Origin of the sequence: Corynebacterium sp. HMSC074A09, from assembly GCF_001811545.1 — a bacterium.
GTDB classification, from domain to species: Bacteria; Actinomycetota; Actinomycetes; order Mycobacteriales; family Mycobacteriaceae; genus Corynebacterium; species Corynebacterium hiratae.
The window spans coordinates 1-54,656 of the sequence record NZ_KV805150.1; the positions used below are offsets into that span (position 1 = coordinate 1).

General features: G+C 62.1%; 63 protein-coding genes, 1 pseudogene and 1 riboswitch (1 of these 65 running past the window's edge). Of the genes and pseudogenes, 48 read left to right on the forward strand and 16 right to left on the reverse strand.

The window, feature by feature from the left end; genetic code table 11:
• Positions 1–473 precede the first annotated feature (473 nt).
• Entirely contained in the window at positions 474–1,319 is an 846-nt protein-coding gene (locus HMPREF2807_RS06415) for an acyl-CoA thioester hydrolase/BAAT C-terminal domain-containing protein (protein WP_083306695.1), read from the reverse strand.
• Between the two features lie 449 nt (positions 1,320–1,768).
• Positions 1,769–1,880: riboswitch (TPP riboswitch) on the forward strand.
• On the opposite strand from HMPREF2807_RS06415, the gene HMPREF2807_RS06420 reads away from it, so the two are divergent.
• The 9 genes from HMPREF2807_RS06420 (at position 1,868) to HMPREF2807_RS06460 (ending at position 11,478) form a co-directional block, all read left to right on the forward strand.
• Complete coding sequence (locus HMPREF2807_RS06420; protein ID WP_070511301.1) at positions 1,868–2,512, forward strand: ECF transporter S component; 645 nt, start codon at positions 1,868–1,870, stop codon at positions 2,510–2,512. It overlaps the preceding riboswitch by 13 nt.
• A 114-nt stretch (positions 2,513–2,626) precedes the next feature.
• Positions 2,627–4,078: an ABC transporter ATP-binding protein gene (locus tag HMPREF2807_RS06425; protein ID WP_070511303.1), complete on the forward strand. Its 1,452-nt coding sequence runs from the start codon at positions 2,627–2,629 to the stop codon at positions 4,076–4,078.
• 103 nt (positions 4,079–4,181) lie between these two features.
• The gene (locus HMPREF2807_RS06430) at positions 4,182–4,904 is read left to right on the forward strand and encodes an energy-coupling factor transporter transmembrane component T family protein (RefSeq protein ID WP_049157369.1); all 723 of its coding nucleotides are present in this window, start codon (positions 4,182–4,184) and stop codon (positions 4,902–4,904) included.
• 42 nt (positions 4,905–4,946) lie between these two features.
• Positions 4,947–5,561: a nucleoside/nucleotide kinase family protein gene (locus HMPREF2807_RS06435; protein WP_369816141.1), complete on the forward strand. Its 615-nt coding sequence runs from the start codon at positions 4,947–4,949 to the stop codon at positions 5,559–5,561.
• Between the two features lie 216 nt (positions 5,562–5,777).
• A complete protein-coding gene (gene rpsL, locus HMPREF2807_RS06440) occupies positions 5,778–6,149 on the forward strand; it encodes a 30S ribosomal protein S12 (RefSeq protein ID WP_005286791.1) in 372 nt (123 codons plus the stop codon).
• Between the two features lie 6 nt (positions 6,150–6,155).
• A complete protein-coding gene (gene rpsG, locus HMPREF2807_RS06445; RefSeq protein WP_046648491.1) occupies positions 6,156–6,623 on the forward strand; it encodes a 30S ribosomal protein S7 in 468 nt (155 codons plus the stop codon).
• A gap of 300 nt (positions 6,624–6,923) precedes the next feature.
• Entirely contained in the window at positions 6,924–9,050 is a 2,127-nt protein-coding gene (gene fusA, locus HMPREF2807_RS06450; RefSeq protein WP_046648490.1) for an elongation factor G, read from the forward strand.
• 363 nt (positions 9,051–9,413) lie between these two features.
• Positions 9,414–10,604 carry an elongation factor Tu gene (gene tuf, locus HMPREF2807_RS06455; protein ID WP_046648489.1) on the forward strand — a complete coding sequence of 397 codons (1,191 nt, stop codon included), beginning with the start codon at positions 9,414–9,416 and terminating at the stop codon, positions 10,602–10,604.
• Between the two features lie 109 nt (positions 10,605–10,713).
• Positions 10,714–11,478: a hypothetical protein gene (locus HMPREF2807_RS06460; RefSeq protein ID WP_070511307.1), complete on the forward strand. Its 765-nt coding sequence runs from the start codon at positions 10,714–10,716 to the stop codon at positions 11,476–11,478.
• 375 nt (positions 11,479–11,853) lie between these two features.
• Here the strand turns inward: HMPREF2807_RS06460 and HMPREF2807_RS06465 are convergent, their stop codons facing one another.
• The 7 genes from HMPREF2807_RS06465 to HMPREF2807_RS06495 all read right to left on the reverse strand — a co-directional run bounded on the left by HMPREF2807_RS06465 (position 11,854) and on the right by HMPREF2807_RS06495 (position 16,096).
• On the reverse strand, positions 11,854–12,954 hold the full coding sequence (locus tag HMPREF2807_RS06465; protein WP_070511309.1) for an HNH endonuclease signature motif containing protein: 1,101 nt from the start codon (positions 12,952–12,954) through the stop codon (positions 11,854–11,856).
• 92 nt (positions 12,955–13,046) lie between these two features.
• Positions 13,047–13,613, reverse strand: a complete 567-nt coding sequence (locus tag HMPREF2807_RS06470; protein ID WP_046648484.1) for an Asp23/Gls24 family envelope stress response protein — start codon at positions 13,611–13,613, stop codon at positions 13,047–13,049.
• Positions 13,606–14,184: a DUF6286 domain-containing protein gene (locus HMPREF2807_RS06475; protein ID WP_049157355.1), complete on the reverse strand. Its 579-nt coding sequence runs from the start codon at positions 14,182–14,184 to the stop codon at positions 13,606–13,608. The genes HMPREF2807_RS06470 and HMPREF2807_RS06475 overlap by 8 nt, the downstream gene beginning before the upstream one ends.
• On the reverse strand, positions 14,181–15,065 hold the full coding sequence (locus HMPREF2807_RS06480) for an Asp23/Gls24 family envelope stress response protein (RefSeq protein WP_232751638.1): 885 nt from the start codon (positions 15,063–15,065) through the stop codon (positions 14,181–14,183). Before HMPREF2807_RS06480 ends, HMPREF2807_RS06475 begins: the two co-directional genes overlap by 4 nt.
• A complete protein-coding gene (locus HMPREF2807_RS06485) occupies positions 15,065–15,259 on the reverse strand; it encodes a hypothetical protein (protein WP_010189668.1) in 195 nt (64 codons plus the stop codon). The genes HMPREF2807_RS06480 and HMPREF2807_RS06485 overlap by 1 nt, the downstream gene beginning before the upstream one ends.
• Positions 15,260–15,291: 32 nt before the next feature.
• Positions 15,292–15,597, reverse strand: coding sequence for a hypothetical protein (locus HMPREF2807_RS06490; RefSeq protein ID WP_046648481.1), 306 nt, complete (start codon positions 15,595–15,597; stop codon positions 15,292–15,294).
• 1 nt (position 15,598) lies between these two features.
• On the reverse strand, positions 15,599–16,096 hold the full coding sequence (locus HMPREF2807_RS06495) for an Asp23/Gls24 family envelope stress response protein (RefSeq protein WP_046648480.1): 498 nt from the start codon (positions 16,094–16,096) through the stop codon (positions 15,599–15,601).
• A 648-nt stretch (positions 16,097–16,744) separates the two neighbouring features.
• On the opposite strand from HMPREF2807_RS06495, the gene rpsJ reads away from it, so the two are divergent.
• The 11 genes from rpsJ to rpsQ are packed head-to-tail and all read left to right on the forward strand — an operon-like array spanning position 16,745 to position 21,913.
• A complete protein-coding gene (gene rpsJ, locus HMPREF2807_RS06500; RefSeq protein ID WP_003848085.1) occupies positions 16,745–17,050 on the forward strand; it encodes a 30S ribosomal protein S10 in 306 nt (101 codons plus the stop codon).
• 35 nt (positions 17,051–17,085) lie between these two features.
• Positions 17,086–17,742, forward strand: a complete 657-nt coding sequence (gene rplC, locus HMPREF2807_RS06505; protein WP_046648479.1) for a 50S ribosomal protein L3 — start codon at positions 17,086–17,088, stop codon at positions 17,740–17,742.
• On the forward strand, positions 17,739–18,401 hold the full coding sequence (rplD, locus tag HMPREF2807_RS06510) for a 50S ribosomal protein L4 (protein ID WP_010189650.1): 663 nt from the start codon (positions 17,739–17,741) through the stop codon (positions 18,399–18,401). Before rplC ends, rplD begins: the two co-directional genes overlap by 4 nt.
• Complete coding sequence (gene rplW, locus HMPREF2807_RS06515) at positions 18,401–18,703, forward strand: 50S ribosomal protein L23 (protein WP_046648478.1); 303 nt, start codon at positions 18,401–18,403, stop codon at positions 18,701–18,703. The genes rplD and rplW overlap by 1 nt, the downstream gene beginning before the upstream one ends.
• A gap of 35 nt (positions 18,704–18,738) precedes the next feature.
• Positions 18,739–19,575, forward strand: a complete 837-nt coding sequence (rplB, locus tag HMPREF2807_RS06520) for a 50S ribosomal protein L2 (RefSeq protein WP_010189648.1) — start codon at positions 18,739–18,741, stop codon at positions 19,573–19,575.
• A gap of 13 nt (positions 19,576–19,588) precedes the next feature.
• Complete coding sequence (gene rpsS / locus HMPREF2807_RS06525; protein WP_010189646.1) at positions 19,589–19,867, forward strand: 30S ribosomal protein S19; 279 nt, start codon at positions 19,589–19,591, stop codon at positions 19,865–19,867.
• Positions 19,868–19,870: 3 nt separating this feature from the next.
• On the forward strand, positions 19,871–20,233 hold the full coding sequence (gene rplV / locus HMPREF2807_RS06530) for a 50S ribosomal protein L22 (protein WP_010189645.1): 363 nt from the start codon (positions 19,871–19,873) through the stop codon (positions 20,231–20,233).
• Positions 20,233–20,979 carry a 30S ribosomal protein S3 gene (gene rpsC / locus HMPREF2807_RS06535; protein WP_049157353.1) on the forward strand — a complete coding sequence of 249 codons (747 nt, stop codon included), beginning with the start codon at positions 20,233–20,235 and terminating at the stop codon, positions 20,977–20,979. Before rplV ends, rpsC begins: the two co-directional genes overlap by 1 nt.
• Positions 20,980–20,982: 3 nt before the next feature.
• Positions 20,983–21,399 (forward strand): 50S ribosomal protein L16, encoded by a 417-nt coding sequence (gene rplP / locus HMPREF2807_RS06540; protein WP_010189643.1) that lies wholly within the window; start codon positions 20,983–20,985, stop codon positions 21,397–21,399.
• A complete protein-coding gene (rpmC, locus tag HMPREF2807_RS06545) occupies positions 21,399–21,629 on the forward strand; it encodes a 50S ribosomal protein L29 (RefSeq protein WP_046648476.1) in 231 nt (76 codons plus the stop codon). Before rplP ends, rpmC begins: the two co-directional genes overlap by 1 nt.
• A gap of 2 nt (positions 21,630–21,631) precedes the next feature.
• Positions 21,632–21,913, forward strand: a complete 282-nt coding sequence (gene rpsQ / locus HMPREF2807_RS06550) for a 30S ribosomal protein S17 (protein ID WP_010189641.1) — start codon at positions 21,632–21,634, stop codon at positions 21,911–21,913.
• Between the two features lie 91 nt (positions 21,914–22,004).
• Here the strand turns inward: rpsQ and HMPREF2807_RS06555 are convergent, their stop codons facing one another.
• Both HMPREF2807_RS06555 and HMPREF2807_RS06560 read right to left on the reverse strand, forming a co-directional pair.
• Entirely contained in the window at positions 22,005–22,397 is a 393-nt protein-coding gene (locus HMPREF2807_RS06555) for a hypothetical protein (RefSeq protein ID WP_070511311.1), read from the reverse strand.
• Positions 22,394–23,269 carry a carbohydrate kinase family protein gene (locus HMPREF2807_RS06560; protein ID WP_070511472.1) on the reverse strand — a complete coding sequence of 292 codons (876 nt, stop codon included), beginning with the start codon at positions 23,267–23,269 and terminating at the stop codon, positions 22,394–22,396. Before HMPREF2807_RS06560 ends, HMPREF2807_RS06555 begins: the two co-directional genes overlap by 4 nt.
• 21 nt (positions 23,270–23,290) lie before the next feature.
• On the opposite strand from HMPREF2807_RS06560, the gene HMPREF2807_RS06565 reads away from it, so the two are divergent.
• The 6 genes from HMPREF2807_RS06565 to HMPREF2807_RS06590 all read left to right on the forward strand — a co-directional run bounded on the left by HMPREF2807_RS06565 (position 23,291) and on the right by HMPREF2807_RS06590 (position 29,351).
• A complete protein-coding gene (locus HMPREF2807_RS06565) occupies positions 23,291–24,589 on the forward strand; it encodes a glycoside hydrolase family 32 protein (RefSeq protein WP_070511313.1) in 1,299 nt (432 codons plus the stop codon).
• 109 nt (positions 24,590–24,698) lie between these two features.
• Complete coding sequence (locus tag HMPREF2807_RS06570; protein WP_070511315.1) at positions 24,699–26,702, forward strand: sucrose-specific PTS transporter subunit IIBC; 2,004 nt, start codon at positions 24,699–24,701, stop codon at positions 26,700–26,702.
• A 411-nt stretch (positions 26,703–27,113) separates the two neighbouring features.
• Positions 27,114–27,482, forward strand: coding sequence for a 50S ribosomal protein L14 (rplN, locus tag HMPREF2807_RS06575; RefSeq protein WP_046648472.1), 369 nt, complete (start codon positions 27,114–27,116; stop codon positions 27,480–27,482).
• A gap of 4 nt (positions 27,483–27,486) precedes the next feature.
• Complete coding sequence (gene rplX / locus HMPREF2807_RS06580; protein ID WP_005527724.1) at positions 27,487–27,801, forward strand: 50S ribosomal protein L24; 315 nt, start codon at positions 27,487–27,489, stop codon at positions 27,799–27,801.
• A 1-nt stretch (position 27,802) separates the two neighbouring features.
• The gene (gene rplE / locus HMPREF2807_RS06585; RefSeq protein ID WP_046648471.1) at positions 27,803–28,354 is read left to right on the forward strand and encodes a 50S ribosomal protein L5; all 552 of its coding nucleotides are present in this window, start codon (positions 27,803–27,805) and stop codon (positions 28,352–28,354) included.
• 211 nt (positions 28,355–28,565) lie between these two features.
• Positions 28,566–29,351 (forward strand): formate/nitrite transporter family protein, encoded by a 786-nt coding sequence (locus HMPREF2807_RS06590; RefSeq protein WP_070511317.1) that lies wholly within the window; start codon positions 28,566–28,568, stop codon positions 29,349–29,351.
• On the opposite strand, the gene fdhD is transcribed toward HMPREF2807_RS06590, so the two are convergent.
• Complete coding sequence (gene fdhD / locus HMPREF2807_RS06595) at positions 29,320–30,171, reverse strand: formate dehydrogenase accessory sulfurtransferase FdhD (RefSeq protein ID WP_070511319.1); 852 nt, start codon at positions 30,169–30,171, stop codon at positions 29,320–29,322. The genes HMPREF2807_RS06590 and fdhD overlap by 32 nt on opposite strands.
• Complete coding sequence (locus tag HMPREF2807_RS06600) at positions 30,168–30,416, reverse strand: DUF6457 domain-containing protein (protein WP_070511321.1); 249 nt, start codon at positions 30,414–30,416, stop codon at positions 30,168–30,170. Before HMPREF2807_RS06600 ends, fdhD begins: the two co-directional genes overlap by 4 nt.
• A gap of 310 nt (positions 30,417–30,726) precedes the next feature.
• Here HMPREF2807_RS06600 and rpsH point away from each other — a divergent pair, with 310 nt between their 5' ends.
• Genes rpsH through rplO form a run of 6 tightly spaced genes read left to right on the forward strand, consistent with a single transcriptional unit; the run spans position 30,727 to position 33,375 of the window.
• Positions 30,727–31,110 carry a 30S ribosomal protein S8 gene (gene rpsH, locus HMPREF2807_RS06605; RefSeq protein WP_049157329.1) on the forward strand — a complete coding sequence of 128 codons (384 nt, stop codon included), beginning with the start codon at positions 30,727–30,729 and terminating at the stop codon, positions 31,108–31,110.
• A 14-nt stretch (positions 31,111–31,124) separates the two neighbouring features.
• A complete protein-coding gene (gene rplF, locus HMPREF2807_RS06610; protein ID WP_049157327.1) occupies positions 31,125–31,661 on the forward strand; it encodes a 50S ribosomal protein L6 in 537 nt (178 codons plus the stop codon).
• 3 nt (positions 31,662–31,664) lie between these two features.
• Complete coding sequence (gene rplR, locus HMPREF2807_RS06615) at positions 31,665–32,066, forward strand: 50S ribosomal protein L18 (protein ID WP_046648465.1); 402 nt, start codon at positions 31,665–31,667, stop codon at positions 32,064–32,066.
• A 40-nt stretch (positions 32,067–32,106) separates the two neighbouring features.
• Positions 32,107–32,733 (forward strand): 30S ribosomal protein S5, encoded by a 627-nt coding sequence (gene rpsE, locus HMPREF2807_RS06620; protein WP_046648464.1) that lies wholly within the window; start codon positions 32,107–32,109, stop codon positions 32,731–32,733.
• A gap of 3 nt (positions 32,734–32,736) precedes the next feature.
• Positions 32,737–32,922: a 50S ribosomal protein L30 gene (rpmD, locus tag HMPREF2807_RS06625; protein WP_010189565.1), complete on the forward strand. Its 186-nt coding sequence runs from the start codon at positions 32,737–32,739 to the stop codon at positions 32,920–32,922.
• Between the two features lie 3 nt (positions 32,923–32,925).
• Positions 32,926–33,375, forward strand: a complete 450-nt coding sequence (rplO, locus tag HMPREF2807_RS06630) for a 50S ribosomal protein L15 (RefSeq protein ID WP_070511323.1) — start codon at positions 32,926–32,928, stop codon at positions 33,373–33,375.
• Between the two features lie 415 nt (positions 33,376–33,790).
• Here rplO and HMPREF2807_RS06635 read toward each other — a convergent pair whose 3' ends face one another.
• Positions 33,791–35,272: an FAD-binding oxidoreductase gene (locus HMPREF2807_RS06635; RefSeq protein WP_070511325.1), complete on the reverse strand. Its 1,482-nt coding sequence runs from the start codon at positions 35,270–35,272 to the stop codon at positions 33,791–33,793.
• 16 nt (positions 35,273–35,288) lie between these two features.
• Entirely contained in the window at positions 35,289–36,596 is a 1,308-nt protein-coding gene (locus HMPREF2807_RS06640) for a class I SAM-dependent methyltransferase (protein WP_070511327.1), read from the reverse strand.
• A gap of 381 nt (positions 36,597–36,977) precedes the next feature.
• On the opposite strand from HMPREF2807_RS06640, the gene secY reads away from it, so the two are divergent.
• From secY to eccB, 12 genes are all read left to right on the forward strand, one after another.
• Positions 36,978–38,303: a preprotein translocase subunit SecY gene (secY, locus tag HMPREF2807_RS06645; protein WP_046648460.1), complete on the forward strand. Its 1,326-nt coding sequence runs from the start codon at positions 36,978–36,980 to the stop codon at positions 38,301–38,303.
• Entirely contained in the window at positions 38,303–38,848 is a 546-nt protein-coding gene (locus HMPREF2807_RS06650) for an adenylate kinase (RefSeq protein ID WP_046648459.1), read from the forward strand. The genes secY and HMPREF2807_RS06650 overlap by 1 nt, the downstream gene beginning before the upstream one ends.
• 16 nt (positions 38,849–38,864) lie before the next feature.
• Positions 38,865–39,659, forward strand: a complete 795-nt coding sequence (map, locus tag HMPREF2807_RS06655) for a type I methionyl aminopeptidase (protein ID WP_070511329.1) — start codon at positions 38,865–38,867, stop codon at positions 39,657–39,659.
• A 51-nt stretch (positions 39,660–39,710) separates the two neighbouring features.
• Positions 39,711–40,502: a L,D-transpeptidase gene (locus HMPREF2807_RS06660; protein ID WP_070511331.1), complete on the forward strand. Its 792-nt coding sequence runs from the start codon at positions 39,711–39,713 to the stop codon at positions 40,500–40,502.
• Between the two features lie 226 nt (positions 40,503–40,728).
• Positions 40,729–40,947: a translation initiation factor IF-1 gene (gene infA, locus HMPREF2807_RS06665; RefSeq protein WP_003854422.1), complete on the forward strand. Its 219-nt coding sequence runs from the start codon at positions 40,729–40,731 to the stop codon at positions 40,945–40,947.
• Positions 40,948–41,135: 188 nt separating this feature from the next.
• Positions 41,136–41,504 carry a 30S ribosomal protein S13 gene (gene rpsM, locus HMPREF2807_RS06670; RefSeq protein WP_039673764.1) on the forward strand — a complete coding sequence of 123 codons (369 nt, stop codon included), beginning with the start codon at positions 41,136–41,138 and terminating at the stop codon, positions 41,502–41,504.
• 3 nt (positions 41,505–41,507) lie between these two features.
• Entirely contained in the window at positions 41,508–41,912 is a 405-nt protein-coding gene (gene rpsK, locus HMPREF2807_RS06675) for a 30S ribosomal protein S11 (protein WP_010189540.1), read from the forward strand.
• 21 nt (positions 41,913–41,933) lie between these two features.
• Complete coding sequence (rpsD, locus tag HMPREF2807_RS06680) at positions 41,934–42,539, forward strand: 30S ribosomal protein S4 (protein ID WP_010189536.1); 606 nt, start codon at positions 41,934–41,936, stop codon at positions 42,537–42,539.
• A gap of 69 nt (positions 42,540–42,608) precedes the next feature.
• Positions 42,609–43,619 carry a DNA-directed RNA polymerase subunit alpha gene (locus tag HMPREF2807_RS06685; RefSeq protein WP_070511333.1) on the forward strand — a complete coding sequence of 337 codons (1,011 nt, stop codon included), beginning with the start codon at positions 42,609–42,611 and terminating at the stop codon, positions 43,617–43,619.
• A 79-nt stretch (positions 43,620–43,698) separates the two neighbouring features.
• Positions 43,699–44,199 (forward strand): 50S ribosomal protein L17, encoded by a 501-nt coding sequence (gene rplQ / locus HMPREF2807_RS06690; RefSeq protein ID WP_046648456.1) that lies wholly within the window; start codon positions 43,699–43,701, stop codon positions 44,197–44,199.
• A gap of 223 nt (positions 44,200–44,422) precedes the next feature.
• On the forward strand, positions 44,423–45,283 hold the full coding sequence (gene truA / locus HMPREF2807_RS06695) for a tRNA pseudouridine(38-40) synthase TruA (RefSeq protein ID WP_070511335.1): 861 nt from the start codon (positions 44,423–44,425) through the stop codon (positions 45,281–45,283).
• A gap of 53 nt (positions 45,284–45,336) precedes the next feature.
• On the forward strand, positions 45,337–46,596 hold the full coding sequence (gene eccB, locus HMPREF2807_RS06700) for a type VII secretion protein EccB (protein ID WP_070511337.1): 1,260 nt from the start codon (positions 45,337–45,339) through the stop codon (positions 46,594–46,596).
• Positions 46,597–46,780: 184 nt separating this feature from the next.
• Here eccB and HMPREF2807_RS13505 read toward each other — a convergent pair.
• Positions 46,781–47,749, reverse strand: a pseudogene (locus HMPREF2807_RS13505) (S8 family serine peptidase); the annotation flags it as partial.
• Positions 47,746–49,077, reverse strand: a complete 1,332-nt coding sequence (gene eccD / locus HMPREF2807_RS06710; RefSeq protein WP_070511339.1) for a type VII secretion integral membrane protein EccD — start codon at positions 49,075–49,077, stop codon at positions 47,746–47,748. The gene eccD and the pseudogene HMPREF2807_RS13505, both read right to left, overlap by 4 nt.
• 129 nt (positions 49,078–49,206) lie before the next feature.
• Between eccD and eccCa the strand changes: the two genes are divergently transcribed.
• The 4 genes from eccCa to HMPREF2807_RS06730 all read left to right on the forward strand — a co-directional run.
• Positions 49,207–52,929: a type VII secretion protein EccCa gene (eccCa, locus tag HMPREF2807_RS06715; RefSeq protein ID WP_198531384.1), complete on the forward strand. Its 3,723-nt coding sequence runs from the start codon at positions 49,207–49,209 to the stop codon at positions 52,927–52,929.
• Positions 52,926–54,038 carry a type VII secretion-associated protein gene (locus HMPREF2807_RS06720; RefSeq protein WP_046648441.1) on the forward strand — a complete coding sequence of 371 codons (1,113 nt, stop codon included), beginning with the start codon at positions 52,926–52,928 and terminating at the stop codon, positions 54,036–54,038. Before eccCa ends, HMPREF2807_RS06720 begins: the two co-directional genes overlap by 4 nt.
• Positions 54,039–54,215: 177 nt before the next feature.
• Entirely contained in the window at positions 54,216–54,533 is a 318-nt protein-coding gene (locus tag HMPREF2807_RS06725; protein WP_046648440.1) for a WXG100 family type VII secretion target, read from the forward strand.
• Between the two features lie 71 nt (positions 54,534–54,604).
• A protein-coding gene (locus HMPREF2807_RS06730) for a WXG100 family type VII secretion target (protein WP_046648439.1) crosses the window boundary here: on the forward strand, positions 54,605–54,656 show its start. Its footprint extends 236 nt past the window's final position; only the first 52 of its 288 coding nucleotides appear in the window; its start codon is at positions 54,605–54,607; the stop codon falls past the right edge of the window.

Here is a 54,656-nt window from a genome sequence, read left to right on the forward strand (position 1 = left end):
CTGTTGGCTGATGCTTGTGCACCGGGTGCTGGCGAGGGTTCCTCCAACTAGGAGAACCGTAGGATGTGTTTCCTCTAACAACACCGCTAAGGGAGGAGCGTTAACCTCCCACCCAACCTGAGAGTTGATGCAGTAGGGCATTGCTGCCGGGGCATAAGACTCCGGTAGCAAGCCCTAGTTCTCAGCTTGCTTGTATTTGTTTGATACTTTTGTTTATTTGATATTCCCGAAATACATTTAGTTATTTCATTAAGTCTTGGGTCTCCACCGAAGCTTTTCCTTTCCTTAAGCTGCGCGTGTGGAGGCTCATGGCCACTGGCATCTTTGCCAGTGCGCAAGTACCCCGTCGCGTAGGTCAGAGGACGCGGCGGGGTACATCTTTATGTTTTGACGTGACGGCGTCGTGTTTTGGTAAAGCCGTAAAGCCTTAGTCCTCGTCAGTCTCGGTTGTCATTGGCCTCAGGGTATGTGTTCTAAAGCTCGTGCCACTGCTTGAGGCGTTCAAGCAGGATGTGGTCGGAATCCACCTTGGCCTCGCGGTTGGCTGCGATTGTTCCGCCCATTATTTTTTCCCAGGAGGAGCCGATGAGTTGGTCGATGCTCTCGTGAAAGAGGTGGCCGGCGTCTTTGTAGATGTGGGGCTCAAGGTTCTCGTTCTGTGCGGCCAGAGCTTCCGCGGCAACGTCGCCTTGCCACATGGCGTCCTCGGTGCCGGCGAACAGAAGGCCGTGGCCTTTGAAGTTGCTCAGGTTGATGATGGACTCGGGGCTAGCTGCAGCAGCGTCGGCCTCATAGCCGGCGCGGTAGGACACGGGCAGGCCAAGCGCGAAGCGGAGCATAACCTTGCCCATTTCTGTTCCTTGTAATTTCGCAAAAGGAACGGGCTCACCGTGCCAGGAGAAACTACTCGTGGAGCCGCTGCCGCGCTGGTAAGTGAGGCTGCCGTAAGTGTGGTGCGCAGGCGTGTAGAGAACGATGTTGTCGATCTGCGGGTAGCGGGCGGCGAGATTGGCAGTAAGTTCCGCGCCCTTGGACGTACCGATAACAGTCAGCGGTGCGCTGCCGTTGCCGTGCTCCTCAGCGTAGGCGAGGACCTCGTCAAAGAACTCGAGTGGGACCTCGTCGATGAATTCCTTTTGCCCGGGCTTGCCAAAGAAGTACAAGGCGAGGACATCGTACCCGGCATCCCGTAGCATTCGTGCCTGTTCCACGTTGGCACCGCCGTCCGAGCCGCCGAAAACGATGACGGTGCCCCGGTGTGCCTGTGCAGATTGTTGTTCTTGTCCGGTGGCTAGCGGCGAGAGGTGGAAGCCCTTCATGTAGCGGCCGTCAATTCTTGAAACTCCTGCTTCTTTGAGGATGCGATCATCGCCACCTTCTGGTGGTTTGGGTGCAGCAAAGCGCCTGGAGTTGATGGAGCGGATTACCCAGACACCGGCGGCGGGGCAGCGATGCACACAAGAGGTATGCCGATTGCTTTGGAGATGACTTTGATTGCGGGCATAGAGGGACGAGCTCCTTTGTGATTGACTGTCACTCCAGTTTACTGATGCTTTTGGCTGGTGAAGTGTTGCGAGATGGCTTGATGGAGTGCTGGTGGCATGGGGGAGTAGTGAGGCTGCAGTGTGCTCTTAATGGTCCGGCTTGCTAAGCTGTCAGTGCTTTTGAGCGTGCTGAGCCGGTTCTTATTAGTGCTGGCGGCTGTACATAAAACAACAAATTAAACATCGTCACGGGTGCTTCCTCGTTCACACTGTGTTCTGCCTTTGAGGCTGCGTATGGGTGTCTCCGGAGGAGGCTGAGATGCCGCAGCGCAGCGGCGAACCGTCGAACCTGATCCGGATAATGCCGGCGAAAGGGAGGAATCATGAACTCTGTATCTCATGGTGGATCTGTTAATGGCGCAACTGCGAATGGCGCTGCTGCGCCGCGCAGTTTGAATTGGCGCGTCGTCGACATCGTGGTGGCCTCCGTGCTGGGTGTGGCGTGTGGAATCGTGTTCCTAGCGTGGAACACGGTGGGCTATGCCTGGTTCCAGGCCATGGATGCGCTCACGCCAGGCCTGGGTGGCATTGCCACCGGCATTTGGCTTCTTGGTGGTGTCGTTGGCGGTTTGATTATCCGTAAGCCGGGTGCCGCACTCTACGTGGAGCTGCTGGCGGCCATCGTGTCGGCGGTGCTGGGCTCCCAGTGGGGTATTAGTACGTTGTACTCCGGCATCGCGCAGGGCATTGGTGTGGAGATTGTGCTGGCCATCTTCCTCTACCGTCGCTTTAGCCTGGGCATTGCGATGCTCGGCGGCATGGCAGCTGGCTGGGGCGCGTTTGTGCTGGAGCTGTTTACCTCCGGAAACCTGGGCAAGACCCTGCAGTTCAACATCATCTACCTCGTCACGCTGAGCATCTCCGGCGCCATTCTGGCAGGAGCCGTGGGCTACATCGTGGTCAATGCGCTGGCGAAGACCGGTGCGCTGGACCGTTTTGCGGTCGGCCGCGAACAGCACAGTGCTTAAGCAAACGTTGCTTGTTGTGCGTTGCTTGCTGTGGATGCTTGTTGATTGTTGATGCTGAGCATTGACTGGTAGCTGAAGTAATGGCTGTTGCAAGGTGGCTGGTGGCTGATTCTGATGGCTGATGTGGGTTCGGTAGAAGATATGTCCGCGGGCGCGACGAAGCTTGTCGCACGCGGCTATGGCTGGACGCATGCGGGGAGGCGTGCGCCGGCGCTGGCGGATATTGACTTGGTTATATCACCGGGGGAGAAGGTCCTGCTGTGCGGAGATTCCGGGTCCGGGAAGTCCACGCTGCTGGCAGCTATCGCGGGCGTGTTGGGCGGCGATGACGAGGGCACCCGGGTGGGGGAAATCCTGCTGGAGGATGCCTCTGGTCACATCGAGCCGCCCGGCCGGACGATTCCGGTGGGCTTGGTGCTGCAGGACCCAGACTCCCAGGTGATTGCCGCGCGCGTGGGCGATGACGTTGCCTTTGGTTGTGAGAATTTGGCCTATCCGCGCTCTGAGATTTGGCAGCGGGTGTCGGCGGCGCTATCGATGGTGGGGCCCGCGGTGGACCTGTCTTTTCCCACGGAGCGTCTGTCCGGCGGGCAGAAGCAACGCTTGGCTTTGGCGGGTGTGATTGCCATGGGCGCGGGCATGGTGTTGCTCGATGAGCCGACGGCGAACCTCGACCCGGAGGGCGCGCGCGAGGTTATTGAGGCCGTGTCCACCATGGTGGAGCGCACCGGGGCCACCCTTATCGTGGTGGAACACCAGCACGCGGCGTGGAGGGGTGTGCTTGACCGTGCGATTGAGCTGAAGGATGGGCGCATCGTCGCCGACGGTCCCGTGGAGGCTGTTGTTGCTTCGCGCTCTATCAGCGGTTTGCCGCGGGCGCGGGATGCTGGTGGGACGTCGCCAAGCAGCACTGGAAGAGCACCCGAATCGGCGGCGCTGTGGAGCACGGACCTGGTCACCCGTTTCGGGCCGCCGCGCAGCTACGCGCTGCCCCGGGGGATGTCCACGGTGATTACCGGGCCGAATGGTGCGGGCAAGACCACGTGGCTGATGACGGTGGCGGGGTTGCTTCCAGCAGTGGCCGGGGAGATTGGTGTGGCAGAGTACGTGCGGCGGGGGCTGAAAGGCTCGCCGTTGACGTGGAAGTCCCGGGAATTGGCGGACCGCATTGGCTTCGTCTTCCAGAACCCCGAGCACCAATTCGTCGCCCGCACGGTGGCAGAGGAGCTGCGCGTGGCACCCCGTGTCATGCACCGCGAGGTGCCAGAGGGGCGCATCGCGGAACTCGTGGAGGCACTACGCCTGGGGCATGTGCTCAACGCCAATCCGTTTACGCTCTCCGGTGGGGAGAAGCGCCGGTTGTCGGTGGCCACTGCGTTGGTCACGGCGCCGGAGGTGCTGCTTCTCGACGAACCCACCTTCGGCCAAGACCCCCACACCTTCACCGAGTTGGTGTGGTTGCTGCGGCGCATGGCGGATGAGGGGACGACGATTGCGTCGGTGACCCACGATCCGTTGTTCATCTCCGCATTGGGTGACCACCGAGTGGAGGTGAGCCGTGGCTGAGACAACTACGTCGTCGGCGAACGCAGACGGCGCTGGTCGCGCCGATCGTGCTGGCCGTGCAGGTTTACTGCACGGCGTGAACCCGCTGACCCGAATTTTCCTCATGTTCGTGTGGGTGAGCCCGCTGTTGCTCTCCGTGGATTGGGTCTCTGCGGCAGTGTCCTTGGCCATGACTTTAGTTTTTGCGCCCCTGTGCGGGGTGTCGTGGCCGCGCCTGTTTAAAGCTGGCTGGTTCCTTTTTCTTATCGCTCCGTTGTCCGGCATTTCGATGCTGCTTTACGGCGCACCGGGCGGGCGGGAGTACTTCAGCTGGTGGCTGATCACGGTTACGGACAACTCGATGGAGCTGGCCATCGCCATTACGATGCGCGTGCTGGCGGTGGCGCTGCCCATGGTGGTGCTGGCGCGGGATATTGACCCGACGGAGTTGGGCGACGCCCTCTCGCAGATCCTCAAGCTACCTTCCCGCTTCGTCATCGGTGCGGTGGCCGGGGTGCGCATGATGACGTTGTTCAAATCCGATTGGCAGTACCTGGCCATGGCGCGGCGCGCGCGTGGGCTGACCGACGAGGGCCGCATCAAGCACCTCATCACCATGTCCTTCGGGCTCTTGGTGCTAGCCCTGCGGCGCGGGGGCAAGCTGGCCACGGCGATGGAGGCGCGCGGTTTCGGGCGAACCCCACCGGGCGGTGGGCAACGCACATGGGCGCGGCCGTCCCGCCTTGCCAGCAGAGACTGGCTGGTGATGGTGGTGGGAACGGGCCTTGCGGCGCTTCCGGTGGTAGTTTCGGTTCTCAGTGGGTCCTGGAGATTCTTCGGACTCTAGGACGACTCTCTCAAAGCTGCACGCTAGACGTACCCAGAAGTGGTGAAGAAATACATGCAGGACGCGGACCGCACGGCCGACCAGGACAGCGGTAAGGACACTGCCCAGACGCACGCCGCCGAGATGGATCGGCTCTTGGCCGATGTGGTGGCGCTCGCCGCGTCGCGCAAGCGCCCGATGCGCCCAGTCACCGTGCTTATCGACGGCCCCTCGGGCGCCGGCAAGACCTGGGCTTCTGCAGCGCTGGCTGAGCGTACCGGGTGGCGGGTAGTCCACCTTGACGAGTTCTACCCCGGCTGGCATGGGCTGCAAGAGGGTTCAGAGATGGTTTCAGAGCAAGTGCTGCGGGAGAATAACCCGGGCTATTGGCGCTGGGACTGGGATGCCAACGCGCCGAAGGACTGGGCGAGCCTGGATGAGCGCGATGATCTGATCGTCGAAGGAGTTGGTTCTGTCACCGAGGCCACCGTGGCCGCCGCCAAAGAGCGCGGCTCCGTGGTGACGGTGCGTATCGACGGGCCACGCGAGAAGCGCCGCGAGCGCGCCCTGGAGCGCGACCCTGGCTATGAAGAGTGGTTTGAAACCTGGGAGCGGCAGGAACAAGAACACTTCTCCGAGCGCGCGGTGGAGGCGGACCTGACCTGGGAGTGGCGCTAGCGGTTGGGGATTTGGGCAGATCAAAGGGGTGGTGGTAGTCTGTCCAAGGTTTCATCTTTATAGGAGATGAAAAGTCTGATCGGTATCTCAACCATCCGCTGGGAGAGATTCGTTCTGGACATGCGGAAGGGCCCCGGAGAAGAGCCCCTATTTTTGCATGTTTGGACGTGTGAAAGCGGTCAGTTCAAGCCGAAGTCATAGAGAAAGACTAGATTTATGCCAACTATTCAGCAGCTGGTCCGCAAGGGCCGCCACGACAAGAAGGCCAAGGTTGCTACGGCCGCCCTGAAGGGCTCCCCGCAGCGCCGTGGCGTGTGCACCCGCGTGTACACCACCACCCCGAAGAAGCCGAACTCGGCTCTGCGTAAGGTTGCCCGTGTGCGCCTGACCTCCGGTATCGAGGTTTCCGCCTACATTCCGGGCGAGGGCCACAACCTGCAGGAGCACTCCATGGTGCTCGTCCGCGGTGGTCGTGTGAAGGACCTCCCGGGTGTTCGCTACAAGATTATCCGCGGCGCACTGGATACCCAGGGCGTGAAGGACCGTAAGCAGGCTCGTTCCCGCTACGGCGCAAAGAAGGGACAGTAATCAACAATGCGTAAGAATGCTGCACCGAAGCGTCCTGTAGTTAAGGACCCGGTTTACAACTCCGAGCAGGTCACCATGCTCGTGAACAAGATCCTGCGTGACGGCAAGAAGTCCACCGCTGAGCGCATTGTGTACGGCGCTCTCGAGGTCTGCCGTGAGAAGACCGGTACCGACCCGGTCGGCACCCTGGAGAAGGCCCTGGGCAACATCCGCCCGGACCTCGAGGTTCGCTCCCGTCGTGTGGGCGGCGCTACCTACCAGGTTCCGGTTGAGGTTAAGCCGGCACGTGCCAACACCCTGGCTCTGCGTTGGCTGGTTACCTTTACCCGTCAGCGTCGTGAGAACTCCATGATCGAGCGTCTCGCAAACGAGATCCTCGATGCATCCAACGGCCTGGGTGCTTCCGTGAAGCGCCGTGAGGATACTCACAAGATGGCTGAGGCCAACCGCGCCTTCGCTCACTACCGCTGGTAATCCCTCCGGTATAACCCGCCACATGGCATCATGGCTCGAACAGCGATATCATCGTTTACCTGCGCTGACACTGCGTGTTCTCGCTCCCCTTGGCGGAGCGCTCCACGCTAAACAGTGCGGAACCTAAACTTGAATAGCGTTGTTCGGGCCATTTTTATGGCGTGGGCTCCACGTCTCACGCTGACGTAGAAGCCCAGACGTGGCAAAATAGACCAAGACCTATCCATGAAGACGTCACCTATGTTTCGTCAGTGCATAACTGGCGTCGGCGTCGACGACAATTAAGTTGGGGTATTAACTGTGGCACAAGAAGTGCTTAAGGATCTGAACAAGGTCCGCAACATCGGCATCATGGCGCACATCGATGCGGGTAAGACCACTACCACCGAGCGCATCCTCTTCTACACCGGTATTAACCGTAAGGTCGGTGAGACCCACGATGGTGGCGCCACCACTGACTGGATGGAGCAGGAGAAGGAGCGCGGCATCACCATTACGTCCGCTGCTGTGACCTGTTTCTGGAACAACAACCAGATCAACATCATTGACACCCCGGGCCACGTGGACTTCACCGTTGAGGTTGAGCGCTCCCTGCGTGTTCTCGACGGCGCTGTTGCTGTCTTCGACGGCAAGGAAGGTGTGGAGCCGCAGTCCGAGCAGGTGTGGCGCCAGGCTGCTAAGTACGACGTCCCTCGTATCTGCTTCGTCAACAAGATGGACAAGATGGGCGCGGACTTCTACTTCACCGTCCAGACCATCATTGATCGCCTCGGCGCTAAGCCGTTGGTCATGCAGCTGCCGATCGGTGCTGAAGATGACTTCGATGGCGTCGTCGACCTGATCAACATGAAGGCGCTGACCTGGCGCGGCAAGGTAGAAACCGGAACCGAAGCCACTATCGAGGAGATCCCTGCCGAGTTGCAGGAGAAGGCTGAAGAGTACCGCGAGAAGCTGCTCGAGACCGTCGCTGAGTCCGACGAAGAGCTCATGGAGAAGTACTTCGGCGGCGAAGAGCTGACCATTGAGGAAATCAAGGGCGCTATCCGCAAGCTGACCGTGAGCTCCGAGATCTACCCGGTCCTCTGCGGTACCGCTTACCGCAACAAGGGTGTCCAGCCGCTGCTCGACGCTATTGTTGACTACCTCCCGAACCCGCTGGACATCGGCGAGGTCAACGGCACCTCCCTCGACGGTGAGGAGACCCTGACTCGTAAGCCTTCCGTCCAGGAGCCGTTCTCCGCACTGGCCTTCAAGATTGCCGTGCACCCGTTCTTCGGCAAGCTCACCTACGTGCGTGTCTACTCCGGCCAGGCTATCCCGGGCGAGCAGATGCTCAACTCCACCAAGAACAAGAAGGAGCGCGTGGGCAAGCTCTTCCAGATGCACGCGAACAAGGAGAACCCGGTCGAGCACGCCGACGCCGGTAACATCTACGCGTTCATCGGCCTGAAGGAAACCACCACCGGTGACACCCTGTGTAACCCGGACAACCCGATCATCCTTGAGTCCATGGACTTCCCGGATCCGGTTATCCAGGTTGCTATTGAGCCGAAGACCAAGGCTGACCAGGAGAAGCTGGGTACCGCTATCCAGAAGCTCGCTGAAGAGGACCCGACCTTCACCGTTCACCTCGACGAGGAGTCCGGCCAGACCGTTATCGGCGGTATGGGCGAGCTGCACCTCGACGTTCTGGTTGACCGCATGAAGCGCGAGTTCAAGGTTGAGGCCAACATCGGTAACCCGCAGGTTGCTTACCGCGAGACCATCCGCAAGAAGGTCGAGTCCCTGGAATACACCCACAAGAAGCAGACCGGTGGTTCTGGCCAGTTCGCAAAGGTTATCGTCACCATCGAGCCGTACAACCCGGAGCCGGAAGAGCTGGAAGAGGGCGAGTCCGCAACCTACAAGTTCGAGAACTCCGTCACCGGTGGCCGCGTTCCGAAGGAGTACATCCCGTCCGTCGACGCTGGTATCCAGGACGCCATGCAGTACGGCTTCGTCGCTGGCTTCCCGCTGGTGAACATCAAGGCCACCCTCGAGGATGGCGCTTACCACGACGTTGACTCCTCTGAGATGGCCTTCAAGCTCGCCGGCTCCCAGGTCCTTAAGGAGGCCGTCGCTAAGGCTAAGCCGGTTCTGCTGGAGCCGATCATGGCCGTTGAGGTTGTGACCCCGGAGGAGTACATGGGTACCGTCAACGGTGACATCTCCTCCCGTCGTGGCCAGGTCTTCGCTATGGAAGACCGCTCCGGCGCCAAGGTCGTCAAGGCTAAGGTTCCGCTGTCCGAGATGTTCGGCTACATCGGTGACCTGCGTTCTTCCACCGCTGGCCGTGCAAACTTCACCATGGTCTTCGACTCCTACGCTGAGGTTCCGTCCTCCGTGGCACAGGAGATCATCGAGGAGCGCACCGGCGCCAAGGCCTAACTTTTAGGCCCCTGCCGCAAAGGCGTACATGCGGGGCTGGTAGTCTTCGCCAGTGGAAGACCAGTTCCGCGCCTTGGGGTAGCGGTCGGCTGAGCGCACACGCTTGATGTGGGTTGAGCCGGCCGTTACCCTCCCAGGATCCGTTAATTTGATTCTTGTCGAGGGTCAACGTCCGCACGTGTTGGGCGGGGTTACCTCCTATTTAGGCAGTTTGAAAAAACTGCGGCATAAATCTAGGATCGTGTAACTGGCACGTAAGAAAGCGTCATTAGCGCTTATGAGCTTCGGCTCGAAGTGCCAATGGCAATACAAACCACGTGGCTGCGAAATACGTAGCCGCCATAGAGTCCAGGAGGACAAACAGTGGCAAAGGAGAAGTTCGAGCGTACGAAGCCGCATGTGAACATCGGCACCATCGGACACGTCGACCACGGCAAGACCACCACCACCGCAGCGATCACCAAGGTTCTGGCTGACGCTTACCCGGAGGAGAACACCGCTTTCGCCTTCGACATGATCGATAAGGCTCCTGAGGAGAAGGAGCGCGGTATTACCATCAACATCTCCCACGTTGAGTACTCCACCCCGAAGCGCCACTACGCACACGTGGACGCCCCGGGCCACGCCGACTACATCAAGAACATGATTACCGGTGCTGCTCAGATGGACGGCGCTATCCTGGTTGTTGCTGCAACCGATGGCCCGATGCCGCAGACCCGCGAGCACGTTCTGCTGGCTCGCCAGGTTGGCGTTCCGTACATCCTCGTTGCACTGAATAAGTGTGACATGGTTGACGATGAGGAAATCATCGAGCTCGTCGAGATGGAGATCCGTGAGCTGCTCGCTGAGCAGGACTACGATGAGGAAGCTCCGATCGTTCACATTTCCGCTCTGAAGGCTCTTGAGGGCGACGAGAAGTGGGTACAGTCTGTTATCGACCTGATGCAGGCTTGCGATGACTCCATCCCGGATCCGGTCCGCGAGCTGGACAAGCCGTTCCTGATGCCGATTGAGGACATCTTCACCATTACCGGCCGCGGTACCGTTGTTACCGGCCGTGTTGAGCGTGGCTCCCTGAACGTCAACGAGGACATCGAGATCATCGGCATCAAGGAGAAGTCGATGTCCACCACCGTTACCGGTATCGAGATGTTCCGCAAGATGATGGACTACACCGAGGCTGGCGACAACTGTGGTCTGCTTCTGCGTGGTACCAAGCGTGAAGAGGTTGAGCGTGGCCAGGTTTGCATCAAGCCGGGCGCTTACACCCCGCACACCAAGTTCGAGGGTTCCGTCTACGTCCTGAAGAAGGAAGAGGGCGGCCGCCACACCCCGTTCATGGACAACTACCGTCCGCAGTTCTACTTCCGCACCACCGACGTTACCGGCGTCGTCAAGCTGCCTGAGGGCACCGAGATGGTTATGCCGGGCGACAACGTTGAGATGTCCGTAGAGCTCATCCAGCCGGTCGCTATGGACGAGGGCCTGCGCTTCGCTATCCGCGAGGGCTCCCGTACCGTCGGCGCTGGCCGCGTTACCAAGATCCTGGGCTAATTCTTGCTAGGGCCTAAGGCCCTTCCTGATTTAGCAGGTCTGTGAGCCGCTCAATCCCTGATGGGGTTGGGCGGCTTTGGTGATCGTGGGCCTACTAGGCTTGAGAGTTATGTTCGACCCAACCCGCATTGACCGCACCCTCGCCGCACTGCGCGCCGCGTGGGAAGGCCAACCGGACCTTCCCCTGGGAACCCTGTTTGGCATGTTGGCGGCGGAGGGCTACGGCTGGGGCGTGCCTGACGACGAACTCAGCGCGCGGCTGGAGGCGATGGCGGCTGTGCATCCCCCGCTTGTGCCTCTCGACGTCAATCTCGTCACCGAGGGCCTCTGGCTCGTCGTTACGCCCACACACCGCGTGACACTAGCCCCTACGACTGCGGCCCCTCGCAATGTGGAGCAGAGCCGACAGGCGGAGTCTGTGGCGGTGGTGAGACCGATATCCAAGGACGGGCAGCGTGGCCAGCCGGTGGCGTGGACAGTGTCAGCCCTCCGGCCCGTTGGACCAGGACGACCGCTCGTGATTGCCGATGCCGAAGGCTTCGAGCATCGGTTTGGCGTCGTCGAGTCCGTTACACGCTTGCGAGAAGACCATCGCAACCTGACCGGCCTTAAGCGACGCAGCGTGGGGGACCGAGTGTGGTTCATTCGTACCGATGCCGAAACGATCATCCTTGACCACGGCCTCCACATCGTGGAGCGCAAGAATCGGGAGCTTATCCGTACCGACTTCTCGTGGCACACCATCGAGGCCGGGGAAATCGGGGAACCGCTTCGCGTCCACCTTTCCCGGGGCACGCTGCACACCTTTGGGCGTATCCAGGAGGTCATTCTCGCTGAATCCGCGCCTTGGAACGAGCCCGCCTCGCCTTACTAGCGAGGCCCTGTTCAGCCCGCCGAAATCCTCGCGACGCGCCTAACCCGCCAGGTCTTTTGCACTTCTCGAGCAGATAGCCGCTAGCACGCTGCTCCGCGCGTTAGATCGCCGATGTGCCCACTGAACTGTGAGGTTAACGCCTGAATCGTTGCGTGGGTTCGCCAAGTTCCCTGTCACCCTGGCTGTGGTTGCTGGGTCTCGTTCTTTAAGGGCTTAAGGATCCTGCCGTGGCTGCCCCTGTTGTATCCGGCGTCGAGTGAAGCGCAACCTGGGATCGCCGATGTCCCCGTCAGCATGTTTTGTCTGACGGGTTCTTCTATCGGGAGCGCTTTTGTTGCAGGTAATTGGCGCTTTTTGTGTTTGGTGGCTGGGGTGTTAGCTGCTGTCCGGTGGCGGGTCTGGTGGTTGTCCTGCTTGCTCGGCGGTGAGTCTGGCGACTGCTTCTTGGTATTCCGGCATTTCCGTGATTGGTGTACCCCAGGGCGGGATGAAGCTGACCCCGGTGTTGAGGCGGTACATATAACCGCGCCCGGTAGGCCTTAAAGGGTCATCGTCGTTAATGCCGTTGTGGTAGGCGCACAGGAAGGTCAAGTTCTTAATGTTGGTGTAGCCACCAGCCTGCCAAGGGATGAGATGATGCACCTGGCAGTAATCGGCTGGCTTATTACACCCAGGTCTAGAACAGGTGTGGAATTCAGCGTGCAGGGTAAGACGTTGCTTGAAGTTTGCCCCGCGCTCGAGCCGCCAGGTGTTGATGGGGCCTTCGATGGGGTGCACGATGGTGGCGTAGCCGATTTCGGCAAACTTATGGGTGAGAAACTCAGCGCCTGTCATGCGCGCACCGTTGGTCAAGTTGAGTTCGATCTCGTCCCCGTCGCCGTTGATGATTTGGTCCAACTCGTTCAGTGTGACGATGACTTGGGTGCGCACCGCTGGCTTTGTGCCGGCTGTTTCTTGGTTGAAGAAGACGTCGTTGGCGGCTTTGAGTAGGTCGGTGTTGTTGGTGGATTCTAAGACTGCGCGCATGTTGGCAATCGTGGTGGCATCATCGGTAATGGAGAGGGTGTTTGGGCCTTCGGATCTGTAGGTGATGCGCACGCCGGGTTTGGCGGTTCTTTTACGTGTGAGTTCTTTCAGCCGTGCGGTGGCAACGGCTCGGATGCGGTGTGCGGGTGTGGCGGCGAGTTTTGCTCGGAGGTTCCACGCGTCGAGGGTTTTCTTTACTTTTGAAACGTAGGTTTCGATGAGTGTGAGGGTGCCCAGGCTGTGGCGTTGGGCAAGGGCTGCTGCACGTGCTTTCTTTTGCTTACCGGTGTAGCGGGTGGGGCCGAAGTACACCTGGTGCAGGCCTGCGAGTTCGGTGGCGTCGGCTGGGTCAGCGCCGAGCGCGCGAAGCTCATCGGGTGTGCCAGGTATGTTTTCCACCAGCGCAATCCCCGAGTTGCGGAGGCGGAGGTAGGTTTCAATATCCCCCATGGGCACAGAGACTAAAACAGCACTCCCGACCCCGCAACCGGAAGAAGAAAAACCCTGCTCGCGAGTAGTTTTGTGAGCAGGGTAGGTGGTATCTAGAGGACCGCGTTGCGCACCTTCGTGAAGTGGACCTTGTATCGCGTATCCACATCCACGTCAGGGAACGCGGCACGGAAGTCCCGGTCGTTGACTTCGATGGCGTCCTTGATTCGCAGCAACGGGGTATCGGGATCTGCCAGGACCTCGTACTGCAGAGTCGGCCGCGAGCGGTCGTAGGCGACGAGCCGCGAGACCTTCTCCACGCCCTCAACCTCAGCGAGGGTATCCGCCACCGCGCCTGCAATAGCGGACATCTCAGTTTTAATCGCTCCCTCCTCATTCGATTGTTCCGAAGAGACCGCGCTAAACCGATGGTGCCGCAGGTTGCTGATCACAAGCCACAGACCGGCTAGGGCGCAGACAATCGTCGCCAAGCCCAGCGCATAGGGCCACCAGCCCTGCTCCGGTAAGCCCGCCCATGTGTCGTGGTCAACCCACGTTGCCAGGTAGGTGGCAAAAGACACGTCGAAGTGAATGAGAATCGGCCACGCGCCCAGAGCAATGAGCAGGACTCCCACAATGGCAAGGATCGTACGGTCCACGCCGGCAAGCGCCTTAGACATTAGCGATCTCCTCCTGTTCATCCTCAAGCACCACGGTGATGTCCGGAGCCGGGGTAATAGCCGCGAGTGCCGCGGTTACCGCCTCAGTCACGCGCTCTTTAAGCTGCGCGTCGTCGGCATCGCCCGTCGCAGTCACCGTTATGCGCGCATGGTCCTTAGAGATCCGCGCCCTACTACGCGCCGCCGTGGTTCCCGGCACCCGACGCGCCGTTGCCGACGCCACCCGCGCAATGTCCACCGCGCGCAACCACATCGACGCATCCTCGGAGCCAATCCGCACGTGCGTCGTCTTCCGCGGCGCACACGCCGCCCACAACAAAATCAGTCCGATGAGGATGGCCGCACCGCCGGCCACCAGCATCCACCCGTGGATCTCCGGGGAGGACATCACATCGATGAACGGCTGCAACCACGACGCAGCGCCCTCATCGGCACCCACGACCCAGGCCTCACGCCCCACGACCACGGCGGCGACGAGCAGGACGATGCCCAGAATGATGGTCCAGCCGCGCGCCGGCGGGGAGGCCTTCGGGCGTTGACCAAAGCCAACGGGCAGGGAGTTCTCACTCATAATGGCCTCCTATCGTTGATAGTGATGGCGCGCAGCGGAGCCGGGCGCGGGACGTCTACCCGGCGTGTGAAATCGACCGAGGGCCGAATCTCAATCGGGCGCAGCTGGAGCGGCTCGGCGTGCGGGGAGCGCAGCGCTGGTGCCTGTGGAACGTCCACGTGCCGCGGCTGGACCGGGCGGGGAGTAGTGATGCGGCGCAACGCGAATTCCTGGGGCGACGCCACCGAACGAACGTTGACGGGTGCGGGGTCAGCAATAGCACGCAGCGGCCGCGGCGCTGGCGTGCGAATTGGCCGAAGCTCGTCGTAGCGCTGCTCTGAAGGGCCGAAACCTTCCGTGCGAACCGCAACCTCGGATGGCGCGGCAACACCCCGCACCCGCGGTCCCTCCGGTGCCGCCACAGCACGTACCGTAGCCTCGCGTGGGGCCGTAATGTGGCGCACGGGCGCGCCGTTCGCGGTGGTGATGGGCTTGAGGACACGCTCCGGCACAATCGCGGGGATCTGCGCCTGCAGCGGCGCCCGTGTCTCGACCGCCAAGGCAGTCGTGCGTTCGCCTGCCACGGCGCCACCCACGGTGACGTTGACGCGGGTGGTCCGGAAACCGGTGAAATCACGCACGGCCTCACGTATCGCCGTGCGAACGGCTGCCGCAACGTCGGTGACGGGGGAGGGCCAGTAGACGGCAATATCGACGTCGACAGCGACCATCTGCGTATCCGGATCCATCTGCGCCATCACGCGCGGAAAGGCGCGGCCGGCCAGGCCAGCTAGTTTGGCGTCGACAGCCGCGGTTCCCGGCACGCTCGCAATGGCGGCGTTAATAACCTTCTCCATCGCGCGCAGAGAAAAGCGGGTGCGGCCGTGTTTGGCGGTGCTCACTAGCCTCGGCCTCTATCCTGGCCGACCACGCCCTTCCATACCGCAGTGAGGTCGATGCGGCCGTCGAAATGCGCGCCAATCACGCCACCGACTGCGGCGAGCAGCACCGCGAGCGCGACGTACCACACGCCGAGGTAGATGAAAAAGGCCAGAACCAAGCCGGCGATCACGCCGAGGGAGGTGTAATTCTTCATGGTTTTCCTTTAGTTCTGTGTGTCGGTTCCTTTTAGACCGCGTCGTCGAAGACAACGTCCACGCGGCGCACCGCGGGCCAGGTGACGCGGACGGTGGTGCGGGTGGCGTCGCCAAGCTCGGCGAGGGGAACGCCAGCGCTGACATCAACGACGATGTGCAGCTCCAGGTGCGTGTCATCCTGTGGGCTGGGGCGGCGGATGCCGTGCACGCGCTCACCGGGGAAGAGCAGCGCGACCTCCCCGAACCGGCCGGGCGAAAGCTTGGCGACGCCCCTCAGATCCGTCACCGCCTCCGCTATGGACGTGGCAATGGGGAGGGTGAGCTCGGCAGAGGTCACGTTATGCCTGGCCCTGGGTAACTGCCGGGGCCGTTTCGGCAGACTCGTCTTCTTCGCGCGGCAGCTTGACGTCGTGGACGACGACATCGACACGGTCCACGGACAGGCCGGTCATGCGCTCGACCGCGTTCATGATGTTGCGGCGGATAGCCTCGGCGAGCTCGTGGATGGCCACGCCGTACTCGGCGATGATGGCGATATCAATGGAAGCGGTGCCGTTGTTCACCTCGACGCTCACGCCCTGGCGGACGTCCTCGGAAGCGCCGAAGGATTCGCGGATGGAGCCCATCATGCGGGCGCCACCGCCGCCGAGGGCGGCGACGCCGGAAACCTCGCGGGCAGCGATGCCGGCGATCTTGGACACAACGACATCATCGATGCGGGTGGTGCCGAAATCGGTCTCCAGGTTCTTGTTGCGCTCCGGGGCAGGGGCCGGGGTGGCGTCGTTAGCCGGGGCGGTCTGCTCGGCGACGTCCTTGGGGGTGGTGTTCTCAGCCATGGTGGATCCCTCTCACTGTGTAGTTGATGTAGGTCTGTATCTACGCCACGAGCTTAACCTCGAACGCGGTCCGCGGGGCGGCGGAGAGTCAATCCTTGGCCAAAACGTGATGTTACCCACTGTTTCTGCAGGAGTTTGGAAAACGCGAGGTTACGTGCTTAAATACAGGGGTTGCTTTAACACAGCGGCGTAGCCGCAGGCTTCAGCCTGTAGGGCGTCGTTGCTGGTAAGGCGAACATGACACCTTTGTTGTGGAGTTCTTCTGGAACTACACGCGAAGGTCATCCGATCGGGCTAGGTCCGCGCTTGAGCAGAGACAATCCCGAGAAGATGGACCGGAGAAGGGGCATGGCAAATAAACAGCGGCAGTATATGAATAAGACTTTGGTTGCGGATCATTGAGATCTAACGCCCCAGTCTTCTTCCTATTTACTTTGACTACGGGTCTTGTACCCCGTCACGAGCACTGCACTCTGGGCTTTTGCCTTAAGTCACTCTCGTGGTCGTCATGACAGTCAGACAACTGGCGTTGAGCCATGGCTTCCAGCCCGGACAACGTTATAGAGAAATCGAGAAGCAATTTCCCACCGCTTCACGCCCCGGATAGGCCGGGAATGTGAAAGTGGGGAAGCGAGGAAGAGGATAAGCGTGGCGGGACAAAAAATCCGCATTCGGCTGAAGGCCTACGACCACGAGGCCATCGACGCTTCTGCTAAGAAGATCGTCGAGACCGTTACCCGTACGGGTGCTCGTGTTGTCGGCCCGGTGCCGCTCCCAACCGAGAAGAACGTATACGCCGTTATTCGTTCTCCGCACAAGTACAAGGACTCTCGCGAGCACTTCGAGATGCGCACTCACAAGCGCCTCATCGACATTCTCGACCCGACCCCGAAGACCGTTGACGCCCTTATGCGCATCGACCTTCCGGCAAGCGTCGACGTGAATATCCAGTAAGCGATCGACACAACGTATTTGGTGGAGAACAAACAATGAGTGAAAACGAGATCAAGGGAATTCTGGGCACCAAGCTCGGCATGACCCAGGTCTTCGACGAGGAGAACCGCGTTGTGCCGGTGACTGTCGTCGAGGCTGGCCCGTGCGTGGTTACCCAGATCCGTACTGTAGAAACCGATGGCTACAACGCCATCCAGATTGCCTTCGGCGAGAAGGACCCGCGCAAGGTCAACAAGCCTGCAACCGGTCACTTCAAGAAGGCTGGCGTGACCCCGCGCCGTTACGTCGCTGAGATCCGCATGGACGATACCTCCGCATACGAGGTCGGCCAGGAGGTCAAGGTGGACATCTTCGAGGGCGTTACCTTCGTTGACGTCACCGGTACCACCAAGGGTCACGGCTACGCTGGCGCCATGAAGCGCCACGGCTTCGCAGGCCAGGGCGCTGCCCACGGTAACCAGGCTGCCCACCGCCGCGTTGGTGGCATTGGTGGCGCTTCGTTCCCGGGCCGCGTCTTCAAGGGTAAGCGCATGGCTGGCCGCATGGGCCAGGACCGCGTGACCACCCAGAACCTGAAGATTCAGAAGATTGATGCCGAGTCCAACCTGCTGCTCATCAAGGGTGCTATCCCGGGTGCGCGCGGTGGCCTCGTCACCGTTAAGACCGCAGTGAAGGGCGGTGCACACGCATGAGCAACCTCAAGCTAGACGTCCAGACCGCTGACGGTAAGACCAACGGCACCGTTGAGTTGCCGGCCGAGCTCTTTGACACCGAGGCATCCATTGCTCTGATGCACCAGGTTGTCAACGCACAGCTCGCTGCCGCTCGTCAGGGTACCCACAAGACCAAGACTCGCGGCGAGGTCCGCGGTGGTGGTCGCAAGCCGTTCCGCCAGAAGGGCACCGGCCGCGCCCGCCAGGGCTCCATCCGTGCGCCGCACTACACCGGCGGTGGCACCGTGCATGGCCCGGTTCCGCGCGACTACTCCCAGCGCACCCCGAAGCGCATGATCAAGGCTGCTCTCTACGGCGCACTGTCTGACCGTGCACGCAACGAGCGCATCCACGTCATCGAGGAGCTCGTCCCGGGCCAGACCCCGTCCACCAAGCAGGCCAAGGCTTTCATCGAGCGCCTCACCGACCGCAAGAATGTTCTTCTGGTCATCGGCCGCGAGGACATCAATGCTCGCCGCAGCGCCAACAACCTGCCGAACGTCCAGATCCTGGATGCCGGCCAGCTGAACACCTACGACGTCCTCTACTCGGACGACGTTGTGTTCTCCGTTGAGGCTCTGCACACCTTCGTCGAGCGCGCTACCGGCGCCGCCGAGGAAGCTAAGGAGGAGAAGTAATGGCTAAGCTCGCTAACCCGCGCGACGTCATCATCGCACCGGTTGTGTCCGAGAAGTCCTACGGCCTGATGGAGCAGAACGTCTACACGTTCTACGTCTCCACGGACTCCAACAAGACCCAGATTAAAGATGCCGTCGAGCAGATCTTCGGCGTGAAGGTTGCTTCCGTGAACACCGTGAACCGTGCAGGCAAGCGTAAGCGCACCCGCACCGGCTTCGGTCAGCGTAAGTCCACCAAGCGCGCCTACGTGACGCTCCGTGAAGGCAGCGACTCCATCGACGTCTTCGGCGCAGGCGCTTAAGCCCCACCGAAGAGCCGAAAGGAAAAGGAAGAATTATGGCTATTCGTAAGTACAAGCCGACAACTCCGGGTCGCCGCGCATCCTCCGTGTCTGAGTTCGAGGAAATCACTCGCTCGACCCCGGAGAAGTCCCTGCTGCGCCCGCTGAGCAAGACTGGTGGTCGTAACAACTACGGCCGCATCACCACCCGCCACATCGGCGGTGGCCACAAGCGCCGTTACCGTCTCATCGACTTCCGCCGTACCGACAAGGACGGCATCCCTGCAAAGGTCGCTCACATCGAGTACGACCCGAACCGTACTGCTAACATCGCCCTCCTGCACTACGCAGACGGCGAGAAGCGCTACATCATCGCCCCGAAGGGCCTGAAGCAGGGCACCATCGTTGAGGCTGGTCCGAACGCAGATATCAAGGTTGGCAACAACCTGCCGCTGCGCAACATCCCGACCGGTACCACCATCCACGCTGTGGAGCTCAAGCCGGGCGCTGGCGCTAAGCTGGCTCGCTCCGCTGGTGCCTCCATCCAGCTGCTGGGTAAGGAAGGCAAGTACGCCATCCTGCGTATGCCGTCCTCCGAGATTCGTCGCGTCGACATCCGTTGCCGCGCCACCGTCGGTGAGGTTGGCAACGCTGACCAGATGAACATCCGTTGGGGCAAGGCCGGCCGTATGCGTTGGAAGGGCGTCCGCCCGACCGTCCGCGGTGTCGTTATGAACCCGGTCGACCACCCGCACGGTGGTGGTGAGGGTAAGACCTCGGGTGGTCGCCACCCGGTGTCGCCGTGGGGCCACAAGGAAGGCCGCACCCGCAACCCGAACCGTTACTCGAACAACATGATCGTGCGCCGTCGTCGCCCGAACAAGAAGCGCTAAGAGGAGGTAAACAATGCCACGCAGCCTTAAGAAGGGCCCGTTCGTCGATGAGCACCTCCTCAACAAGGTTGATGCTCAGAACGAGGCCGGCACCAAGCAGGTCATCAAGACCTGGTCTCGCCGCTCCACCATCCTGCCCGACTTCATCGGTCACACCTTCGCCGTCCACGACGGTCGTAAGCATGTCCCGGTGTTCGTCGAGGACTCCATGGTTGGTCACAAGCTCGGTGAGTTCGCACCCACCAAGACCTTTAAGGGTCACGTTAAGGACGACAAGAAGGGACGTCGATAAGCGATGAGTGACACCATCACCTCCGCATCCGCAACGGCTCGCTACGTCCGCGTTACCCCGATGAAGGCACGCCGCGTCATCGACCTGGTCCGCGGTAAGTCCGTAGCCGAGGCACTTGCAATCCTGAAGTACGCTCCGCAGGGCGCCGCTGAGCCGGTTGCCAAGGTTGTTGCATCCGCAGCTGCCAACGCTGAGAACAACTTCGGTCTGGATCCGCGCACCCTGGTCATCTCCGAGGCATACGCCAACGAGGGTCCGACCATGCGTCGTTTCCAGCCGCGCGCACAGGGCCGCGCATTCATGATTCGTAAGCGCACCAGCCACATCACCGTGGTTGTCGAGAGCCAGAAGGAAGGGGCCAAGTAATGGGCCAGAAGATCCATCCTCACGGCCTACGTTTGGGCATCACTTCCGACTGGAAGACCCACTGGTACGCCGATAAGGACTACGCAAATTACGTAGCCGAAGACATCAAGATCCGCGAGTACCTGGAGAAGGGCCTCGACCGCGCCGGCATCGCCGACGTCGTCATCGAGCGCACCCGCGACCGCGTCCGCGTGGACATTCACACCGCCCGCCCGGGCATCGTGATTGGCCGCCGCGGTGCTGAGGCTGACCGCATCCGCCGCGAGCTGGAGAAGCTCACCGGCAAGATGGTCGCCCTCAACATCCTCGAGGTCAAGCAGGTCGACGCCAACGCAAACCTGGTTGCACAGTCCATCGCTGAGCAGCTGGTTAACCGCGTGGCCTTCCGCCGCGCAATGCGCAAGGCCATCCAGTCCGCTATGCGCCAGCCGCAGGTTAAGGGTATTAAGATCCTCCTGGCTGGTCGTCTGGGCGGCGCTGAGATGTCCCGCACCGAGCGCTACCACGAGGGTCGCGTTCCGCTGCACACCCTTCGCGCCGAGATCGACTACGGCACCGCAGAGGCCCACACCACCTTCGGCCGCATTGGCATCAAGGTGTGGATCTACAAGGGTGACGTTGTCGGTGGCGTCCGCGAGTCCGAACTGAACGCTCCGGCGCAGGGCCGTGGCCGCGGTGACCGCAACGGTCGTCCGCGTCGTGGTGGCCAGCGTCGCCAGCGCGCACAGCAGAAGCAGGAGGGCTAATCCATGCTGATTCCTAAGCGCGTCAAGTACCGTCGTCAGCACCGCCCGACCCGCTCGGGTGTGTCCAAGGGCGGTAACCGCATCAACTTCGGTGACTACGCCATCCAGGCTCTCGAGCCGGCGTACATCACCAACCGCCAGATTGAGGCCGCACGTATTGCCATCAACCGCCACGTCAAGCGTGGTGGCAAGGTGTGGATCAACATCTTCCCGGACCGTCCGCTGACCCAGAAGCCGCTCGGCGTGCGTATGGGTTCCGGTAAGGGTCCCGTCGAGAAGTGGGTTGCCAACGTTAAGCCGGGCCGCATCCTCTTCGAGATGACCTACCCGAACGAGGCTACCGCCATCGAGGCTCTGCGCCGCGCTGGTCAGAAGCTTCCGTGCAAGGTCCGCATCATCAAGAAGGAGGACCAGTTCTAATGGCTAACGGTACCCCCGCCCACGAGTTCCGCGAGCTCGACAATGCTGAGCTGGAGAACCGCCTGAAGGACGCGAAGGAAGAGCTCTTCAACCTTCGTTTCCAGAAGGCCACCGGCCAGCTGACCAACAACCGCCGCATCGGCACGGTTAAGCGCGACATTGCCCGCATCTACACCGTTCTGCGCGAGCGCGAGCTGGGCCTGTCCGTTGCTCCGGGAGCTGAGGCTTAATCATGAGTGAGGCAAACGTGAACACTAAGAAGGAAAAGGGCGCTCGCAAGACCCGCACCGGCATCGTTGTCTCCGACAAGATGAATAAGACCATCGTTGTCGAGCTCGAGGACCGCAAGCAGCACGCCCTCTACGGCAAGATCATGCGCACTAACAAGAAGGTTAAGGCGCACGACGAGAACGAGACCGCCGGCATCGGCGACCGCGTTCTCATCGCCGAGACTCGCCCGCTGTCCAAGGACAAGCACTTCCGTCTCGTCGAGATCGTGGAGAAGGCTAAGTAAAATCTAGCCCTCTTCTACGTGAATAGCCCCCACGGTTATCGTGGGGGCTATTTTTGATCCTGCACGGCGCTCTTCTCCGAGACCAGATCCTCTAGCGCGCGCCGCGGTGTGTGAGCGCAATGGCAAGGCAAAACGCACTGAGCACCGCGCCGACCGCGAGAAGGAACGTGCCGATGCGGTAGGGCGTAGTGCTGGTCACGTCGATGGTGTTAAAGATCTGAACCCAGACCAACCAGCCTGCGATGAGCGTGCCCGCCCCGAGGGCGGTGAGCGCGCGCAGGCCGCGGGTGGGGCGTTGGGTGGGGGAGAAGGCGTGGTAGGAGGCGTCGATAAGCGCTAGCACGGCAAGGATGACCGATGTCCAGGCCGCGACGGGCACCGGGAGCAGGGCCGAGGTGCCGAAGAATACCGGCAGGAGGAAACATATCGCGACGAGAACGAGGAGAACCGCGTTCAACACCGCCGCGCGCAGGGGATAGTTCACAGCCGCGCCTCTACTTCGGTGCGTGTGGGCGGCTGGGCGCCGGTGCGTGAGACCGTGATCGCAGCGGCAGCCGCCGCAAACTGCAGGATCTCGCGCCAGTCTTCGGCGCTGAGCTCGGCTGCAGTCCCGTCCCGTTCAGCCAGAAGCGTCAGGAGTGCAGCCATCACCGTGTCGCCCGCGCCGATGGTGTCCGCCACCTCGACGTTCACCGGCGGGACCTCCAATGACACCGACGCCGTGCGTACGCTCAGCCCGTCCGCCCCGCGCGTGGTGACCACCACCGGTACCTGCTCCAGTGCCCCAGCCCCAAGGAAATCAACCTCTTCTTCACTGAGCTTCAGCAGCGTGACGTGGGGAAGCAGACTCAGCAGGAACTCGCGGTGCTCCGCAGTGGCGAAGAAGGGCCGGATGTTCGGGTCCAGCGCCACCTTCGTCCCGCGCGCAGCCAAGTCCTGGAGAAGCGCGGCATAACGCGAGGCGCCCGGCTCCAGCGCTAGGGAGACGGTGCCGAAGCAGGCCCAGGGGACGTCGGCAAGCGCGGGCTCTACCAGGCGGTCGGCAGTACCCTCCGTGTAAAAGGAATAGGTTGCCGAGCCGTCGTCGGCGATGTTGCACACCGCCAGCGTGGTGGGTTCCTCGCCGCGCTGCACGAGGGAGGTGTCCACGCCCTCCTCGGTGAGACGCTCCATGAGCGCTTGCCCGAAGGCATCCCGCGAGAGCCGCGACTGAAAACCAACGTCAGCCCCCAAACGTCCGGCTGCCACCGCCACGTTGAAAGGACCGCCACCCAATGTTGGTGCTAAATCCGCCAGCTGCCCTTGCTCGCGCGGAACGAGGTCAACAAGGCCTTCGCCACACACCATAATGTCCATGGAACCCATACTATCGAGAGCATGAACTACCGTCCGCTTTTCCATCTCTCCCCGCCCTCTGGCCGCCTCAATGACCCGAATGGGGTCTTCATCGACGGCAACAACCTGCACGTTTACTACCAGCACGACCCGTGTTTCCCACACGCTAAGAAGCAAACGGGCTGGGGGCATGCCGTAGTATCGCTAAGCTCGGCGCAACCATGGCGGCACTACCCGGATGCGCTGTATCCCATCCGTGAGCACGATGCCCATGGCTGCTACTCGGGCGGCGCAGTGGTCGACGGCGAGGACGTCTGGCTGTTCTATACCGGCAACCTCAAGCGCGATGGCGTACGGATTCCCTCGCAGAACCGCGTGCGCGTGGTGGACCCCTCCGGCCCGGCAGGTGGTTTCTACGAACATGACCCGGCGAACCCGCTCATCAATGGGGCCGCGGAGGGGTTCACGGGGCACTACCGGGATCCCCAGATCACCCGTGATGATGCGGGCTGGCGCATGGTGCTCGGCGCGCAAGCGGAGGATGAAACGGGGCACGTGGTGCTCTACCGCTCCACGGACTTGGCGCACTGGTCCTTTGAAGGCGCGCTCACGTTCGATACCAGCCAGGCCGAGCCGGGCCTGAGCCCGGACCTCATACCGGGCGGCTACATGTGGGAATGCCCCAACCTTGTGACGCTGCGTGACCGCGCTACGGGTGAGGACAAGGACGTCCTGGTCATCTGCCCTCAAGGTCTTGAGCCGGTGCTTGCCGACGGCTCTACGCACTACGCTTCCTCCGACCAGTGCGGCTACCTCGTGGGCCGACTCGATGGCACGGTCTTCCACGTGGAGCGTGGTTTCAGTGAGCTGGACTATGGCCACCAGTTCTACGCGCCACAGCTGGTGGAGAAGGACGGCGAAGCCATCATGCTGGGGTGGATGGGGTTGCCGGCGCAGGATGACACCCCGACCGTGGAAGAAGGGTGGGTCCACACGCTCACTCTGCCGCGGCGCGTGTGGTTGGAGGATGGATGGCTGCGCCAAGCTCCAGTCTGGGAGCTGCCGGAGAACGACTCGGTTGCAATGCTTCAGGCAGGCGAAGGCACGTACGCGCTTGTCGACGACTCCGGGGCCGAAGCCTTCCGCGTCACCTACGGCGGGGGAGAACTCCGCTTGGCTTGCGGCGGTGATGAGCGCGTCGTGCCGTGTCCGGCTGGTTCCCTGGAACTCATCGCGGATGGCTGCGCGGTGGAGGTCTTTGCGGGCGATGGGCGGATTGCGGGGGCGTCGGCGGTTTTTGGTGCCAGCGGCGCTCGCTGGAAGGGCTGGGAAGCCCGATAGGGTGTGAATCTTCCTATATTTGTGCCCGAATGCTTGGCTTTCTGTGGGGTGGTGTGTCTAATGGAAGGTGACACTACATAATTCATCTCACTCTAGGAGGCACGGCGGCATGGATCACTCACAAGTCGCGGAGCGAATCCTGAAAGCCATCGGCGGCGAAGACAACATCGTGGCGCTCGCGCACTGCGCCACCCGCCTGCGCATGGTGCTCAAAGACAGCAAGAAGGTCGACAAGGCTGCGCTGGAAAACGATCCGGACCTCAAGGGCATCTTTGAGGCCGGCGGTATGTTCCAGGTCATCGTTGGCCCGGGCGATGTCAACATCGTCTTCGACCAGCTCAACAAGATAACCACCAAGGACATCGCGGTCTCCACGGACAAGCTCAAGGACATCGCCGCCGATTCCGGCAACTGGTTCTCCCGCGCGGTGAAGGTCCTCGCGGATATCTTCGTGCCGCTCATCCCGATTCTGGTCGGTGGCGGTCTGCTCATGGCGCTCAATAACGTGCTTACCGTCAACGGCCTTTTTGGCGAGCAGTCAGTCATTGAGATGTTCCCGGCTATGGCCGATGCTGCCGGGCTTATTAACCTCTTGGCCTCCGCGCCGTTTGCGTTCTTGCCTATTTTGGTGGGCTTTACCGCCACCAAGCGTTTTGGCGGCAACGAGTTCCTCGGCGCCGGCATGGCTATGGCGATGGTGATGCCGGACTTGGTCAACGGTTACCAGGTAGCCGCGACCATCGAAGCGGGGGAGATGACCTACTGGAACATCTTCGGCCTCGACGTGGCCCAAGCCGGCTACCAAGGCTCCATCCTGCCCATCCTCGTCATCGCCTGGATTCTTGCCACGATTGAGAAGTTCCTGCACAAGCACCTCAAGGGCACGGTGGACTTCCTGCTTACCCCGCTGCTGACGTTGCTGGTGACGGGCTTTATCACCTTTATTGCGGTGGGTCCGGTGCTGCGCACCGCTGGCGACATGCTGGGTGCTGGCCTGAATGACCTCTACACGTTCGCCGGCCCGGTGGGCGGCTTCATCTTTGGTCTGTTCTACTCGCCGATTGTCATCACGGGTCTGCACCAGTCCTTCCCGCCGATCGAGACCATGCTGTGGAACGAGGGCGGCTCCTTCATCTTTGCGGTGGCTTCCGTGGCCAACATTGCCCAGGGTGGCGTGGCCCTGGCGGTCTACTTCCTGACCCGCTCTGAGAAGCTCAAGGGCCTGTCTGGTGCCTCGGGCGTATCCGCACTCTTCGGCATTACCGAGCCCGCCATCTTCGGTGTGAACCTGCGACTGCGCTGGCCGTTCTACATCGGTATGGGCGCGTCCGCGATTGCTGCGACGCTCATTGCGCTTTTCGACGTCAAAGCCACCGCCCTCGGCGCCGCCGGCTTCATCGGCTTCGTGTCCATGCGCCCCGAGGACTACACGCAGTTCTTCATTTGCGCCTTTACCTCTTTGTTCCTTTCCTTCGGCGTGGCCTTTGCTTATGGCCGTTACCTGATTGCCAAGAACGGTTCCATCGACCCGGATGAGACCGGTGCTGCCACTGGTGCCGGCGGCGCTGTGCCTGCTGCCACCGCGGACCCGAACGCCTATCGCGTGGCTTCCCCGCTGGCTGGTACTGCTATCGCTTTGGAGTCGGTCTCGGATCCGATGTTCGCGGCGGGCAAGCTAGGCGCCGGCGCGGCCGTCGAACCCTCCGAGGGGCGTCTGGTCTCCCCGATCGACGGTAAGGTCACCGTCACCTTCCCCTCCAAACACGCGTATGCCGTGCGCGGCAAGGACGCCGACGGCAACAACGTGGACATCCTCATGCACATCGGCTTCGATACCGTGAACCTGAAGGGCGAACACTTCACCTCGCACGTCTCCAAGGGCGATGAGGTGAAAGCCGGCGACCTCCTCTGCGAGTTCGACATTGATGCGATCAAGGCCGCCGACTACCCGGTGACCACGCCGGTCGTCGTGTCTAACTCGAAGAAGACGGGTCCGGTCCTCCCGGCCTACCACCCCGGAGAGGGCGTCTCCGTCGGCGATGCGCTTCTGACGGTGGACCCGAAGCCGGAACCGGCTGATGCTGCAACTGCCGCATCAGCCTCCAAGGCCTAGGGGTGCTTCAGTGGACAAGGCCTAGGGGCCCGTCCGCCGCTTCCATAAGTGCAGACCTGGAAGTGCAGACACGCTGGTCGTCGCCAAGCACTGCGCGTGCGCTTCACGACGCCACGCAGCACCTCTGCACTTTGAGGTCTGCACATTTGGGTTTGAGGGGATGAGAAGTGTCGTAGGTCGGGGAAGTGGTGCAGCGCGCGATTTGGGGAAACAGCGGCGAGCATGCTTGAATGTATGGGTTGCATATGGCCGGTCGGTGCAGCGCGATGCGTTTCCGAATCGCCGCACCGAGACCCTTCGACCGCTGTGAACAGCGAGTTCGTCGCACAGCCTGTGCCACGTAAGCAAGTAGACCAGGTGTGTCAAGGACGGAAATCTTGACGCACGTTAATCCAGGTCAGGAGACCCATAGTGATTCAGCAAGAATCGCGTCTGCGCGTCGCCGACAACTCCGGTGCACGAGAGATCCTCGTCATCCGCGTTCTCGGCGGCTCCGTTCGACGTTTCGCTGGCATTGGTGACATCGTCGTCGCCACTGTCAAGGAAGCCATCCCGGGTGGCAACGTGAAGGAAGGCGATGTCGTCAAGGCCGTCATCGTCCGTGCCAAGAAGGAGACCCGTCGTCCGGACGGCTCCTACATCGCATTCGATGAAAACGCCGCAGTTATTCTCAAGGGTGACAACGAGCCGCGCGGTACCCGCATCTTCGGCCCGGTTGCTCGCGAACTTCGTGACAAGCGCTTCATGAAGATCGTTTCTCTCGCACCGGAGGTGATCTAGTCTTATGAAGATTCATAAGGGCGATATGGTGATCGTTATTTCGGGCCCGGACAAGGGCGCGAAGGGCAAGGTCATCGAGGCATACCCGAAGCGCGACAAGGTCCTCGTTGAGGGCGTCAACCGCGTTAAGAAGCACGTTGCTAACTCCGCTACCGAGCGTGGCGCCGAGTCCGGCGGAATCGTTACCCAGGAAGCTCCGATCCACGTGTCCAACGTTGCGATCGTTGACTCCGAGGGCAACCCGACCCGCGTGGGCTACCGTTTCGACGAAAACGGCAAGAAGGTCCGCATCGCACGTAGCAACGGGAAGGACATCTAACATGAGCGAGAACTACACTCCGCGTCTGAAGACCCGCTACCGCGAGGAAATCAAGAAGGCTCTGAACGAAGAGTTCAAGTACGACAATGTGATGCAGATTCCGGGCGTCACCAAGGTCGTTGTCAACATGGGTGTGGGCGACGCTGCCCGCGACTCCAAGATGATCAACGGTGCTCTCGAGGACCTTACCGCTATCACCGGCCAGAAGCCGCAGGTGCGCCGCGCTAAGAAGTCCATCGCTAACTTCAAGCTCCGTGAGGGCATGCCCATCGGTGCACGCGTTACCCTGCGCGGCGACCGTATGTGGGAGTTCCTGGACCGCCTGCTGACCATCGCGCTGCCGCGTATTCGCGACTTCCGCGGTCTCTCCGACCAGCAGTTCGACGGCCACGGCAACTACACCTTCGGCCTCACCGAGCAGACCATGTTCTACGAGATCGACATCGACAAGGTGGACCGCCCGCGTGGTATGGACATCACCGTCGTGACCTCCGCTACCAACGACGAGGAGGGCCGCAAGCTCCTGCGCGAGCTCGGCTTCCCGTTCAAGTAACGTAGCGAATTCTTCCGCCTAATACATAGGTGAAGAGCATCCCCGGTACTCCGTAAGGAGGCCGGGGATTTTTGCGCTTGCATGCCTTTTGGGTCAGGACGGAGATATTGCGTTCTAGGGGCAAGGCAGAGTCATCGCTTCCTATGAGGTTCGAACAAGCGGGGAGTAAACTACTGGCGTCTGCGAACTAACGATTCCCCTGAGGTGAATGATGTCCCTGAATGATGCTTCGGCAGCCGCGGTAAAGAAAAAGGTTGCGTTGCTCGACGAGTCCTTTGGCCGGTTCGCTGTGCGCTCCACCCTGGCGGGTGTGTACCTCGCCATCGGTACGGCGTTTGCTGCGGTGATGGGGATGGGCGTCGAGAAGCATGTGGAAGGCCTGGGCTCGCTGGTCTTTGCCTGCCTGTTCGGCTTGGGCCTTTTTGCCATCGTCCTTCTTGGCGCGGAGCTGGCTACCGGCAACATGATGTACATGGTCTATGGTGCCGTGACTAAGCAGGTGGGTTGGGGCAAGGGCCTGTGGCTGCTCGTGGTGACGACGCTGTTCAACCTGGTTGGTGCCGCCTTGTTCGCTGCGGCCATGGGAATGTCCGCCAAGCTGGGCGGAATCGATCCGAACCATCTCATTGCCAACCTCGCGATGGGCAAGCTCATCAAGGGCCCCGGCGGACTGCTGGTGGAGGCCATGCTGGCCAACTTCGTGGTCAACATGGCTATCGTCGGCGCGGTCTTTGCCAAGGATGTGGTGTCCAAGTTCTTCGTCATCGTGCCGATCATCGCCTGCTTTGTGGGCCTGGGCCTGGAGCACGTTATCGCCAACTTCTGCCTGATGACCTTGACCTTCTTCTGTGCGAGCCCGCTGCCTGAGGGGTTTACTCTCGGTGCGGTCCTGGCCAACTGGTCCATCGTGTGGGTGGGAAACCTCATCGGCGGCGGCTTCCTTATTGGCGGCGTGTACGCCTGGCTTAACTCTGGCCCGGAAGCGTACCGCGATTAAGTTCGCCCGAGTAGAGGTTGAAGCGGTCGCCGCGCGCGAAGCCAACCAGCGCCATGCCGGTCTCCCGGGCGGTTTCCACGGCTAGGGAGGAAGCGGCGGAGACCGCAACGAGCATGCCGAAGCCGGCCATGGCAGCTTTGTTGACCAGCTCGAAGCTCGCACGCGAGCTCATCACCAGGATGAGGTCGGAGGCGGGGAGCATGCCTTCCATGAGCAGGTGGCCAATGACCTTGTCGGCCGCGTTGTGGCGGCCCACGTCCTCGCGGACGACGACGGGCTCGCCGTCGAGAGTAAAGGCCCCAGCGGCGTGAATGCCGCCAGTCTTGCGGAACTGTTTCTGCTCCCGCTTGAGGGCCTCGGGCAGCTTGGCGACGATCCCCGGATCCACCGGCACCCGCGGAATCTCGTAGCGGCTCTGCTTCATCAGCGCCTCGATGGAGGAGGTGCCGCACACCCCGCAGGCGGATGTGGTGGTGGTCAGGCGCAGATCAGCCAGCGTGATGGCGTGCGGGTTAGCCAGCTCCACATCGAGCAGATTATAGGGGTTGCGCCCGTCCACCGAGGCGCCAGCGCAATAGCGGGCCTCCCGGACATCGCTGACCTTCTCGATGTGTCCTTCGGAATGAAGAAAACCATGCGCTAGCTCGACGTCGTGTCCCGGCGTGCGCATCGTCGTCGTCAGCGTCTGCCCGCCCACGCGGATCTCCAGCGGCTCTTCGCCGGCGACGGTATCGCCGCGGGTATCTACCTGGGTGACCTGCCCGTTCTCATCGAGGCGCACCTTGGTTACGGCAAAGGTGGCGTTGATGCGCCCGCTCATCGGTTAAGGGCCTCCTTCAATGTGGCGATGTGAGCGCGGGCCTCCTCTGTGTCCTTAGACGCTAGGCCCACCAGGTAGGCCGTTAGGGGAGCGGCCGGCCGGGACTGGGTGTGGGCAACATCCTTGGTCAGATCCAGCAACTCCGTGACGAGGGCGGTGGCGTCGGTCGGGGAGACGTCGAGAAGCTCGGCGGCCTCCTGGAGCCATTGGTGGGCGGTGCGGATGGGGTCGGGTGTTTCACTCATGACTTCTCATGCTAACGCGTTTTGGAAAACAGCATGTCAACGGGTAGAGTAAGCCGACGGACTTGCATTTTTCCACTCCTGCGCCACGAAAACAGCGCAGGAGGTGCGGAAACGTGCCAAGCCGGAAGAATTGAACACATCTACTTTGTTGTAGGCCCCTCGCCGTAGATAGCGGACCGTTGTCTGTATCAAAGGGTGGCGAGCGCCTCGCGGTATTGACCGCGGGGAGCGTGAGTAGCCCGAAATCACACGGAAAACGCTTTGGTGAGCATTACGGGAACCGCAACGAGAAAGGTTACAGGTCACTCATATGACTATGACTGATCCTATTGCCGACATGCTGTCGCGCGTGCGCAACGCATCTAATGCGCACCACGACGTCGTGTCGATGCCGACCTCCAAGATCAAGGCGAACATCGCTGAGATCTTGAAGCAGGAAGGCTACATCGCTGACTACTCCGTCGAGGGCCACGAGCTGACCCTCGAGCTTAAGTACAACAACCGTGAGCGTTCCCTCTCGGGTCTGCGTCGCGTGTCTAAGCCGGGTCTGCGTGTGTACGCAAAGTCCACCGAACTGCCGCAGGTTCTGGGCGGCCTGGGCGTGGCCATCATTTCCACGTCTCAGGGTCTGCTTACCGACCGTCAGGCTCAGGAGAAGGGTGTAGGCGGAGAAGTTCTCGCCTACGTCTGGTAAGGGAGGATTGACACATGTCTCGTATCGGTCTAGCACCTATCGCCGTCCCGAAGGGCGTCGAGATCACCATCAACGGCCAGGTTGTCAACGTTAAGGGTTCCAAGGGCACCCTCGAGGTTGAGCTGCCGGAGCCGATCACCGCAGCCGTCGAGGACGATGAGATCAAGGTCTCCCGTCCGGATGACGACCGCAAGAACCGCGCCCTGCACGGTCTATCCCGCTCCCTGGTCAACAACGCCGTTGTTGGCGTGACCGAGGGCTACACCAAGAAGATGGAAATCTTCGGTGTCGGTTACCGTGTCCAGCAGAAGGGCAAGGACCTGGAGTTTTCTCTGGGCTACTCCCACCCGATCCTCATCGAGGCTCCGGAGGGCATCACCTTCGCTGTGGATGGCGCAACCAAGCTCTCCGTATCTGGTATTGACAAGCAACTGGTTGGACAGGTCGCCGCGTACATCCGCCGCCTGCGTAAGGACGATCCTTACAAGGGCAAGGGTATTCGCTACGACGGCGAGCAGGTCCGCCGCAAGGTCGGAAAGACGGGTAAGTAAGCAATGGCTAACACTGAAAACGCAAAGCGCACCCCGGTTGGCAAGGACATTTCCTCGCGTCGTCGTGAAGCACGCGCGCGCCGCCACTTCCGCATCCGTAAGACCCTCCGCGGCACCCCTGAGGCACCGCGTCTGGTCGTTCACCGCTCCTCCCGCCACATGCACGTCCAGGTCATCGACGACCTGGCCGGCCACACCCTGGCTGCAGCTTCCTCCATGGAAGCCGACGTGCGTGCACTCGAGGGCGATAAGAAGGCCAAGGCTGCCAAGGTAGGCCAGCTCATCGCTGAGCGCGCCAAGGCTGCTGGCATCGAGCAGGTCGTCTTCGACCGTGCAGGCTACAAGTACCACGGCCGCGTTGCTGCGCTGGCCGACGCCGCTCGCGAAGGTGGTCTGCAGTTCTAATGATTAAGGCATACGGAAACATCAACGGAAGGAACGCCTAATGTCGGACCGTGAACAGCGTGACGGCGGACGCTCCGCCGAGAACAACAACGACCGCAAGGGTCGCAACAACGGCCGTCGTAACGACCGCCGCAACCAGCAGGACAACGAACGCGATAAGTACATCGAGCGCGTTGTGACCATCAACCGCGTCGCTAAGACCGTTAAGGGTGGCCGCAACATGTCCTTCACCGCTCTCGTCGTCGTTGGCGACGGCCAGGGCATGGTGGGCGTCGGCTACGGCAAGGCCAAGGAAGTCCCGGCCGCAATCCAGAAGGGTGCAGAAGAGGCTCGCAAGAACTTCTTCCGCGTCCCGATGATTGCTGGCACCATTACCCACCCGGTTGAGGGTCGCGACGCAGCTGGCATCGTCATGATGAAGCCGGCCGCTCCGGGTACCGGTGTCATCGCCGGCGGTGCTGCTCGTCCGGTGCTTGAGTGCGCTGGCGTGCAGGACATTCTGTCGAAGTCCCTGGGCTCCGACAACGCTCTCAACGTCGTCCGCGCTACCGTGGACGGCCTCAAGCAGCTGGTTCGTCCGGAGGAAGTTGCCGCACGTCGTGGCAAGTCCCTCGAGGACGTCGCACCGGCCCAGATGCTGCGCAAGCGCGCAGGTCAGGAGGCATAAGCAATGGCTCTGAAGATTACTCAGGTAAAGGGCCTTGTGGGCACCAAGCCGAACCACCGCGCAAACATGGAGTCGCTTGGTCTCAAGCGCATCGGTCACTCTGTAGTTAAGCAGGACACCCCGATCATCCGCGGTATGGTTCACAAGGTGCGTCACCTGGTCACCGTCGAAGAAGTGGCAGGGGAGTAAACTATGGCTGATATCATCAAGCTCCACGACCTGCGCCCGGCCGCAGGCTCCAATAAGCCCAAGACCCGCGTCGGCCGCGGTGAGGCATCCAAGGGTAAGACCGCTGGTCGCGGTACCAAGGGCACCGGTGCTCGTAAGCAGGTTTCCGCTGCTTTCGAGGGTGGCCAGATGCCGATCCATATGCGTCTGCCGAAGCTCAAGGGCTTCAAGAACCCGAACCACGTTGAGTACCAGGTAGTCAACGTTGCTGACCTCGCAGAGGCTTTCGCTAACGGTGGCGACGTCACCGTTGCGGACATCGTCGCTGCTGGCCTGGTTCGCAAGAACCAGCCGGTCAAGGTTCTGGGCAACGGCGACATCAACGTTAAGTTGAACGTCACCGCTGACAAGTTCTCCAAGTCTGCTGTCGAGAAGATCGAGGCTGCTGGCGGCACCGCCACCGCAACCAAGTAATTCTCTTACAGGCTCTGTGAGAGCCACTGCCCTCCCGGGCGCCACCTTTCGGTGGCCTTCGGGAGGGCTTTGGTGTTTTCGGGCTACGCCAGCAGGGCACAAAGGGCATTAGTACCTTTTGAGGGGAACCTTATGGTCTAAATGTTATGTGATGACCTGGGGGTTTACCCCGCGAGCCCCGCAAAAGGCATTAGTACCTTTTGAGGGGAACCTTATGGTCCAGATGTTATGCGATGACCAGGGCTTTGGCTGCGGGAGGCCCGCAAAAGGCATCTCTCAAAAGGTATTAATGCCTTTTGAGAGGAACCTTATGGTGAGAAATTAATGCGGGCCTAGTTGGTTGCATAAGGCGCGGCGGTGATGCTGAGGCACAGTATGCCGTGGTGATGCTGAGGCACAGCGTGCGGTGGGGCCGTTAGGCGTCGTTGACCGTCTTCTCGTAGAGGCCCGGGAAGCGATCATCAGGGTCGGTCACGGCCTTGATGCGCTCCGGCAGGTCGCCGCCGTAGAGCTCGGCAAATTCTTCGGGGGAGTAGAAGGCCTCTGAGTACAGGGATTTATGTCCGCCGAGTTCGCTGACCTTGGCCTCGATGAGGCGGTTAAAGGCGCCATTGCCAGGGGCCGAGGGATCGACGTGATTGCCCTCCACGCCGGACCAAAAACCGACGTTGATCCAGGTCTGTCCTGGGCGCAGGGGGTAGAGCGGCCACGGGGCCGGGGAATCGGCGGCAAGCGAGCCGGTACCGATGAGGTCCTCCACGCCCTCCCGCAGCCGAATCGGGCACAACCACACCGGCTGGATATCGGAGGCTTGGAAGAACCAATCCAAGAATTCCGGCAGATTGTCCGGTGTGACCTCGATGTCCTGGACCACGCGCTCGCCGCGGGGCAGACCCTTCGGCTTCTTGATGAAGTTGTACTCCAGCTCGTACTTGCGGTCTAGGCGCACGAGCTTCCAGTAGAAGGAACTGCGGCGCAGCTGTCGCGGCCACACCTTGCGCACGCGCGGATTCTGCGCGCCGAACGCGCGGGAGCACCAGAACCAATCCGTATCCCAGCGCCAGATATAGTCGCGCACCGTGAGGCGGTCGCGGCGGATCCCGCTCTGGTGCTGGAGGCTGCGATAAAAGATTTTCTCCCGCGTGTAATCCGAGGTTGGCCCTTCCTCATCCGTAAAACGGGCCATGACGAGGTATGACTCTTCCGGTGAGAAGACCACGCCATCGAGGCCGTGGACCTCGACGTCGTCGTAGGTGCGGGTGAGGGAGACGTCGTCAAGCGCGTGCGTGAGTGAGTTGAAGTCGTTGAAGCGCACCTGACGCAGCTCCACGTAGGGCTTGACCGCGCGCAGCTCAATCTTGAGGCGCACCGCATAGCCCAAGGAACCATAGGAGTTGGGGAAAAGGCGGAAGAGATCGACGTTCTCCTCGCGTGAGCACGTCACAATATCCCCGGTGCCGGTCAGGATATCCATCTCCAGGACGGATTCGTGGGGAAGGCCGTCGCGGAAACTCGTGGACTCGACTCCCATGCCCGTCACGGCGCCGCCCAGCGTAATGGTCTTGAGCTGCGGCACCACGAAGGGCATGAGCCCGTGCGGTAGGGTGGCGTCGACAAGGTCCTCGTAGGTGCACATGCCCTGGACCTCGGCGGTCTGCGCAATCGGATCGACCTCAATGACCCCACCCAGGCCGGACACATCGAGGCCCGCCTGCTGCTCGCTGCGCCCGCGGAAGAGGTTCGAGGTTTTCTTGGCCAAACGTACGCGCTTATCCTTCGGCACCGCGTGGAAGCTGCGCAACAGCTTCTCGACGCCCTCCTCGTGCGCCTTCCAACCCACCGGCGGGACTTCGATTGCGTCGACGCTGCGATGATTGCGGATGAGATCGATTAACATGGAACTCCTTCAAGATTTAGAAGCGCGAATCTTCCCACCAGCGGCGCTCGGGCACGCCGGCGCGGGAGCCAGCATCGCCCAGTTTGACGCCCAAGAAGTGGTACAGGTTGATGATGTTGTGCTCGAAGCCCCACTCGGAGCCGGCCATGTAGATGGCCCACAGGCGGGCAGTGGGAAGGCCCACTAGCGAGCAGGCCTCCTCCCAGTTCTCCTTGAGGTTTTCGCACCAATCATGCAGCGTGCGCATGTAGTCGAAGCGGAGGGATTCCGTGTGGACGACTTCGAAACCGGCATCCTGCATGCACTTGGTAATGGTGCCGGAGCCGGAGAGCTCGCCATCGGGGAAGATGTAGCGGTCGATGAACCCGCCCTTCGGCGTCTTGTGGTTATCCGGGTAGGTGATGCAGTGGTTGAGCATGAGGCCGCCCGGCTTGAGCTTGCCGTGGAGGAAGCTGAAGAAGTCCGGGTAGTTCTTGACCCCGATGTGCTCGAGCAACCCGATGGCGGAGATGGCGTCGAAGCCTTCCTCGGTGACGTCGCGATAGTCCAGGAAGCGGATCTCCGCGAGATCTTCTAGGCCCTCCTCCTTGATCTTGGCCTGGCCCCACTCTGCCTGTTCCTTGGAGAGAGTGACTCCCAAGGACTTCACGCCGCGCTTGGCCGCGTAGCGCACCATGCCGCCCCAGCCGCAGCCGACGTCCAAGTGGCGGTCGCCTTCCTTGAGCCGCAGCTTGTCGAAGATGAGGCGGTACTTGTTTTCCTGGGCCTCGTCGAGCGTGGCGTCAGGGGAGGGGTAGTAGGCGCAGGTGTACGTCATCGAGTCGCCGAGGAAGAGCTCGTAGAAGTCGTTGCCCACGTCATAGTGATCGGAGATGACTTCCGCGTCGCGCTCCTTGGAGTGTTTGGATAGACCCTCGTGGAGCTTGCGGCGCAGCCACGAGGCACGCTCGACATCCGGGACCGGCTGGATTTGAAAAGCACCCATCGAAGCCAAGGAACGCGCGACGCGAGCAAGGGTTTTCGCGTCTGGGCGGGAGAACGTGTCATACATTGCGTGCAGCGTGTCGAAGATGCCGTAGGGGTGCGCCGGGTGTTCCCCCTCGACGGTGATGCCGTCGGTAACGTAGGCGCGGGCGAAGCCTACATCGCCCGGGTGTGTGGCGATGTAGGCCAGGCCCTGCAGGTTATTGATTCTGACGGTGAACTGCGCGTCGGCTGGGCCGGTTGCGGAACCGTCGAAAGCTTCCCAGCGGAAGGGGTTGGGGCTGGGAACGAAGGTATCGATGATCTCAGCCACGGTCATTGGGGAGAATCGCTTACTCATAAAACTACATACTACTTTCGGATTAAGGTTAGGCAGATAGAAGACGGCCATACTCTGTGGCGCCCCGGGGCGCTGCTTGAGAGGTCGAAAAGACGTAGAAATGTTGTAAGGACATTGCCTTAGGGCAACACGGACCATGGTAGGCCTCATGCGTCGATGGCGCTAAGGGGGAAACTAATCCGAGAAGGATAAGCCTGGTTTTCGCGGGGCCAATGTGGCGAAAGGGGGTGGGGCTGGTAGGGTAATGGGGTCAAAACTGTCCAACCGTTCCTATGAAGGACCTTAAGAAGGTTCTTAACTTTTGGGAACAGATGAGATCCACCCCCGTGCGCGGCGAATTCGAACCGCACAGCAAGCGCGGTAGGCCAGGAGGATTGAGTAGTGTCCGCCATTTTGCAGGCTTTCAAAGATGCCGACCTGCGGAAGAAGATCATCTTCACGCTCGTGATGATTATTCTCTACCGTGTTGGCGCGCAGATCCCGTCGCCGGGCGTTGATTACGCCACCATCGCCGGTCGCCTTCGTGACCTTACGGAGGAGTCCGGAAACCTGTACTCGGTGATCAACCTGTTCTCCGGTGGTGCGCTGCTGCAGCTGTCGATCTTCGCCATCGGCATCATGCCGTACATTACGGCGTCCATTATCGTGCAGCTGCTCACCGTGGTTATTCCGCACTTCGAGCAGTTGAAGAAGGAGGGGCAGTCCGGTCAGGCGAAGATGACGCAATACACGCGTTACCTCACCCTCGCGCTGGCCCTGCTGCAGTCCGCGGGCATTGTGGCCTTGGCGGACCGCGAGCAGCTCCTGGGTCAGGGCGTGCGCGTCTTGGCGGAGGACCGTAACTTCTTCACCCTCGTCGTGCTCGTTATCACCATGACCTCTGGTGCGATCCTGGTGATGTGGATGGGTGAGCTGATTACGGAGAAGGGAATCGGCAACGGCATGTCGCTGCTGATTTTCGCCGGTATTGCTACCCGCCTTCCTACCGACGGCGTCAACATCTTCCAGAACAATGGTGGTCTGGTCTTCGCCATGGTTCTCACGGGCCTCATCGTTCTCGTCGCGGGCATTACCTTCATCGAGCAGGGCCAGCGCCGTATCCCGGTGCAGTACGCCAAGCGCATGGTGGGCCGCCGCCAGTACGGTGGTTCTTCAACCTACCTGCCGCTGAAGGTCAACCAGGCCGGCGTTATCCCGGTCATCTTCGCCTCCTCGCTGATCTACATGCCGGTGCTCATCACCCAGATCGTCAACTCCGGCTCCCCGGGTGTCTCCGATAACTGGTGGCAGCGCAACGTCATTGCTCACCTGCAAGCACCGAGCTCCTGGCAGTACATCGTCCTCTACTTTGTGCTCACCATCTTCTTCTCCTACTTCTACGTATCGGTTCAGTACGACCCCGCGGAACAGGCCGACAACATGAAGAAGTATGGTGGATTCATCCCGGGTATCCGCCCGGGCCGACCGACCGCCGAGTACCTAGGCTTCGTGATGAACCGCCTGCTCTTCGTCGGTTCGATCTACCTGGCGCTCATCGCTGTTCTGCCGAATATCCTCTTGGACCTCGGCGTGGGCACCGCAGGTGCCAGCGGCACCTCCGCCTTCGGTGGTACTGCCATCCTCATTATGGTCTCGGTGGCCCTGACCACGGTCAAGCAAATCGAGTCCCAACTTCTACAATCCAACTACGAAGGACTGCTTAAGTAATGCGTTACGTACTCCTTGGCCCTCCCGGTGCCGGCAAGGGCACCCAAGCCGCCCTCCTCAGCGAGAAGCTCGGTGTCCCGCACATCTCCACCGGTGACCTTTTCCGCGCCAACATTGGTGAGGGCACCCCGCTCGGCGTTGAGGCCAAGTCTTACATCGACGCCGGCAAGCTGGTGCCGACTGACGTCACCGCTCGCATGGTAGAGGACCGCCTTAACCAGGATGACGCCAAGGAAGGTTTCCTCCTCGACGGCTTCCCGCGCACCGTGGAGCAGGCCGACATCCTGGCGAAGCTCCTTGACGACAAGGGCCTCAAGCTGGATGGCGTGCTGAACTTTGAGGTGTCCGAGGACGTCGTTGTCGAGCGTATGCTCGCCCGCGGCCGCGCAGACGACACCGAGGAGACCATCCGCACCCGCCTAGGCGTCTACCGCGAGGAGACCTTCCCGCTCATCGAGCACTACGGCGACGCCATCATCTCCGTGAAGGCTGAGGGGTCCGTTGAGGAGATCAACGAGCGCACCCTGAAGGCCATGGGCAAGTAATCTGCCTTTTTAAGCCATGGCTTTTCGACGACGCACTAAGATCATCCCCGCCCGCACCCCAGGAGAGCTCGATGCCATGCAGGCGGCCGGCGAGATCGTCGGCCGCGCCTTGCAGGCGGTACGCTCCGCCGCCGCGGTGGGCGTGAGCACGCTGGAACTCGATGAGGTGGCCGAGCAGACCATCCGCGATGCCGGTGCCGTGCCCACCTTCAAGGGTTACGGCGGGTTCCCGGGTTCCATCTGCGCCTCCGTGAACGACGTCATCGTCCACGGCATCCCGAGTAAGGACATGCTGCTGGCTGAGGGGGACCTTGTTTCCATCGACTGTGGTGCCACCCTCGACGGCTGGGTGGGGGATAGTGCGTGGACGTTTGGCGTCGGCAAACCCAGCGCCGAAGCGCAGGCGCTGAGCGACGCCACCGAATGGGTCCTCCATGAGGGCCTCAAGGCGATGGTTCCGGGCAACCGGCTGACCGACGTCTCCGCTGCCCTCGAGCAGGCGACTTACCGCGCCGAGGATAAGTTCGGCGTCGATCTCTTTATCGTCGATGGCTACGGCGGCCACGGCATCGGCCGGGAGATGCACGAGGAGCCCTACTTGGCCAACGAAGGCAAGGCAGGGCGCGGTCCCCTCATCCAGGAAGGTTCCGTGTTGGCCATCGAGCCGATGCTGACCCTGGGTACTGAGGACAGCGAGGTCTTAGAGGATGACTGGACCGTGGTAACCCTCGATGGCTCGTGGTCGGCGCACTGGGAGCACACCGTCGCGGCGACGGAGAATGGTCCCCGAATCCTGACCCCGCGCTACTAAAACACGTCTTTCGGGTAGGAAATCATGGTCGGAAGGTTTATACTTCTTGCCATGTCTAAAATTCGCTCCCGCGCTGGTGCTCGCTCCCTACGCCGAGCCACCGCAATCGGCCTTCTGACCGCTACTCTCTCGGTCGCCCCGGCCGCACATGCACAGACGGTCCCCTCTATTGATTCCCTGTCCTCCAACGTCCAGTCCCAGCTTGATGAGTTCGCTGGCCAGACCCGTGAGAACGCGTGGGCTAGCCGCAACCAAATGCTGGAAGCGCTGCAGAATGTTAACCCGCAGGCAGTCGATGCTCTTCGCCCAGTAATCGATGGCGCTATTGAGCTCGTCTTCCCGGGCCTCATCGAGCAGAAGAACGCGGAGATTCGCGCTGCTCGTGAAGCTGAGGAGCGCGCCCACGCTGAGCAGATTGCTCGCGAGAAGGCCGCCGCTGAGGAAGCCGCGCGCAAGGCTGAGGCTGAGCGTCAGGCGCAGCGCTTCGATGTTGGCCCGTGCCCGGCAGATGCGCGTATCTGCGTGGACCGCGATGGCCGCCGTACCTGGCTGCAGGACGGCAACGGCAACGTCACCTACGTTGCGCAGGGCATGTCCACCGGTAAGCCGGGTGAGGAAACCCCGGCCGGCACGTACTACATCAACCGTAAGGTGAAGGACGAGATCTCGTGGGAATTCGGTAACGCACCGATGCCTTACGCAATGTACTTCACGAACAACGGCCACGCCTTCCACGAGGGCTCCCCGGCCTACCAGTCCAATGGCTGCGTGCGCCTGACCCACCAGGATGCCGTGCGCTACTGGAATGATGTGCCGATGGGCTCCAAGGTCTTCATCTACTAGGACGTAGCGGTGGGCAAGCCACCGCTAGACACCATTTGCCTCCCGCGCTTTAGTGCGACGGGAGGTTTCTGTATTTGGAAAACCCGTTCTCGCAGCGTATGCTTTAGTGCTGGTGTCTGTACGCAGCCGGATTGGCTGCTGAGGACACCAGGCAGTAGACACCAAACATGCAGGTGGAGGCGTCGCCAAGCGTGGCGAAAAGAACTCCATCAGAAAAGTAGAGGTTATGGCTAAGGAAGGCGCAATCGAGGTTGAGGGTCGCATCGTCGAACCCCTGCCCAACGCAATGTTCCGCGTCGAGCTCGACAACGGGCACAAGGTTCTTGCCCACATCTCGGGCAAGATGCGTCAGCACTACATCCGCATCCTCCCAGAGGATCGCGTTGTTGTGGAGCTGTCTCCTTATGACCTGACCCGCGGACGCATCGTCTACCGCTACAAGTAAAGACTGTAAGCCTCCTCACCCACGGGACGCGCCCTTCGTGCGTCCTTTTTTACCTCAGGCTGCGATGGCCTGAGCCCACGCTGCTAAGCATGCCCACAGTTTCCCCGGCACGGCCCGGGTCGAAGCGTATGCGTGGCGGGGGACGGATGAGGAGAAAACCATCGTAACAACCCGAAAGGACTAGCCATATGGCACGTCTAGCTGGTGTTGACCTCCCGCGCAACAAGCGCATGGAGGTTGCTCTCACCTACATCTACGGCATCGGGCCTTCCCGTGCCAAGGAACTGCTGGAAAAGACCGGCATTTCTCCCGACCTGCGCACCGACAACCTCGACGACGATCAGCTGTCGGCGCTGCGTGACGTCATTGAAGCTACCTGGAAGGTCGAGGGTGACCTCCGCCGCCAGGTTCAGGCTGACATTCGTCGCAAGATTGAAATCGGTTGCTACCAGGGCATCCGCCACCGCCGTGGTCTGCCCGTTCGTGGTCAGCGCACCAAGACCAACGCTCGTACGCGCAAGGGTCCGAAGAAGACGATCGCAGGAAAGAAGAAGTAAAACATGCCACCCAAGACTCGTTCCGGCGCGCGCCGTGGTGGTCGTCGCGTCGTAAAGAAGAACGTGGCCGCTGGCCACGCATACATCAAGTCCACCTTCAACAACACCATCGTGTCCATCACGGACCCGCACGGTGCTGTCATCTCCTGGGCATCCTCCGGCCACGTCGGCTTCAAGGGTTCCCGTAAGTCCACCCCGTTCGCAGCGCAGATGGCTGCTGAGAACGCGGCCCGCAAGGCCATGGACCACGGTATGAAGAAGGTTGACGTTTTCGTCAAGGGTCCGGGCTCCGGCCGCGAGACCGCCATCCGTTCCCTGCAGGCTGCAGGCCTCGAGGTTTCCTCGATCACGGATGCCACCCCACAGCCGCACAACGGCTGCCGTCCGACCAAGCGCCGCAAGGTTTAAGGGAAAGGAAGAGGTAAGAAAATGGCTCGTTATACTGGCCCCGCTACCCGCGTATCCCGCCGTCTGCGCGTCGACCTGGTCGGCGGCGACATGGCATTTGAGCGTCGCCCGTACCCTCCGGGACAGGCTGGCCGCAACCGCATCAAGGAATCTGAGTACCTGCTGCAGCTCCAGGAGAAGCAGAAGGCCAAGTACACCTACGGTGTGCTGGAGCGTCAGTTCCGCCGCTACTACGCCGAGGCTAACCGCCTTCCGGGCAAGACCGGTGACAACCTCGTCGTTTTGCTCGAGTCCCGTCTCGACAACGTGATCTACCGCGCAGGTCTGGCCAACACCCGCCGCCAGGCTCGCCAGCTTGTCTCCCACGGTCACTTCACCGTGAACGGCAAGAAGATCAACGTTCCTTCCTTCCGCGTTACGCAGTACGACATCATCGATGTTCGTGAGCGTTCCCAGAAGATGGAATGGTTCGAAGAGGCTCAGGACCGCCTGGTTGACGCCAACGTTCCGGCGTGGCTGCAGGTCGTTCCGGACACCCTGCGCATCCTCGTGCACCAGCTGCCCGAGCGCGCTCAGATCGACGTTCCGCTGCAAGAGCAGCTCATCGTCGAGCTTTACTCGAAGTAATCCTTCGACACTTTCATCTTTACCCCTTCTACCGGCGTCAAATAGCGGGCGCCGACAAGGAGAAACTCCATGCTTATTTCCCAGCGTCCTCAGCTCACCGAGGAATTCATCGACTCGTCTCGCTCTAAGTTCGTTATCGAGCCGCTCGAGCCGGGCTTCGGTTACACCCTCGGTAACTCGCTTCGTCGCACGCTGCTTTCGTCCATCCCGGGCGCGGCAGTAACCTCCATCAAGATTGACGGTGTGCTCCACGAGTTCACCACCATCAATGGTGTGAAGGAAGACGTTTCCGAAATCATCCTTAACGTCAAGGGTCTGGTTCTGTCTTCCGACTCCGTCGAGCCGGTGGTCATGTACCTGAGCAAGGAAGGCCCGGGTGAGGTCACTGCAGGCGATATCCAGCCGCCGGCCGGCGTGGAGATCCACAACTCGGATCTGCACATCGCATCGCTGAATGAGTCCGCCAAGCTGGAGATGGAACTCGTCGTCGAGCGCGGCCGTGGCTACGTCCCGGCTGCCGCCACCTCGGGAGAAATCGGCCGCATTCCGGTCGACCAGATTTACTCCCCGGTGCTGAAGGTCTCTTACAAGGTCGAAGCTACTCGTGTTGAGCAGCGCACTGACTTTGACAAGCTGATCATCGACGTCGAGACTAAGAACTCGATTTCCGCACGCGACGCCCTGGCTTCCGCCGGCGGCACCCTGGTCGAGCTCTTCGGCCTGGCTCGCGAGCTGAACACCGCTGCTGAGGGCATTGAGATTGGCCCGTCCCCGCAGGAGACGGAGTACATCGCCGCCTACAGCATGCCGATCGAGGATCTGAACTTCTCCGTCCGCTCCTACAACTGCCTGAAGCGTCAGGAGATCCACACCGTCGGTGAGCTCGCTGAGTGCACCGAATCGGACCTGCTGGATATCCGCAACTTCGGTCAGAAGTCGATCAACGAGGTAAAGATCAAGCTGGCTAACCTGGGCCTGGCCCTCAAGGACACCCCTGAGGACTTCGACCCGACCCAGCTCGAAGGCTACGACGCAGAGACCGGCGACTTCAAGGACCCGGCTTCCGACGATTCCGAGTAAAGAATTCCACTGAATCGTGACGGCGCGGCTTTTTGCGCCCCGTCGCGCGCTCAATTAATCCGCACACGAGGAGTACATAATGCCTACCCCCAAGAAGGGTCCGCGTCTCGGCGGCTCCGCCAGCCAGCAGAAGCACCTGCTGAGCAACATGGCAGCGAGCCTGTTCGAGCACGGCGCAATCAAGACCACCGACGCTAAGGCGAAGCTGCTTCGTCCTTACGCCGAGAAGATCATCACCAAGGCGAAGGCCGGCACCGTTGCTGACCGTCGCGCAGTTCTCAAGCTCATCCCGCACAAGGATGTTGTTGCCTACCTCTTCGACGAGCTGGCACCGAAGTTTGAGAACCGTGAGGGTGGCTACACCCGCATCATCAAGCTGGACAACCGCTCCGGCGACAACGCCCCGATGTCCCAGATCTCCCTCGTTCTCGAGGAGACCGTGACCTCTGAGGCTAACCGCGCTACCCGCGCTGCTGCTTCCAAGCAGGCCGAGGAAGCTAAGGCTGAAGAGGCTGAGGCTGAGTCCGCTGAGGCTACCGAGGCTGAGGCTGAGGCTGAGGAGACCACCGAGGAGAAGTAATTCTTCTGAGGTCTAGGCAAGGCCCGCGCTCACCACTGCGGTGGGGCGCGGGCCTTTGTCGTTTTCTCCGCGCCACGGCGCAGAGAGGGGAGCCGTGCTCTGGATGAAGTACCGTTTTAACAAATAAGGGTCCAAGAATTGCACTTTTCAGGCCACTATTTGTTAAAACGGACCATCGACGTAGTCCCCACGGCAGATCGAGCGCACGGTATCATCAACCCCCATGAGTGATAGCGTTCGCCTGCGACTGGACTTGGCCTATGACGGCACCGACTTCCACGGGTGGGCCCGTCAAAAGGACGGCCTTCGCACGGTGCAGCAGACCATCGAGGAGAAGCTGGCTATGGTCTTGCGCCACCCGGTGGAGCTCACGGTGGCTGGGCGCACCGACGCGGGCGTGCATGCCAGCGGTCAGGTGGCGCACTTCGACACCACTCGCGCCGCACTAAGTCAGCGCAGCATTGATGGCGATCCCGCCAAACTGGTCCGGCGCTTGGCCAAGCTGCTGCCCGTCGACGTCCGCGTGCACGCCTGCACCGAGGTGTCGCCAGACTTCGACGCACGTTTTTCCGCCCTGCGTCGCCATTACGTCTACCGCATCACTACGCATCCGCGCGGTGCGCTTCCCACCCGTGCCCGGGACACCGCGACGTGGCTCAAGCCGGTGGACCTGGACCTAATGCAGGCAGCCGCCGACCAGTTGGTGGGTCTCAACGATTTCGTGGCCTTCTGCAAGGCCAAGCCACACGCCACGACCATCCGCGAGTTGCTCGCCTTCGAGTGGAAGGACGTCTCAACGCCCGCGGAGCCGCAGCTCTATGAGGCACACGTTAGCGCCGATGCCTTCTGTTGGTCCATGGTGCGCTGCCTCGTGGGATGCTGCCTGCGAGTGGGCGAAGGTTCCCGCGATGTGGAGTTCGCGGCCCAGATGCTTCAGGAAACCAGCAGGTCCTCCCAGATTCCCCTCGCCCCGGCCGCGGGGCTGAGCCTGGTTGGCGTGGACTATCCCGACGCAGACCAATTGGCTGCACGCGCGAAGATGACTCGCAGCCGTCGCGCTGCGGAAAACACGGAGTTGGGTTAATCTAGACCCCACTGCACCAGGGAGGGGGGTGCACTGATTCGGGGAGGATTCTCATGGCACGCGCGTTGCCTACTACCAAGGCCCAGGTATCGGGCCACAAGTTCTTGTTGCGCCGGCTCGAGCATGGCCTCGTTTTCGGCGATATCAGGATGATCCATGATCCGCTGAAACGGCGCCGGCGCGCTCTGCTCGGTGGAGTAGCCGCAGTCGCATTCCTTAGCCTCGGTTCGGGGCTCATTGCGTGGATGCAACCGGATCCGCAACCCGGGGATGCGCCCGTGGTCCGCTCTGCGGAGGGACAGCTTTTAGCTCTGGTCAATGGCACCTACCACCCGGTGGCTAACCTGGCGTCGGCCCGGCTCATTGCCAACGAAGCGGTGGAGCCACATGCGGCCGGGGATAGCTTTCTAGACCAGATAAGCTTAGGCACCCCGCTGGGGATTGCGGATGCCCCGAACCTCCTTGCCGCTGCGACAGGGGAGGAGCCAAGCTGGTCAGCCTGCTTGGAGGAATCCACCGAAGGGGAGAACTGGCAGTCCAGCAGTCGCGTCGGCACCGTGACCGTGGTGGCGCACCACGCCGTTCCCGGCTTCGACGAGGAGCAGGCCGCCGTGGCGGAATCCGAGGGCACGCAGTGGTTGCTCACCGGCCAAGGGCGCGTCGTGTTGCCCGAGGCCACGAGCACGCAAGGCAGGGTACTGCGCCGCGCCTTGGGGATGACCGCGGAGACGGCGGTGTGGAGCGTGCCGGCAGAGCTCCTCAATGCCTTCGCCGAACTGGAGCCGCTGAGTTTCCCAGCCGTGCCACCTGAGATTCTGGATACCGGCGAACAGCTGTGGGCGCGAACCGAGCAGGGCGTTTTCTCCATCACCCCCACGCAAGCGGAGATGCTCGTCGGCATGGGCGCGCAGCGTCTGCCGGCACAGTCACAGGAGGTTGCCGCGCTTGGCGACGTTCCACCGACCTTCAACCTCCCGGCTACCCGGATGGACTTCCTGTCTCCTGAGCACGGTTGGTTGTGCGCGACGCACCAGCATGGAGCCGGTACGACTCGCCCGGTGTCAGCCACCGTGGACTTGCCGGGTGATTCGGCGGCGCAGCGTTTCGCCGGTCTACAGGCGGGCGTGGGCGTGGACAGCGGGCATGGCTACCACGTGGTCTCTGCCACCGGCAGGCGCCACGAGCTGGCTAGCGCCGGGGAGCTACATGCGCTGGGCCTGGGGGAACCGGAGCAGGTGCCGTGGGAGATTCTGCGTCTGCTGCCGGAAGGTTCTGCCTTGAGCCGCGCGGAGGCCTTAAAGAATGAGCACTGATAACAGCCACGAGGACGAGGAACCCCAGGGCCCCGAGGAGTAGGCGCACCATAGGCCAGCCTTGGGCGGCCGGTGCTGTCAGTGGTGTCACCGCAAAGGAACGCTCCTCGCGGGTTTCGGCCGCAGGACGAAAGGTCACCGCGGTGAGGGGATCGACCACCCCGTGGCCGGGCTCGGCGGAATCGATGACGCGTTGGCGCAGCTGCGCCGGGGACTCGTCGGGGTAGCGCTGCACCAGCAGAGCGAGCGTTCCGCTGACCAGGGGCGCGGCGAAAGACGTGCCTTGAAAGAGGGTATCCCCCTTGGCACTGGCCCAGCCGCCGCCGGGTTCCAAGGCGAGTGGTACGTTGCCCTCTGCGCTGAGAGGTGCAGCGATGGAGTAATCCGCAAGGTCGTACGGGGTGGCTAGGGCGCCAACCGCGAGGACAGTATCCGCCACGGCGGGGAAGACCACATCACCTTGTTCACAGCCACCGGATGTCGCGTTTCCCGACGCCGCCACCACCACCGCCCCAGCGTCCTCCGCGCGCTGCAGCGCTGCGTCCAAGCCCGATCGATCCACCCGTGAGGCGGCATCCGGCGGGACGCAGGACACGACGGAGACGTTGATGACCTGAGCTCCCGCGTTCACGGCATCCTCGATGGCAGCAGCCAGGCTGGCCAGCGTTCCGGAACCGTGGTCTTCCTCCGCTGAACCATCGGCCCCTGCCGAGTTATCCGGCGCCGGTTGCCTGAAATGCGAACTGGTTTGCCGGATGGCGTAGATTTCCGCATCCGGGGCCACGCCGAGCTCTCTTCCTGCGATGACCCCGGCCACCACCGTGCCGTGCAGGTCACAGTCTCGCAGCGGGTCGGGCTCGTCTGGGGTTACGAAGTCCGCTCCCGGTGTCACGCGCAGCTGGGGGTGCGCGGCCACTCCGGTGTCGATGACCGCGACCTTCACCCCGGCACCCGTGGCAAAAGAATGCAGCCGCGCGCGATAGTCCGAGTATTGCGCGGAAGGCTGCGGCCCTGCCGCGGCGAGGGTAGCCTCCGCGCACGCGGTGTCTGGCTCGCGGGCAGCAGCTACCGGCCCGGGCAACACACAGGACCCCCACGCCAGACCAGCGCCAAGAGCAGCGCTGGCGGCGCCGATTCTAATTAGAGCTATCATGAGCCCAGCCCCCTAATGAACTCGAAGAGCCCAGCCAGGTGTGCGGCGAGCGGCAAACACGCAGCCAGTGCGAGGGCTTCGGCGCGCTCGAACCACACGATGGTGGTCGGCTCAATCTGCCGTAGTTTGCCTGCCCACACCGGTACTGACAGCATGGCCACAACGATGAGCCCCGCGATGACGCTGAGCACCCATGTTTCCGTGGTTGGCGCAGAAAGCCGCTGCCACTCGCGCAGCGGCACAGCCACCGAGGCACTAGCAGCGGCGAGGCCATAGATTCCCAGTGCCCACGCAGCAATGGGCCGGGCATGGCGTGCTGCATGCACGATGACCCCGCCAGCGATACTTACACACAGCGCTTGGGAGGCCCCCTGGGTTGCCGCCGCGTTGGCGTTCAATGTGACGAGGAGCAGGGCAGGGGCACCCGCCACCGCGCAGCCCACCGCGATGCCCTCGTAGGCCTGCCCGGCGCGCCGGGCAGCGAGCGCGTTATCGGTGGGTACCTCGTCCGAGATGCTTAAGTCTTGCCCGGCGGTGGGAAGCTGCGGCACGCGCAAACCCGCCAGTCGCGTGGTCAGCAGGGGAGCACCCGCCAACAGCCCCACGGTGGCGGCGAGGAGCGGGGCGGGGCCGAGGAGACCGACGAGCACGAGCAGGCACCACGTCGCGGCAGTAGCCCGGTCCCGCAGCCCGCCGATGCGTACCAGGTGGGAGAGCACCGCCGTCGCACCGACGGCGGTCGCGGCCCCCACGACGGGTGCCGCCGACACCGCGGTACCTGCAGGTCCAGCGACAAATGCTGCGCCAGTGGCTAACCCGCCCGCCAGCCCCGCGGCGACGTGCGCGGTGGCGAGCAGAGATCCTCGCCGCGTCCATACCGCAAGAACGAGGGCGAGGAGTGCAGTGGCGGCGCAGCCGACCGTGGGGGACAGTGTTGCGGCAAGGAGCCCACCGCCGGCGATAAGGCCCGCCACACCCCACAGCCCAGCCAGGCCAGAAAGCTGCGTGGCGGAGACATCGGCGGCTAATGCTTCCGCGGCGTCGCGCACGATGGGTGCCGGCGCCGGTGCATCCGGGCTAAGCACCAGCACGGAGCCTTCTTCTACGCTGGTGCGATCCAGTGGCGTGGTCATCGATATGGTCTTGCCCGCCGCGGTAGTGGCGCGCCACAGGATGGGTGCTGGGGGAACGTCGACAAGCACGAGCAGCTCCCCCAGCACCTCCCCGAGACTGGAAGAAAGCGGCAGTGAGATATCCGCTTCTTTGCGGGTCTGGCCTGCGTGGATACGGACGGTGACGCGGACAGAATGCGCGAGTGCGCGAGTCATGGAAAATACCTCCCCCGAGAAAAATTTCTGGGCAACCCCTTGCCCATTGCCTCACATTGTGGCTTACTGGTGGCACGCTGTCCACCGCTTAAGGAGGCGGTGGAGTACTTCGGGGGGAAGGACTTTGACATGCGCGTACCTACACGCGTCGTTGACACCGGGCTGTCGTCATATCGGGAACCAGCGCCACCACTGCCGCAAGGCAGCATTGATGCCGAGGCCGTGCCGGAGGCGGCCCGTGCCCAGCCCGTTCCGTTGGTTCGCCTGCTTATGCCGCTGGTCATGATCGCGGCCATGGTGGGCATGGTGGCGCTCATGGTTCTCGGCGCGGGTGATGCGCGCCGGATAAGCCCCATGAGTCTCATGTTCCCGCTCATGATGCTGGCCAGCATGGCGATGATGTTCAACCCGCAGGGAGGCGGGCAGGATCCGGACGAAACTCGCCGGACGTACCTGCGTCACCTCAAGGCGCTGCGCGAGGAGGCGCTGGAGCGCGCGGCGGCGCAGCGCGCGCACGAGGAACACCGCAATCCGGCGCCTGGGCAGCTCGGCGCGTTGATTCCGACGTCGCGCCTCTGGGAGCGGGATGCGGATGCCCCGGATGCGCTGGAGGTGCGGGTGGGCACCGGGCCGATGGCACTGTGCACGCCGATCAATGTTCCAGATTCGGGTGCCGCGGAAGACCTCGACCCAGTGTGTGCGGTGAGCCTGCGCCAGACCGTGCGCGCGGTGGGAACGCTGGCGGATATGCCGGTGGTCATCCAGCTCCAAGCCTTCCCTATCGTGGGGCTGGCCGGTGCGGATGCGCACGGTATGGCCCGCGCGCTGCTGTTGCACCTGGCGGTACTGCATGGCCCGGAAACCGTGGGCATTGAGTACCACGGGGAGAGCTGGGAGTGGCTGAAGTGGCTGCCGCACTCGAGGGATCCGGAGAGCGCTCAGTTTCGTATCCGCGTCGTGGAGGAGGACCACCGGCATCGCGGTGTACTGGACAAAGAGGGAGCGCCGGGGGACGCCCCGACGACCACCATCGCCGTGGGTGTCACACCTCATTCGCTGCTGGGCCGCCGTGCGGAGGACGAAGGCATTTACCTGCGGGCGGAAGGCGCGCTGTCCGTGGTTACCGCCGCGGGGGAGGAGGAGCTGGGCAGCTGCGCGCTTATCGACGTTTCCACGGCCCTCCTCCACGCCCGCACGCTTGCGCCCTATCATCGCCCCTTCGGCGGCGATGCTCCGGCAACGCCACGGCACGGTCGCGATGCAGACCTCCCTGTGCTGCTGGGCTACCGGGACGTGGATGCGCTGCAGGCCTCCGGCATGTGGCATGGCCGCAGCCCGGTCGAACGCCTGCGCGTGCCCATCGGTGTGGACGAGTCCGGGCAGGCGGTGGTGCTCGACCTGAAGGAGTCGGCGCAGGGCGGCATGGGCCCGCATGGGCTGTGCATCGGTGCTACGGGCAGCGGAAAATCGGAGCTGCTCAGGACGCTCGTCGTGGCCCTAGCCGCCACGCATAGCCCGGAGGAGCTCAACCTCGTGCTTGTGGACTTCAAAGGTGGCGCGACCTTTCTCGGCTGCGAGGAGCTGCCGCACACCTCCGCCGTGATTACCAACCTGGAGGAGGAATCTACCCTGGTGGAGCGCATGTACGATGCCATCTCCGGGGAGATGAACCGCCGCCAGGAGCTGCTGCGCAAGGCCGGCAACTTTGCCAATGTGGGCGAGTTCAATGCTTCCGCTGCCGCGGTGGCGGAGCACGGGCCGCTGCCGGCGCTGGTCATCGTGGTGGACGAGTTCTCGGAACTGTTGGGCCAGCACCCGGACTTCGCGGAGCTCTTCGTCGCAGTAGGAAGGCTCGGCCGCTCACTGCACGTGCACCTGCTGCTGGCATCCCAGCGCCTGGAAGAAGGGCGCCTACGGGGATTGGATTCGCACCTGTCCTACCGCATTGGCCTGAAGACATTCTCCGCCGGGGAGTCCCGCCAGGTCCTCGGTGTGCCCGACGCCTACCACCTCCCCGCCCAGCCGGGATCCGGCTACCTCAAGACGGATGCCGATGCCCCCACACGTTTCCAGGCCTCCTATGTGTCCGGCCCGGTGACGCGCCGGGTAGCGCTAGAAGATGATGCTTCCGCACAGCACACGGCGCGCCTAGAGCTTTTCACCGGGCACCGCGTGGTGGAGGAGGACCTAGACTTCGCAGTACTCGTGGACTCCTCGAGCACCCTCCTTGACACCGTGGTGGGGGCTGCCCGGGACGAAGCCGCCGGGCGCGGTCAATCAGCGCGGCGAATCTGGCTGCCGCCCTTGCCCGCCGTGGTGGAGCTGTCCAGTGTCGCCGCTGTGCAGGTAGAATCGCCCGGCGCGGGCGGCGGGCTGTGCGCCGAGGTGGGGCTTATCGACCGCCCCTACCACCAGCGCCAAGACCTACTCACCGTGGACTTCACGACGGGTGGCGGGCACCTGGCCCTGTGCGGTGGGCCGCAGTCGGGCAAGTCAATGGCGCTGCGCAGTATCGCCTCCGGAATGGCACTGCGGCACTCGCCGGACCAGGTGCGCTTTTATGTCATCGACTTGGGTGGCGGACAACTGCAGGTTCTGGAGCGGCTGCCCCACGTGGCCGGGGTGGCCGGCCGCGAGGAACCGGAGAAGGTACGGCGCATCGTCGACGAAGTCGCTGGCCTCGTGCGTCGCCCGGAATCCCGCCACACCTTCCTGATTGTGGATGGCTGGCACCACATTGGCACCTCTGGGGCGGATTTTGAAGATCTCGCCGAGCCGATTACCCAGCTGGTCGCAGATGGTGCGTCTTCCCACGTTCACGTCCTGATCGCGGCGGCGCGGTGGACCAGCCTGCGGCCGTCAATCCGGGACCTTATCGCGGCGCGCCTCGAGCTGCGTCTGGGTGAAGCCATGGATTCCCTCATTGACCGCAAAGCACAACAAAAACTCCCGGCAGCGCCCGGTCGGGGCATCACGCTGGCGGGGGAGAACCTGCTCTTCGCTGCGACGTCCCCGCAGGATATCGCTCATATCTGCGGAGTGCATGCGGACGCCCAGCCGGTCCCGCCGTTGAAGATGCTGCCCGCCCTGCTCACCGAGCTTCCACAACCGGCCGGCAGCCCACCGGCCGGGGTGGCTTGGGGAATTGGCGGGCCGGACCTGGACCTTCTGACGTGGGATCCGACCACGCAGCCCCACCTCGTGTGCATTGGTTCTCAAGGTTCCGGTAAGTCGCAGTTCCTCAGCGTGATTCTCGCCGGTATCAGCCAACTGAACCGGGAGGAAGCCCGCCTCGTGGTTATCGATGAGCGCCGGGCACATTTGGGGACGCTGGATGAGGAGATGGTGGCGGTCTACGGGGCGTCGGCAAGCGCAGCCACCCAGGCCATCCTCGATACCGTCCGCACCTTAGAGCAGCGCCTCCCCGGCCCCGAGGTCACTCCCGCGCAGTTGGCCGCGCGGAGCTGGTGGGAGGGGCCGGATATTTACCTTGTCATCGATGATCTCGACTTGGTCAGTGACATTGCCCTGGCACCACTTGTGGAGATTCTCCCGCACGCCCGCGATGTGGGCCTGCACCTAGTGCTCGCGCGCAAATCAGGAGGAATCGGGCGCGCGCTGTTTGGGCAGTTCCTCTCGGCAGTGCGCGACCTGCAGCCAGCACTGCTGCTTCTCGACGCCGACCGCGACGAAGGCGCCATCTTCGGCATCAAACCAGTAGCGCTGCCGCCCGGCCGCGGCCAATGGGTCGTGCGTGGGGCACCCCAAGGCCTGGCACAGGTGTATGTGCCGGACACCGACACACCAGAAGAACCACCACACACCACATCCAGCAAGGGAGATAACCAATGACCGCGACTCATGCACTGCGCACACCGTCGACTACGCCAGAGACCACACTCGTTATCACGGTGCTCGACGCCGCCACGATCTATGAGGGGCCGGAGACGATCTACCGCTACGACTTACCCGGCACTGGTATCGCCGAAGGCTGGGCGCTCGACGCCGTTCTTGACCAGGCAGAAAAGGTCTGTGGGGCGGAGTGGCCGGAGGTAAGCGCCGAGGTGGTAGCGGATCCATCCGGTACGGACATCACTGACGAGGCAGTGAGCATCCTGCGCCGCCAACTGACCGGCGCGGGCGCGACGGTAGTGGAAACAGAACCATCGCCGCCCGTGGTGGAACAAACACCGACTCTTACAAGGGCGGTTGTGGACGGGCACGACGAGGGCCATGCAGATACCGTGACAGCTGAGCGGCCGCGAGCCACGCGCGCGCGACGCTCCCATCGCGCGACACCACACCGCCTTTCTGCGCTCGTGGGAGGCATCGACCCCTTCTATATCGCCATTGCGGTCATGGTGCTCGTCGTGGCCGGGGTGTCCTGGTGGGCCGTGGGACGCAAAGACGCAGCCTTAGCAGCCGCGACACCACACCAGACGGCGGTAAGTACTTCCAGTGCTGCCCATTCGCCGGGTACGGCCCCGACCCAGAGCTCGGACGCGCCGACTGAGGAGGGCGGGACGCAAGGCTCGCCCGGGGATACCGGCAGTGCGCAGCTGCGTCCGGGCCAACAAGCCATCGACGTGGAAGGGATGTCCTTGGTCTTGCCACAGGGTTTTCGTACCAGCGTGGAAGATGGGCTCGTTACCGCGGCCGGTGAGGATCCCAACCTGCGGATCCTTGTCGCTGCAGATCCGCTTTTCAACGTGCCCGTTGACGTCCTTTTTGCGGAGATCAAGGAGCAGATCGAATCCGATCCCGCCCTCCGTGATCCGGTAGAGGAGTCCGGGCGGCTGACCTATACCGAGGACCCCGGCGATGGCTCGCGGGTGACCTGGATGATGTGGGAGGACAAAGGCCACCAGATGTCCGTGGGCTGCCACACCAAGTTCGAGCCCAACGTGGTGCAGAAGGCAGCGTGCCGAATGGCGGCGGAATCGCTGGTTAAGAAGGACTAAGCAGCGGCAAGCCAGAAAAATTAAAAACTTTGAAACCGGTGGGAACCGATGCGCCACTAACTCAGTCCAATAAGGGTGAGAAGGACACAGGGTGCTTCTCGGGGGGAAAGAAACACACATCAGGCCCCGTAGTAAAAGGGCATGCCCCAGGTAGGGAACAAAGAAAGGGAGAGAACAATGACTCAAACGTTCCGCACAGAAGCCGACGTAATGGTGGCCACCGCCGGCCGCGTCGACTCCACCAATGACGAGGTACAGGGTGAGCTCACCCGTCTGCAGGGAGTTGTGGACTCCGTCCGCGCCAGCTGGGCAGGCCGCGCGCAGGTTTCCTTTGACAACCTGATGCAGCGCTACAACTCCTCCGCACAGCAGCTGCGTGAGGCACTGACCGCCATCAGCGACAACATCAGGGACAATGCCCGAAACTTTGATTCGGTTGAGGCAGATAACGCCCAGTCCTTCGACAACGTCGGCGGCGCGGGCCTGGCCCTTTAAACAGAGCCGCAGCCTCCTATAGCCGTACGCACTGAACCACACACGAGCACACAGAAGATAAGGAACACGCAATGTCTGGAATTAAGTATCAGTTTGGCGCCATCGCTGGTGCCGCCGCCGACA

Coding starts and splice junctions, on each gene's coding strand:
- HMPREF2807_RS06415 (WP_083306695.1), bottom strand. CDS start 1,319: ATGAAGGGCTTCCACCTCTCGCCGCTAGCCACCGGACAAGAACAACAA.
- HMPREF2807_RS06420 (WP_070511301.1), top strand. CDS start 1,868: ATGAACTCTGTATCTCATGGTGGATCTGTTAATGGCGCAACTGCGAAT.
- HMPREF2807_RS06425 (WP_070511303.1), top strand. CDS start 2,627: ATGGCTGATGTGGGTTCGGTAGAAGATATGTCCGCGGGCGCGACGAAG.
- HMPREF2807_RS06430 (WP_049157369.1), top strand. CDS start 4,182: ATGTTCGTGTGGGTGAGCCCGCTGTTGCTCTCCGTGGATTGGGTCTCT.
- rpsL (WP_005286791.1), top strand. CDS start 5,778: ATGCCAACTATTCAGCAGCTGGTCCGCAAGGGCCGCCACGACAAGAAG.
- rpsG (WP_046648491.1), top strand. CDS start 6,156: ATGCGTAAGAATGCTGCACCGAAGCGTCCTGTAGTTAAGGACCCGGTT.
- HMPREF2807_RS06460 (WP_070511307.1), top strand. CDS start 10,714: ATGTTCGACCCAACCCGCATTGACCGCACCCTCGCCGCACTGCGCGCC.
- HMPREF2807_RS06465 (WP_070511309.1), bottom strand. CDS start 12,954: ATGGGGGATATTGAAACCTACCTCCGCCTCCGCAACTCGGGGATTGCG.
- HMPREF2807_RS06470 (WP_046648484.1), bottom strand. CDS start 13,613: ATGTCTAAGGCGCTTGCCGGCGTGGACCGTACGATCCTTGCCATTGTG.
- HMPREF2807_RS06475 (WP_049157355.1), bottom strand. CDS start 14,184: ATGAGTGAGAACTCCCTGCCCGTTGGCTTTGGTCAACGCCCGAAGGCC.
- HMPREF2807_RS06485 (WP_010189668.1), bottom strand. CDS start 15,259: ATGAAGAATTACACCTCCCTCGGCGTGATCGCCGGCTTGGTTCTGGCC.
- HMPREF2807_RS06495 (WP_046648480.1), bottom strand. CDS start 16,096: ATGGCTGAGAACACCACCCCCAAGGACGTCGCCGAGCAGACCGCCCCG.
- rplC (WP_046648479.1), top strand. CDS start 17,086: ATGAGTGAAAACGAGATCAAGGGAATTCTGGGCACCAAGCTCGGCATG.
- rplD (WP_010189650.1), top strand. CDS start 17,739: ATGAGCAACCTCAAGCTAGACGTCCAGACCGCTGACGGTAAGACCAAC.
- rplW (WP_046648478.1), top strand. CDS start 18,401: ATGGCTAAGCTCGCTAACCCGCGCGACGTCATCATCGCACCGGTTGTG.
- rplB (WP_010189648.1), top strand. CDS start 18,739: ATGGCTATTCGTAAGTACAAGCCGACAACTCCGGGTCGCCGCGCATCC.
- rpsS (WP_010189646.1), top strand. CDS start 19,589: ATGCCACGCAGCCTTAAGAAGGGCCCGTTCGTCGATGAGCACCTCCTC.
- rplV (WP_010189645.1), top strand. CDS start 19,871: ATGAGTGACACCATCACCTCCGCATCCGCAACGGCTCGCTACGTCCGC.
- rpsC (WP_049157353.1), top strand. CDS start 20,233: ATGGGCCAGAAGATCCATCCTCACGGCCTACGTTTGGGCATCACTTCC.
- rplP (WP_010189643.1), top strand. CDS start 20,983: ATGCTGATTCCTAAGCGCGTCAAGTACCGTCGTCAGCACCGCCCGACC.
- rpmC (WP_046648476.1), top strand. CDS start 21,399: ATGGCTAACGGTACCCCCGCCCACGAGTTCCGCGAGCTCGACAATGCT.
- rpsQ (WP_010189641.1), top strand. CDS start 21,632: ATGAGTGAGGCAAACGTGAACACTAAGAAGGAAAAGGGCGCTCGCAAG.
- HMPREF2807_RS06560 (WP_070511472.1), bottom strand. CDS start 23,269: ATGGACATTATGGTGTGTGGCGAAGGCCTTGTTGACCTCGTTCCGCGC.
- HMPREF2807_RS06565 (WP_070511313.1), top strand. CDS start 23,291: ATGAACTACCGTCCGCTTTTCCATCTCTCCCCGCCCTCTGGCCGCCTC.
- HMPREF2807_RS06570 (WP_070511315.1), top strand. CDS start 24,699: ATGGATCACTCACAAGTCGCGGAGCGAATCCTGAAAGCCATCGGCGGC.
- rplX (WP_005527724.1), top strand. CDS start 27,487: ATGAAGATTCATAAGGGCGATATGGTGATCGTTATTTCGGGCCCGGAC.
- rplE (WP_046648471.1), top strand. CDS start 27,803: ATGAGCGAGAACTACACTCCGCGTCTGAAGACCCGCTACCGCGAGGAA.
- HMPREF2807_RS06590 (WP_070511317.1), top strand. CDS start 28,566: ATGTCCCTGAATGATGCTTCGGCAGCCGCGGTAAAGAAAAAGGTTGCG.
- fdhD (WP_070511319.1), bottom strand. CDS start 30,171: ATGAGCGGGCGCATCAACGCCACCTTTGCCGTAACCAAGGTGCGCCTC.
- HMPREF2807_RS06600 (WP_070511321.1), bottom strand. CDS start 30,416: ATGAGTGAAACACCCGACCCCATCCGCACCGCCCACCAATGGCTCCAG.
- rpsH (WP_049157329.1), top strand. CDS start 30,727: ATGACTATGACTGATCCTATTGCCGACATGCTGTCGCGCGTGCGCAAC.
- rplF (WP_049157327.1), top strand. CDS start 31,125: ATGTCTCGTATCGGTCTAGCACCTATCGCCGTCCCGAAGGGCGTCGAG.
- rplR (WP_046648465.1), top strand. CDS start 31,665: ATGGCTAACACTGAAAACGCAAAGCGCACCCCGGTTGGCAAGGACATT.
- rpsE (WP_046648464.1), top strand. CDS start 32,107: ATGTCGGACCGTGAACAGCGTGACGGCGGACGCTCCGCCGAGAACAAC.
- rpmD (WP_010189565.1), top strand. CDS start 32,737: ATGGCTCTGAAGATTACTCAGGTAAAGGGCCTTGTGGGCACCAAGCCG.
- rplO (WP_070511323.1), top strand. CDS start 32,926: ATGGCTGATATCATCAAGCTCCACGACCTGCGCCCGGCCGCAGGCTCC.
- HMPREF2807_RS06635 (WP_070511325.1), bottom strand. CDS start 35,272: ATGTTAATCGATCTCATCCGCAATCATCGCAGCGTCGACGCAATCGAA.
- HMPREF2807_RS06640 (WP_070511327.1), bottom strand. CDS start 36,596: ATGAGTAAGCGATTCTCCCCAATGACCGTGGCTGAGATCATCGATACC.
- HMPREF2807_RS06650 (WP_046648459.1), top strand. CDS start 38,303: ATGCGTTACGTACTCCTTGGCCCTCCCGGTGCCGGCAAGGGCACCCAA.
- map (WP_070511329.1), top strand. CDS start 38,865: ATGGCTTTTCGACGACGCACTAAGATCATCCCCGCCCGCACCCCAGGA.
- HMPREF2807_RS06660 (WP_070511331.1), top strand. CDS start 39,711: ATGTCTAAAATTCGCTCCCGCGCTGGTGCTCGCTCCCTACGCCGAGCC.
- infA (WP_003854422.1), top strand. CDS start 40,729: ATGGCTAAGGAAGGCGCAATCGAGGTTGAGGGTCGCATCGTCGAACCC.
- rpsM (WP_039673764.1), top strand. CDS start 41,136: ATGGCACGTCTAGCTGGTGTTGACCTCCCGCGCAACAAGCGCATGGAG.
- rpsK (WP_010189540.1), top strand. CDS start 41,508: ATGCCACCCAAGACTCGTTCCGGCGCGCGCCGTGGTGGTCGTCGCGTC.
- rpsD (WP_010189536.1), top strand. CDS start 41,934: ATGGCTCGTTATACTGGCCCCGCTACCCGCGTATCCCGCCGTCTGCGC.
- HMPREF2807_RS06685 (WP_070511333.1), top strand. CDS start 42,609: ATGCTTATTTCCCAGCGTCCTCAGCTCACCGAGGAATTCATCGACTCG.
- rplQ (WP_046648456.1), top strand. CDS start 43,699: ATGCCTACCCCCAAGAAGGGTCCGCGTCTCGGCGGCTCCGCCAGCCAG.
- truA (WP_070511335.1), top strand. CDS start 44,423: ATGAGTGATAGCGTTCGCCTGCGACTGGACTTGGCCTATGACGGCACC.
- eccB (WP_070511337.1), top strand. CDS start 45,337: ATGGCACGCGCGTTGCCTACTACCAAGGCCCAGGTATCGGGCCACAAG.
- eccD (WP_070511339.1), bottom strand. CDS start 49,077: ATGACTCGCGCACTCGCGCATTCTGTCCGCGTCACCGTCCGTATCCAC.
- eccCa (WP_198531384.1), top strand. CDS start 49,207: ATGCGCGTACCTACACGCGTCGTTGACACCGGGCTGTCGTCATATCGG.
- HMPREF2807_RS06720 (WP_046648441.1), top strand. CDS start 52,926: ATGACCGCGACTCATGCACTGCGCACACCGTCGACTACGCCAGAGACC.
- HMPREF2807_RS06725 (WP_046648440.1), top strand. CDS start 54,216: ATGACTCAAACGTTCCGCACAGAAGCCGACGTAATGGTGGCCACCGCC.